Genomic DNA, 57547 nt, shown 5'->3' on the forward strand with positions numbered 1-57547 from the left:
GTGGCCGCAGAGCCGGCGCCTGCGCCCGAGGCGCCCACACCGTCGGGCGGGCTCGACGGAGCGGCCCCCGTCCCGGCGTACGTCGACGCCGAGGTGCCGGCGCGCGTCGTGGAGGGCGTCCCGTTCGACGCGGTCGTGCGGCTGTCGCTCGCGGATCTCGCCCCGACGGCCGGCACGGCGCGCAAGAAGGCCACGGCGCTGTTCGACCCGGCGCGCGAGATCGAGGTGGCCATGCAGCTGCGGGGCTTCGCCTTCGCCGACGGCACGCCGTCGATCATCTCGACCACGCTCCCGGCGAAGGCCTCCGATCCGCGTCGACTCGTCTTCGCGCTGGTCCCCGACGGCCCCGGACGCGGACACATCACCGTCACGTTCACGCAGCCGCCCATCGTCACGCCGCTTGCGGTGCTGGCGCTGAGCACGCCGATCGTCGCGGTCGACGACGACGTCGAGGGCATCGTCGCCGATGACCCGCGCACCGCGGTCGCCTCCGTCGCAGCCCCGCCCCGCAGCATCGCCGACCTCCCGACGCTCGTCATCGACGAGTCCATGTCGCGGGGGGCATCGGAGCTGGTCGTGACGGCGAAGATCGGGCGCACCGTCGTCAAGAACTCCGTGCGGCTGCCCGATAAGAGCGCGTACGTCGAAGGCATCTATTCGGAGCTCTCCAGGATTCGCAAGACGTTCCGGGAATCCGTCGAAGACGACCCCGATGAAGCCGCCGACACGGTCCGGCGTGACGTGCGGACCCTCGGGGCCCGGGTCGCCGAGGAGCTCCTCGGCGACGACGTCAACGCGCTGCTGTGGAGCCGACGCCGCCGGATCTCGCAACTGGTGCTGCAGACCTCCGGCGAGCTCGACATCCCCTGGGAGATCGTGCATCTCGTGCCGGTCGGCAGGCAACGGCCCGATCCGGAGCGCTACTTCCTCGGTGACCTCGGACTCACCCGATGGATGTACGGCACGTCGCGCCCCACCGTGATCCCCGTGGACCCCACGCGTGTCGTCGCGATCGCACCCGACTACGTCGACCACAGCCTCGACCTCCCGCGCGCCCGTGAGGAGATCGAGACGCTGGGCGACCTGCTCGCGGGTCCACCGCGATCCGCGGCCGACCCGATCGAGTTCCGCCAGGCGATCGAGGACGGCTTCGACCTCCTCCACTTCGCGGGGCACGGCCGGTGGCGCGACATCGCACCGCTCGGTCAGGAGATCGCCTTCGCTGCGTTCTCGGAGGACCACGACGACGGGTCGGCGTCGTACACCGACGCCGACGCGCGACGAGATCTCCCCGAGCTCGACACCGCGGCCGCGACCTCCACCCCCTTCGTCTTCCTCAGCGCCTGCGACGTCGGCCGGCTGCGCTCGGGCGCCACCGGCCTCGGCGGGTTCGCGGAGGTCTTCCTCCGCGGCGGCGTCGGCGTGTTCATCGGCTGTTCGTGGGCCGTACGAGACGACGTCACGGCGCTCTTCGTCCGCACCTTCTACCGGCGCACGCTCGGCGAGAACGCCACCGTCGGCGAGGCGGTCCTCGCGGCGCGGCAGGCGGCGCGCGCGGCGGGCGATCTCACGTCGCTGGCCTTCACCGTGTTCGCCGACCCGCGCGCAAGGCTCGTGCCCCACGCCGCAGAGGACGGCGGCGACCACCCTTGACCCTCAGCCACCATCACCCAGCAGACAGGACGTGACACCATGCCCGAGACCACGACGACCGCCCGGGGCGCGAGCCTCACGGCGGCCGAGCTCACCGCGCTGCGCAAGCACGTCGTCCACACCGAGGACGGCCGGCTCGCCAAGACCGCGGTCGCCAAGCCGCGCACCGTGGCGGACTTCGCCACGACGGCGGCCGACGTCCGCCGCATGATCGAGGTGGATCTCGCCGCGTTCGTCGACCAGCAGGCGAAGAAGGCGCCCGCGGGCGAGACGCCCGCACCGGTCCCCGTGTTCATCTGGGCGCACGGCGGTCTCACCGACAAGGACGCGGGCCTGCTGACGGCGCAGCGGCAGACCGGCTGGTGGAAGAAGAACGGGGTGTACCCGATCCACCTCGTGTGGGAGAGCGGGTTCAAGACCACCCTCGAAGACGTCGTCCGGGGCAAGGCGGGCAAGCGGGGCTTCACCGACCTCACAGACCTCGCGGTCGAGGCGGCGGCCCGCGTGCTCGGAGGTCGCAAGTTCTGGGACGACATGAAGCTCGACTCGGCCGGCGCGTGTCTTCCCAGTGTCGACGGCGGGGACCCGGGCGGGGCCTTCGTGCTGGCCGGCGCGCTGCGCGAGTTCATGGCGGCGAACGCGGGCGCCATCGAACTGCACATCGGCGGGCACAGCGCGGGCTCGATCTATCACTCGCACTTCGTGCCGCGGCTGTTCGAGGGCGATGACCGGGTGGACAGCGTCAAGACCGTGACGTTCCTCGCGCCGGCGGTGCGCATCGACACCTTCGAGGCGACGCTGCTGCCGCTCGCGGAGGCCGGGAAGATCGAGAACCTCTCGATCTTCACCATGGACGAGAACCACGAGAAGCGCGACAACACCGCGGGCGTGTACCGCAAGTCGCTGCTGTATCTCGTCTCGCGGGCGTTCGAAGCGGACAAGGGTGCCGAGATCCTCGGCGTCGAGGAGCACTTGCGCGGCTCCGGCCGGACGATGGCGTACCTGGGCGACCGTAGTGAGCGCCTGGTCCTCGGCCCCGTCACCCGCGGGCGTCGCAGCAGCACCCAGGCGACGTCGCACGGCGACTTCGACAATGACGAGCAGACCATGATGAGCCTCGCCCGGCGCGTGGTCGGCGTGCCCGACAGCAACGAGGCGGACCACGTCGCCGTGTTCCCGGCGCGGGCGCGCGAGGTCGGCGAGTTCGTCCCGGCGCCCCGCCCCGAGCCGACCGGCGCGCGAGGCGCGGCGCCGCGCAAGCTCGCGCTGTGCATCGGCATCGACGCGTACCCGAGGGACCCGCTCAGCGGCTGCGTCGCCGATGCGGTGTCCTGGGCCAAGGCGCTGGGCGACGCAGGTTTCCAGGTGGAGTCGATCCACAACGGCGACGCGACCCGCGACGCGATCCTGCGCGCGATGCTCGACAAGGTCTCGTCGGCCCGCGACGGCGACATCGTCGCGATCCAGTTCGCCGGCCACGGCACGTTCGTGCCCGATCTCGACGGGGACGAGACCGACGAGTTCGGCCCGAAGGACGAGGCCCTCTGCCCGGTCGACTTCCGCGACGGGCAGCTGATCGTCGACGACGATCTCGGCGCCATCTGGGACGCGATCCCCGAGGGTGTCGCGGTGACGCTGTTCTTCGACTCGTGCCACTCCGGCTCGGTGAACCGCGAGATCACGCCGACCGAGTTCGAGTCGCGCAAGATCCCCGCAGGTGCGACGCCGCGCATGACGGTGCTGAACGCCGGCGAAGAAGCGGCGTTCCGCGGGGAACGGGCGGCGTCGCCGGACGATCCCTTCCGCACAGCCGCGTGGAAGCGGGTGGTCGAGGTCGAGACCGACCGCGCGGCGGTGCCGCCGACGCCCCGCGCCGACGGCAAGGAGGTGCTCATCAGCGCCTGCCAGCCCGACCAGGTCGCGCTCGAGACCAACGGCCACGGCGTGTTCACCACGGCCGCCCTCGGCGTGCTGGCGAAGACGCCGAACCTCAGCAACGCCGCCTTCGTGGCGGCCGTCTTCGACGTGCTCGACGACACCTACGAGCAGCGTCCGATGCTGTCCGCCGCCGGCGATCTCGGCGCCCGCGGACTGCTGACATCGGTGCACGACGCCCTCGCGGCCGCCGCGCCCGGCGCTGTCGAATCCGACGGGCACCGCGCACCTGCGGACGTGCGCACCGCCGCGATCGTCGCGATCCTGCGGGCGACCGCCGACCTGCTGGAAGCCGGCGGCGCCTGACCCGCCCGGCCGCGAAGCGGATCCGAGGAGATCTGCACACCAGAGGGCGTTCTGCCGCGGACGCTCCTCGGTTCCGCGGATCTCCTCGGGTCGGCAGGGCCGGTTGCCCGGGATGCCCAGGATGCGCGGCTCAGCCGCCCGCGCGCGCGTGCCGGAAGCGGATGCGCGTGCCCGGCCGGGCCTGGGCGACGAGGTCGAGGCTCGCATCGGCCACCACCGCGATCACCGGATAGCCGCCGGTGACAGGGCCGTCGGCGAGCAGGATCGTGGGCCGACCGCTGGGCGGCACCTGCAGCGCGCCGGGCACCATGCCCTCGCTCGCGAGCTCGCCGGTGCGCAGACGCGCCAGCTCGGGCCCGTCCAGGCGCGCGCCGACGCGGTCGGCGTGGTTCGAGACCGTCCACACCGCGTCGTACAGCGTCGCGAGCGCGGCCGGGGCGAACCAGTCGGCGCGAGGCCCGGGTGCCAGATCGAGCTCGAGCTCGTCGTCATGGGGCGCCCCCCATGCACCGGGCGGGGCGACCGGGATCGGTGCCGACGCGTCGTCGCGCACGGGCACGAGGTCTCCGGCGCGCAGCGCCGCAGGCCCGAGTCCCGCGAGCAGATCGGTCGCGCGCGACCCGAGCACGACGCCGGCGTCGAGGCCGCCGCGCACGGCGATGTAGCCGCGGGCGCCGTGCGCGAACCAGTCGAGGTGCAGCTCTGCTCCCGCGGGCCACGCGTGCGCCTGGTACGGATCCACCTCGCGTCCGTCGATCCGCACCGTTCCCCACGCGCCGGTCACCGCGACCCACAGGTCGGCCTCGGCCACGGCGCGCAGTCCGCCCATCGTGACCTCGAGCCCGGCGGCGCCCTCGGGGTTGCCCACCAGGCGATTCGCGGTGCGCAGCGCTCCGCGGTCGAGCGCCCCCGACACCGCGACGCCGACCGAGCCCGCGCCTTCGCGCCCGAGATCCTGCACAGTCGTCAGGAGGCCGGGTTCGGCGACGCGGATGCCGCGACCCGCCGCCCGCTCGCCCGCAGGCGCTCCGGCCGCTCCCGCCTGCAACCGCTCACCTGTCACCACCTGCGGCTCCGACCGACCGTTCGCGACAGGCGGGCGGCCCCGGATCGGGATCGGGCCGCCACCGGACACCGCAGCGGGCACCGGGCGGAACCGCACGCGCGCTCCCGGTGCGAGCAGCGCAGGGGACGCGGCATCCGGGTCGAAGAGGGGCGCCGTGGTCGTGCCGATGAGCCGCCAGCCACCCGGGGTGTCACGCGGGTAGGCGCCGCTGAAGACACCGGCGAGTCCGACGGATCCGGCCGGCACCCGGGTGCGAGGCGAATCGAGCCGCGGTACGTCGAAGACCCAGTCGTCGCTCACGAGGTACCCGAAGCCGGGTGCGAAGCCCGTGAACGCGACCCGCCAGTCCGCCTCGGCATGGCGCCGCGCGAGATCGTGGGCGTCGACCCCCAGCAGGCGCGCGGTGTCGGCCAGGTCGGCCCCGTCGTACGCGATGTCGAGCTCGACGGGCGGGGCCGCAGCATCCGTCGCCTCGCGGGTCTCGGTCGCCGCACCGAGCGCCCACGCGCGCGCGGCCGCGGGCGCCAGCACCCGGGGGTCGACCCGCACGAGCACCGTGCGCGCGGCGGGGACGAGGTCGATGACGCCTTCCGGACGCGAGGCGGCGAGCGCGGCGTGCAGCGGGAGCACCTCCTCCAGCGCGCCGACCTCGAGCAGGAACGCGCGCTCCCCCATCGGCCGCACACGCGGAATCACCACGGCGCCCGCACCTCCACGCCGGCGGCGTCGAGCGCCGCGCGCACGGCGCGGGCCATGTCGACCGCCGACGGCGAGTCGCCGTGCACGCACAGCGACGCGGCATCCGCGCGCACGAGGGAGCCGTCGACCGCCTCGACCACGCCCTCGTCCGCAAGGCGGACGGCTCTCGCCGCCACCAGCGCGGGGTCCTCGAACAGTGCGCCCGGCTGCGTGCGCGGCACGAGCGAGCCGTCGGGGAGGTAGCCGCGATCGAGGAACGCCTCGCGGACGAACGGCAGACCGACGGATGCCGCCGCCCTCGCGATCTCGCCGCCCAGGCCCAGCACCGGCACGGGCCGGCCGAGCAGCGCGGAGCGGTCCGCGACCGCCCGGGCGACGGCGTCCGCCTGCGCGCGGTCGGTCGTGACGGCGTGGTACAGCGCTCCGTGGGGCTTGACATAGCGGAGGTCGGCGCCGGCGTCGGCAAGCGCGGCGAGCTGCTCGGCGACCGTCGCGGTGAGCTCGGCGGGGTCGATCACGACGGCGACGCGGCCGAAGTTCGCGCGATCCGGGTAGGACGGGTGGGCCCCGACGGCGACGCCGAAGCGCTGCGCGCGGACCACGGCCTCGCGCATCGACGCGGCATCGCCCGCGTGCCCGCCGCACGCGATGTTCGCGCTCGAGATGACCGCGAACATCGCCTCGTCGTCGGCCGTGGGCACGCCGTCGACGGTCTCGCCGAGGTCCGCGTTGAGGTCGATCGCCGCCATTGCTCCACGGTACTGCCGCCGTGCAGCGGACAGCCCGCCGGCGGAACTCCACGGATCCACGGCACCTTGGGGCGCGTCCGCGTTACGGATCCGTAAAGGCTGACTCCGCATCGGTGCGCGAAACGACTCCGCCGGGCAGGATGGACCGCATGGCCCGAACCACCGAACGCGTCGTGGCCGGAGCGCCGCTGCTCCAGGTCCGCGACATCGCCGTCGACTTCCAGACCATCGACGGGCCGGTGCACGCCGTCGAAGGTGTCGACCTCGACCTCGCCGCGGGCGAGACGCTCGCCATCGTCGGCGAGTCGGGTTCGGGCAAGTCGACGACCGCGATGGCGGTCATCGGGCTGCTGCCGGGCAATGGCAAGGTCACCAAGGGCAGCATCCTGTTCGAGGGCGAAGACCTCGTCGGCGCCCCCGAGAGCGTGATGCGCACCGTCCGCGGACGCTCGATCGGGCTCGTGCCGCAGGACCCGATGTCGAACCTCAATCCCGTCACCAAGATCGGCTCGCAGATCGCCGAGACACTCCTCGCGCACGGACTCGCCACCCGCAAGGATGTCGACCGCAAGGTGGTCGAGACTCTCGCCGCGGCGGGTCTCCCGAACGCGGCCGACCGGGCCAAGCAGTACCCTCATGAGTTCTCGGGCGGCATGAGGCAGCGCGCGCTCATCGCGATCGGCCTCGCGTGCGACCCCAAGCTGCTGATCGCCGACGAGCCCACGAGCGCGCTCGACGTCACCGTGCAGAAGACGATCCTCGACCAGCTCGAGCGGATGACGAGCGAACGCGGGACGTCGGTCATGCTCATCACCCACGACCTGGGCCTGGCAGCAGAGCGGGCCTCGCGCGTCGTGGTGATGAATCGTGGCCGCATCGTCGAGCAGGGCCCTGCGCGGCAGATCCTCGAAGATCCGCAGCATCCGTACACGCAGGCGCTCGTCAAGGCGGCCCCGTCGGTCGCGGCCGTGCGGCTGCGCCCCGAGGTGTTCCGCGCGGTCGCATCCGCGACGCCCGAGCCCGACATCGCCCCTGCCGTCGAGCCGACGGATGCCGCCCCCGCCTCGGTGACCAGCCACGAGGTGGCCGCACCCGAGGTCCCCGCCGAGACGGCGGCCGAGGCATCCGCTCCCGACTACATCGTCGAGGTCGAGGGCCTGACCAAGATCTACAAGGTCCGCGGCTCGAAAGAGGACTTCGCGGCCGTGCAGGACGTGTCGTTCTCCATCCCGCGCGGCGAGACCGTCGCGATCGTGGGCGAGTCGGGGTCGGGGAAGACCACGACGGCGCGCATGGTGCTGCGCGTCTTCGAGCCGACCAGCGGTGCCATCCGCTTCGACGGCCAGGACGTCGCGACACTCAAGGGAGGCGCCCTCAAGCAGTTCCGCCAGCGCGTGCAGCCGATCTTCCAGGACCCCTACTCGTCACTGAACCCCATGTTCTCGATCGAGCGGATCATCTCCGAGCCCCTCGACTTCTACAAGCGCGGATCGTCGAAGGACCGCGCCGCACGCGTGCGGCAGCTGCTCGACGACGTCGCACTGCCGCACACGATGCTGCGACGGTATCCCTCGGAGCTGTCAGGCGGTCAGCGGCAACGCGTCGCGATCGCGCGCGCCCTCGCCCTGTCTCCCGACCTCATCGTCTGCGACGAGCCGGTGTCGGCGCTCGACGTGCTCGTGCAGGACCAGGTGCTGACGCTCCTGCGGGACCTGCAGCGCGAGTACGGCCTGAGCTACCTGTTCATCTCGCACGACCTCGCGGTGGTCCGCCTCATCAGCGACTACGTGTGCGTCATGAAGGACGGGCAGCTCGTGGAGGCAGCGACCTCCGAGGAGATCTTCACCAACCCGCGCGACCCGTATACGCGGCGCCTGCTCGCCTCGATCCCGGGCAACGAGCTCGACATCGCGGTCTGACGGCTTCGACACGATCGGCGACGAGGCCCACCCGCTTCCCGACCAGTCTCACCTGTCACTGAGCCGTCGAAGGGTCAGCGGGCGCGGGTGCGCGGGTCCATGGCCTCGCGGAGCGCCTCGCCGAAGAGAGTGAAGCCGAGCGCGGTGATGGTGATGCAGATACCGGGGAGGAACGCCAGCCACGGCGCGACCGCCAGCTCGAGCTGCGCATAGGTGAGCATGCGGCCCCACTCCGCGGTCTGCGGCACGTCGCCGCCGAGCCCGAGGTACGACAGCGCGGCCGCCTCGATGACCGCCGTCGCAAGCGACAACGTGCCCTGCACGATGACCGGTCCGACGGCGTTCGGCAGCACGTGGCTCATCGTGATCTTGCCGCGCCCCAGGCCGAGCGTCTGCGCCGACAGCACGTAGTCGGCACTGCGCTGCTGCAGCATCGATGCCCGCAGCAGACGGGCGAACACGGGCACCTGCGCGACGCCGATGGCGATCATGAGCGACGCCTGAGTCTGCCCGAGGATCGCGGCGACCGAGACGGCGAGCAGGAGCGACGGCACGGAGAGGAGGATGTCGACGATCCGCATGATGAGCGTGTCGACCCAGCCGCCGAACATGCCGCAGAGGAAGCCCAGGATCATGCCGCCGATGAGGCCGATGGCCGTCGACACCACCCCGATGATGAGCGTCGCGCGCGCACCCCAGATGAGCTTGGAGAGCACGTCGCCGCCGAAGCGGTCGAGGCCGAGCGGGAACTCGGGGATCTCGCCTGGCCCGGGGATGTGCGTCGGCGTGATGTAGCGCTGACCCGGGAGCTCGGTCGGCCCGTACGGCGCCAGCCACGGCGCGAAGACGGCGACCAGCACGAGCAGGGTGATGATGGCACCGCCCACCCATGCGCTGGGGTTGCGGCGGAGGCGGCGGAAGACGCCTCGCCAGAACCCGCCGCCGCCGGTCCTCGCAGCGAGCAGCTCCTTGTCGTCGACGGAGGTGTCGTCGACGGGCCCGCCGCTGGGCGCGGGGGGAAGCATCGCAGATGTCATGAGACCCTCACTCTCGGGTCGATGAAGCTGTACGACACGTCGACCGCCAGGTTGATCAAGGCGTAGCCGATCGCGATGAAGATGATGAAGCCCTGCAGCACCGGGTAGTCGCGCGTGAAGATCGCGCGGGCGAGGAATGAGCCGATGCCGGGGAAGGCGAAGACCGTCTCCGTGAGGACCGCCCCCGAGATCAGGAGGCCCACCTGCAGGCCGATCGTCGTGATGACGGGAAGCATGGCGTTGCGCAGGATGAAGCGACTGCGGATGGTGCTCCGCGAGATGCCCTTGGCCACGCCGGTGCGCACGTAGTCGGAGTTCTGCACCTCGAGCACCGAGGCGCGCGTGATGCGGACGATGATCGCCAGCGGGATCGAGGCCAGCGCGATCGCCGGCAGGATCAGGTGGAGGAAGGCGTCCCATGCGGCATCCCACTCCCCGGTGAGGATGCCGTCGAGCACATAGAACCCGGTGTAATGCGTCGCGTCCAGGCGCGGATCCTGCCGCCCCTCGGACGGCAGCCACCCGAGCTGCACCGCGAAGACCCACTTGAGCATGAACGCGAGGAAGAAGACGGGGATCGTGATGCCCAGCAGGCTGGCGCCGACGAGCACGTGGTCGGAGGTCCTGCCGTGACGGCGTGCGGCGAGATAGCCGAGCGGGATGCCCAGCCCCACGGCGATGATGATCGCGAGGAAGCCGAGCTCGAGCGTCGCGGGCAGTCTCCGCAGGAACTCCTCGAGGACCGGCTGGCGGGTCTGCAGCGAGGTGCCGAAGTCGCCGGAGAGCAGCTGGCCGAGCCACGTGAAGTACTGCACGAGGATCGGCTCGTTGAAGCCGTACTGCTCGTTGATCTGCTCGACGGCCTCCGGCGTCGCACGTTCGCCGAGCAGCGCGACGGCAGGCCCGCCAGGCAGCGCGCGGACCCACAGGAACAACAGGATGGACAGGCCGAACAGGGTCGGGATCAGCAGGAGCAGTCTGCTGCCGATGGTGCGTAGCACGGGTGCTCTCTCCGGGGGACGGGCCGCGCGAATCGCGCCGCCGGGTCGGGCGGGGAAGCGAGAGCGGATGCCGCGACCCTGGGCCGCGGCATCCGCTCCGCTCCTTACTCGCTCAGCTCCACCATGTTGTACACCTCGTCCTGCACGGGGCTGGCGGGGTACGAGGTCACGCGCTCGGCGAAGGCGAGCGTCGGGACCGGGTGCGCCAGCGGGACGCCCGGGAGGAACTCCATGATCTGCTCGTTGATCGCGAGGTAGGCAGCCTCCTGCTCCTCCTCACCCGGCAGGCCGCGGGCCTCGGTCAGCGCCGCGGTGAGCTCCTCGTTCGCGAAGCCCCACTCGTTGCCCGCACTGGCGAAGAACGTCCCCACGAAGTTGTCGGGGTCGTTGTAGTCACCGGTCCAGCCGAGCAGATGCAGCCCGTGGTCGGCGCCACCCTGGATGCGGTCGAGGTACGTGGGGTTCCAGTCCTCGCCCACCGGCGTGAGCACGATGCCGACGGCCTCGAGCTGCGACGCCAGGTTGGTGTAGATCTGCTCAGGGTTGGGCATGTACGGCCGCGATACGTTGACGGGGTAGTTGAACTGCAGCGTCAGCGGGTTGGCCTCACTGTAGCCCGCCTCAGCGAGCAGCGCCTGGGCCGCATCGGGGTCGTACTCGTATGTCGTGACGTCCTCGTTCCAGCCGATGACGGCGGGTGGCATGAACTCGCGCGCGACCTCGGTGCCCGCGGGGAGGATCTGCGAAACGAGCTGCTCCTTGTCGATCGCGTGCGCGATCGCTTGGCGCACCCGGACGTCGGCGAGCTCGGGGACCGCCTGGTTCATGGCGAGATACAGGATGTTGAACGGCTCGCGGTTGACGAGCTTGAATCCCGCCCCTTCGAGCGCGTCGAGATCGGCCGGCGCGACCAGGTCGTAGCCGTCGATCGAGCCCGACTCGAGCGCCTGGCGCCGAGCAGTGGTGTCGCTGATCACCTGGAAGATGATCTCCTGCACCTGCCCCTGCTCGCCCCAGTAGTCCTCGTACGCGCTGAGCGTCACGGACTCGCCCGCCGCCCACTCTTCGAATTTGAACGGGCCCGTCCCGACCGGGTGGGCCTGCGCGTACTCGCTGAGCACCGGGGCCTCAGCCGTTCCGCCGACCTCGTCGGCGCTGTACTCCTCGAGCGCCGTAGGGCTCTGGATCGCGAACGACGGGAGTGAAAGCGCGGGGATGAATCCGGCGAACGGCTGGGTCAGCGTGATGACCGCCTCGGTGTCGCTGGTGGCCTCGCAGCCGCCGTAGATGGATGTGCCCGTCTCGGCGTAGCCGCGCATGAGCTTGCCCCAGTAGTACGACAGGCTCTCTGTCGCCGCGACGCCGGTGAAGTTGTTCATGCGGTCGAAGTTGAAGCAGACTGCCTCGGCGTTGAAGTCGGTGCCGTCGTGGAACGTCACCCCCTCTTTGAGCTGGAAGGTGTACTCGAGGCCGTCCTCCGACTGCTCCCAGCTCTCGGCGAGCCCGGGGGCGGGATCGGCCGTGCCCGGCTCGACGCCGACGAGCCCCTCGAAGATCTGGCGCGACACGCGGAACGTCTCGCCGTCATTTGCCATCGCGGGGTCGAGCCCGGAGATCTCGGCCGATGCCGCGAAGATGAACGTCGAGTCGACGTCGCTCGCCTGCTCGTCTCCGCCGCCGTCGTCGCGCTGACTCGCGCAGGCGGTGAGGACGATCGCGCCGACGGCGACCGCGGCGGCGCCGGCGAGCCAGCGCCTTCTCGCAGTGTGGAGCATGTGCTGTGCACCTTCCATGTCGTGTGGGCTCCGCTGCACATCGTCGTGGAGCAGAGGTGCGCGCAAGCCCTCAGCGGGGTGTGATGCTCCGACGCTACCCGGGTGCGGCGTTCTCGTCGGTTACGCCTGTGTCTCGATTCGGTTTCGGCGGATACGGATGCTGCGTGTTCAGCGTTCTGCGCAGGGTGCTCCGCCGACGGCGGGCAGAACCGTCAACCGCACACCGGCGGCGACGGCGATGCGGCTAACGTGGGGGGCATGGCGCGCGCGAGGGAAGAGGGATCCGTCCCCACCGTCCGGCTCTCGGATGGAACCCTCGCCCGTGTGGTGCCCTCGCCGTTCGGCGGCGGGTGGGAGCTCGACGTCGACGGCACGCCGCAGTCGCACGTGGACCTCGACGATCCCACGCATCTGCACTTCGAGTACGTCGCCCGCATGGGCGCCGTGATCGACCGGCTGCGGATGCCCGGGCAGCCGCTCACCGCGATCCACCTGGGCGCCGGCGCGCTCACGATCCCGCGGTACATCGAGCAGACGCGTCCGGGCTCGCGGCAGCAGGTGGTCGAGCTGGAGCCGGCGCTGTGGGACCTCGTGCGCGAGAACCTGGCGCTCCCCCGCGGCGCCTCGATCCGAGTGCGCATCGGCGATGCGCGCGAGACGCTCGGGCGCCTGCCCGCGGGTCTCGTGGGCGCCGCCGACCTCGTCGTCTCGGACGTCTACTCGGGTGCGCAGACGCCCGCGCACCTGACGACCGTGGAGTTCTTCACCGAGGCCGCACGGTTCCTCGCGCCCGACGGCGTGCTGCTCGTGAACGTCGCCGACGGCGCGGGCCTCGCCTTCGCCCGCCGCGAGGTCGCGACCGTTCGGGCCGTGCTCGAGCACGTGATCGTGCTCGCCGAGGTGCAGACGCTCAAGGGCCGCCGCTTCGGCAACCTCGTGATCGCCGCATCCCGCGCGCCCCTTCCGACCGAGTGGCTCCCGCGCCTCATGGCCGCGGGTCCGCACCCCGCCAAGGTCGCGGAAGGACGCGAGCTCGACGAGTTCGCGCGCGGCGCGCGCGTGGCCACCGACGCCGACGCGACGCCGTCGCCCAAGCCCTCGGCATCCGTCTTCACCCGCTGACGGTTCACGGATGCCGCGACCCGGCGTGGCACGACCGCGTCCCGGGAACCGGCAAGGCACACTGGAGAGGCCACCGGCGCGGCGAAGGGAGTCAGACGTGAGCTACATCAGCGGGTACGATCCCGACACTCTCCGCGAGAAGGTGAACGCGAGCCAGTGCCAGGAGCGGCTCGAAGAGATCGGCGATCAGCGCAGTCTTCCGGCGCTGCTCGAGCGCGTCTGGCTGCTGAAGGTCCTCGATCGCCCCGACGAGGCTCTCGTCATCTCGGAGCAGTCGGTGCGCGTCGCCCGCATGGCGGGCACCCGCAAGGACCTGCTGCGCGCCCGCATCCTGCACGCCACCGTGCTGCAGGCCCGTGGCGCGTACGGCGCCGCCGAACAGGAGCTCACCACGTGCGCCGAAGAGGCGGACGGGCAGGGCTGGGCCGGCATCGGCGCCTTCGCCTACCAGCACCGCGGCAAAGTCAACTACGACGCCGGCGACTTCGAGGCCGCCCGCAAGGACTTCAAGCGCGCACTGTTCCTGCGCCAGGAGTCCGGCGCCACCGAGGACCAGCTCGAGTCGACCCTCCTCGCCATCGACGCCGCCGACCGGCGCCGGGCCGCGGCATCCGTCGCCAGCTGAGGTGGGCACCCTGAGCCGGAGTGTCGGAGATACGTTCTAGTCTCGCGCACATGTCGGATCTGCATCGCGTGCGGCACTGGGCCGAGGCCCTCATCGCCCTCCACCTCGACGACTCGTGGAGCTTCGCGTTCGACAACGCGAAGCGCCGGGCCGGGCTGTGCGACTACACGCACAAGCGCATCAGCGTCTCGCGCTACCTCGCGGCGCGGTACGACGACGACACCAACCACCAGACGCTGCTGCACGAGGTTGCCCATGCACTGGCGGGGCCGCGCGCCGGCCACGGCGCGCGGTGGAAGGCCGTCGCGCGCGAGATCGGCTATGTCGGCGGCACCACGCACAACGGCGAGACGGCGACCGAGCTCGCGCCGTGGATCGGCGTCTGCCCCGCGGGGCACGTCGCCTACCGTCACCGCAAGGCGACCCGGCCGACGTCGTGCGCGAAGTGCGCCCCGCACTTCGACGAGCGCCACGCCTTCACGTGGACGCGCCGCGAGATCACGCGCGCGACGCGCCTGGCCGCGATGACCCCGCGCGACTGAGCCGCGTCAGTACGCGACGAACGCCCCGTCGCGCAGGACCGGGACGACGGATGCGGCATCCACCGCGGCCGCGTTCAGCACCTCGTCGCGGGCGTCGCGGTCGAGGAGCTCCTGCCCCGAGCCGCTGGCCGTGAGCAGGTGCCGGACGGCGCCGCGCAGCCCACGGAACGACTCGCACGCCGCCGCCGCCTCGGGCGAGGTGTGGTCGACGCCGAGGTCGCCGAGCGCGTCGACGATCGCACCGGCGCCGAGCTGGTCCTCGACCGCGAACCGGAGTGGAGCGCCGGCGTCACGGCCGGCGAGCTCGCCCGCCGCGATGACGGCGATGCTCGTGCGCGCACCGCGCTCGTGCTGGAGGTCGAGCACGGCCCGGGCGACCGCGGCGGCGTTGCGGAGGCAGCCGAGCAGCACCACGGCGCCGGACTCCGCCGCCGCGTCGGCCACGGCCGCGCCGTTGATCGACACCGCGTGAGCATCTGCGTCGAGCCGGACGCTCTCCCCCCGGGCAGCGGCATCCGTCACCGTCGTGGAGAACCGGAGCACGTCGACGACCACGACGACGTCCGCGCGGGCGAGGCGACGGAGCCCTTCGATCCCCCAGTCGTGGCGGACCTGGTAGCGGTGCTGGTCGAACGGACTCCCGGGCATCCGTCCAGCGTAGGCGGCAGCATCCATCTCCCGCTCCCGCGCCCATGCCGCGGACGGGACGGGCCCGCTCCCGCTCCCGCGCCCGCGCCCGGGCCGCGGACGGATCACGTGCTCTCACCGAGACCACGCGTCGTGCGCGCGCACAACGTGTGTTCTCGGCGAGAGCACACGATGTGGACGCGGGCGCAAGCCCGAGCCGCGCAGCGAGGGGGGTGCGACACTGGAGCGCATGCGGATTCTGCTGAAGTTCGTGATCGACTGCGACGCCGATGCCGCGTGGCGCGCGGTGCACTCGCCCCGCGCCGTCGGTGAGCTCTACGGCCCGCTGATGGACCTCGCCCCGCTCGTGCCGAGCGGGCTGCCGACGTCGTGGACCCCCGGCGACGACGTGCCGGTGCAGCTGTCGGCGTTCGGCGCGGTGCCGATGGGGAGGCAGCTCATCCACGTCAGCGAGCGCTCCGTGGACGAGCCCGGCGGCCGTGTCCGGATCTTCCGCGACAGCGGCATCCCGCTCACGGGCCCGCTCGCCAGCCTCGACGTGTGGGACCACCAGATGGCGGTGTCGCCGGCGCCCGGTCAGCCCGGCAAGACGCTGTGGCGCGACCGCCTCGTCATCGGCGGCCCGACGGCGCCCCTCCTATGGCCGGTGCTGTGGGGCGTGTGGCAGTGGCGCGCCGCCCGCGTGCGCGCCCTCGCCCCCTCGTGGGCCCACGACCCCGCACCACACGACGACGAGTGATGACGGATGCTGCGGGCCGCAGCATCCGTCATCATCACGCCTGCGGGATCACCGTCAGCACAGGCGCGGCGCACTCGAAGAGCCCCGGGCTCACGCGCCCCCGTGCGCTCCAGACCCCCTCGGTATCAGGACTGCGCGGCGACCCTCTTCCAGAGCGGGGCAAGTCGCTGCATTGTGGAGCCGTAGACCCTGGGGGTGTGACATGGCGGACGGTGTCGAATTCGCGGAACCCGCCGATGAACCGCGCACGCACATCACGCTGCGGCTCATCGCGCAGGATCCGTCGGTGAGCGGGGACGACGCGAGCATCCTCACCGCCCACGTGAAGGTGCCGTGGTCGCGCATGGAGGACGGACCCCGCGGAGCCCGCCTGCACGTGGTCGACTACGACACCGCCACCGGCCGCTACGTCAAGCACGAGCCGCTCGGCAAGGACGACCACTTCGCGGAGGCGACCGACGACGTGCTGCGCACCGACTGGGCTTTTCACGCGCAGCATGTGTACGCCACCGCCGCGCGCACGCTCGCGACGTTCGAGACGGCGCTGGGCAGGCGGCTTCCGTGGGGATTCCGCAGCCACCAGCTGTTCCTCGTGCCGCACGCGTTCGCCGAGGCGAACGCCTACTACTCGTTCGAGGACCGCGCACTGCTGTTCGGCTACGTGCCGCCCGCCGACCCGACCGGAGACACGATCTACACGTGCCTCAGCCACGACGTGGTGGTGCACGAGACGACGCACGCCGTGCTCGACGGACTGCGGGGCCGGTTCCTCGAGCCGAGCCTTCCCGACCAGGCCGCGTTCCACGAGGGCTTCGCCGACATCGTGGCGCTGCTCTCGGTGTTCTCGATGCGCCCGGTCATCGAGCAGGCGCTCGGCAAGCCCGACAAGAGCGGGCGCATCCCGCGAAGCCACGTGGAGCCCGAGGCGCTGCGCAAGAACATGCTCGCGCGCGTCGCCGAGCAGATCGGCAGCGTGCTGACCCAGGGCCGCGGCGCGCTGCGGGAGTCGGCGCTGACTCCACCGCCCGCCGACTGGGCGAAGCGGACCGACTTCCTCGAGCCGCACCGGCGCGGCGAGGTGCTGGTGGCGATCGCGTTCGATCTGCTCATCGACATCTGGCACATGCGGCTGCAGTCGCTGTTCTCACGGCCGAACGGCGAGGCGGCGACCGGCAAGGGTGTCACCGTCGACCGCGCGCGGGCCGCCGAGGAGGGCGCGAAGGCGGCGTTCCAGCTGCTCACGATGCTGATCCGCGGCCTCGACTACCTGCCGCCCGTCGAGTTCGACTTCGGCGACCTCCTCAACGCGGTGCTGCTCGCCGACAACGAGGTCGTGCCCGACGACGACCTCGGCTACCGCAAGCTCCTGGTCGACGAGTTCGCCAAGGCCGGCATCAAGCTCCCGTCCGGCCGGGTGACCGACGTGCTCGAATCGGAGCTGCCACCCCGCTACCTCGGAATCAACTTCGCGGGGCTCCGCAGCGACCGCGACGAGGTGTCGCGCTTCCTCTGGCAGAACGCCCGCCGCCTCGACGTGTCGACCGACTACTACACGGTGATCGAGTCGGTGCTGCCGACGCAGCGGATCGGTCCTGATGGACTGATCGTGCCGGAGTCGGTCGCCACATACGTGCAGATGGCCGACATGACCGCGCGGGAGTTCACCGAGGAGTCGGGGCTCCAGCTCTCCCCGGCGATCGATCCGAGCACGCCCGTGCAGCTGTTCGGCGGCGGGACGCTGATCTTCGACCAGTTCGGCCGGCTCAAGCTGCACGTCCACAAGCGCCTCGACGACTGGCGTCGCCAGCAGCTGCGGCTCGACCACCTCGCCCGCACCGGCCGCATGGACGCGAAGCGCCGCCTCGGCTTCTCGGACGGGGCGGCCCGCGGGCAGACGTTCGCCGAGCTGCACCGCACCGAGCAGAGCTCCGGGGAGACATGGTGAGCACGCCGATCCGCGTTCGCGTCCGCATGTACCAGGTCGGCTTCGGTGATTGCTTCCTGGTGTCCGTCGAGTACGACGAGCCGCTCTCCGACGGCCGCACCGAACGGCACATCCTCATCGACTACGGCACGAGCCATTCACCCCGCGAAGGCATGGCGCGCGGCCGTATGGGCGACGTCGCCGCGTTGATCGAGAAGCACACGGGCGGCCGGCTCGACGTGCTCGTGGTCACCCACCGCCACCGGGACCACCTGCGGGGGTTCGAGGTCGACGCGGGCGCGACCATCATGAAGAAGCTCGCGCCCACGCTCGTGCTGCGGTCGTGGACCGAGGACCCGAAGCTGTCGGCGACCGCGGACGCCCCCGGCGGCCAGGGCCTCGCTGCTTCCGAGCCGCCGAACGGCCTCACCAGCGCGTCCGTGCGGTACGCCGCGCTGCTCGCACAGGCCCAGGAGCACGTCGCCAAGCTGACCCAGCTCGTAGGGCTCGACGACGACGTCAGGGCGGCCGCCGAGGACCAGCTCAAGAACGCCGAAGCGGTCGCCCTGCTGGACGAGCTCTCGCTCGGCGACCGAGGCCGCTACCTGCACGCCGGGATGGAGTCGGGCATCGACGACGTGGTGCCGGGGATGCGGGCGACTGTGCTCGGCCCGCCCACGGTGGACCAGGACCCGCGCGTCGCGAAGCAGCGCGAGGACGATCCGGAGTACTGGCTCCGTGCGCTCGGCGCCTCACTGCGCGTCGTCGGCTCGGCCGCCGACGCCGGCGCCCCCGCCCCGATCGCACACGGTCCCGGTCCGGTGCGCTGGCTCATCGACCGCCTCGCGAACCAGCGGTCGCACTCGGCGGCACGTCTGGTGCGCGACCTCGACGACGCCCTCAACAACACCAGCATCATCCTGCTGCTGGAGATCGAGGGACTGTCGCTGCTGTTCCCGGGCGACGCGCAGATCGAGGACTGGCGGCTCACGCTCGAGCAGCTCACGGACGAGCCGCGGCTTCGCGAGCGACTCGCCGGCATCGACCTGTACAAGGTCGGTCACCACGGCAGCCGCAACGCCACACCCCGCTCGCTGCACGCGCTGTGGAAGGCCCGCACTCCCGAACAGCCCCGGCTCGCCGCCGTCATGTCGACCCGCCAGGACGTTCACGGCGAGGGCGACGGCGCCGTGCCGCAACCGCAGCTCGTCACGGCGCTGCGCGAGGTCGCCGACCTCTATTCGACCGACGACCTCACCGGCGGTGAGGAGTGGATCGAACTCGAGGCCGACGCCGCGCACGGCCCCTTCCGTCGGGTCCCACTCCGTCCCCCCGGTCGTTGAGCGAGCGAGGAACGAGCGGCCCCCTCCATCAGGTCCCACTCCGTCCCCCCGGTCGTTGAGCGAGCGAGGAACGAGCGAGTCGAAACGCCCCGGGCTTCCCAGGAGACCCAGCGCGTTTCGACTTTCGGGCGCTGGAGCGTCCTCCGCTCCACGACCGGGGAACGCCGGTCTCAGTCGGCGAGCGCCGCCACCGGGACGACCCGCGTCGCGAGCCGCGTCGGCACGACCGCGGCGACGAGGGTGAGCACCGCCGTCGCGACCACGATGATGGCCACCGGCAGCCACGGCACGGCGGGCGCGACCAGCGTCGGCGACGAGAACGACGGCGGCATCGGCACGGCACCCAGCAGCGACTGCGCGCCGGCCCAGCCGTAGGCGATGCCGAGCACGAGGCCCGTGATCGTCGCGGTGATCGTGATGTGCGCGGCCTCGAGCAGCACCATTCGGCGCACCTGCCCCGTCGAGACCCCGAGCGCGCGCAGGAGCCCCAGCTCGCGGCGGCGCTGCACCACGCCGATCGTGAGGAGGTTCACGAGCCCCACCGCGGCGATGACCGCCGACACCGCGACGAGCCCCATCATGATCCCGGCGAACGTGTCGAGCAGCGCAGTCATCTCCTGCGGGGCCTCGCCGCCGGCCGACGTCGTCAGAACGACCTTCACGGTCTCGAGTGCGACGGCGAACATCGTCACGAGCGTCACGCCCATCACGACGCCGATCGCCATGCGGCTGGAGCGCTCGGGGTAGCGCAGCGCGTTCTCCGACGCCAGGCGCGCGGTCGCCGACGACCCGAAGAGCCTGCCCACGAGCCGCAGCACCGGGGGCATCACGAGCGTCGCGCCGAGCGCGAGGCCGGTGAACGAGAAGATCCCGCCGAAGAACGCGACGACCACGCCGAGCGGGGAGACGAGCCCGATGGCGATGCCGCCCGCGAGCAGTGCCCCGCCGATCGCGAACAGCGTGATGGCCGCGCCGTTGCGTGCGCCTTTGCGGGTGAACGCGTCGTGGGATGCCTCGACCGAGCCGCCCAGTGCCTGCAGCGGCGTGACGGTCAGCACGCGCCGGGACCCCGCCCACGCCGCCGCCCACGTCGTGAGCGCGACCACGACGGCCGGGATCACGAGCACCGGCTGGACGACGGCGTACTCGACGTCCTCGATGCCGAACGCGACCCCGGCGAGCTCGACGCCCGCCCACGACACGAGGGTGCCGCCGACGAGCCCGAGCACGGCGCCGATCACGCCGACGACGAGCCCCTGGCGCGCGACCTCGGAACGCTGCGAGCGAGCCGAGGCGCCGATCAGCCGCATCAGCGCGATGCGGCGCGTGCGCCCCGCGATGACCGTCGCGAAGGTGTTCGCGGTGACGATGGCCGCGACGTACACCGCGACGCCGATGAGCAGGAAGCTCATGATCGCGAGCACCGCCGCCAGCATGCCGCTCTCGCCGATGAACGGATCCGCCTTCAGCACGGCGGCGATGAACCCGGTCGCGCTCAGCAGGATGGCGCCGAACGCACTCGAGATCCCCGCGACCAGGATGCTCGCGCCCATGCCGCGCTCCCGCAGCCACCCGAGCGGGGCGGCGCTTCGAAGGCCGGATGCCGCGGGCCCCGGGATCCGCCCGGTCTCGGCGATCGCGGTCACGATGCGACCGCCGCGGCACCCGCACCCAGCTCCGAGGCGAGCATGTAGGCCGAGATCTCCTCGGCGCTCTGACGCGGCTTGTCGGCGACGATGCGCCCGTCCCCGAGGAAGAGCACGCGGTCCGCGTGCGAGGCCGCGACCGGATCGTGCGTGACCATGGCGATGGACTGGCCGTGCTCGCGCGTGGCGGCGGCGAGGAGCGTGAGCACCTCGCGACCCGAGCGCGAGTCGAGGTTGCCCGTGGGCTCGTCGGCGAACACCAGGTCGGGCGCGGTCGCGAGCGCACGGGCGATCGCGACGCGCTGCTGCTGGCCGCCCGACAGCTGGTGGGGGCGGTGGTTCAGGCGCGATGCGAGCCCCAGGCGCTCGACGAGGCCGTCGATGCGCGCCCGCTCGAGCGTCGTGGGCCGGCGGCCGTCGAGGTCGAACGGCAGCAGGATGTTGCCCAGCGCGTCGAGGGTGGGCACGAGATTGAACGCCTGGAACACGAACCCCACGCGGCGGCGCCGCAGGATCGTGAGCTCGAGGTCGCCGAGACCGGTGATGTCGGTGTCGCCGATCCACGCGCGCCCCGACGAAGGGGCGTCGAGTCCCGCCATGATGTGCATGAGCGTGGACTTGCCCGAGCCCGACGGGCCCATGATCGCGGTGAACTCGCCGCGGCGGATGCCGACGCTCACGCCGTCGAGCGCGTGCACCGTGCTCTCGCCGCTTCCGTAGGTCTTGGTGAGCTGCTGCACCCGGGCCGCCAGGCCCAGGTCGGTCGATGAGAGTTCCATGCTTCGACGGTAGGAACGACCGGGTGTCGCCCGCGTCGCCCGCCAGAGGCATCCGTCTACATCTCGAGGATGACCTCACGCCGCCCTCGAGGGCCGCTGAGCGCTACACGAGGCCGTGCTCGAAGGCGAAGACGACGAGCTGCACGCGGTCGCGCAGGCCGAGCTTCGTGAGGATGCGGCTGATGTGGGTCTTCACCGTCGCCTCCGACAGGTACTCGCGCGCGGCGATCTCGGCGTTGGACAGCCCGCGCGCGGCGAGGGCGAAGATCTCGCGCTCGCGCTCCGTGAGGTCCGCGTAGGCAGGAGGGACCGGCCGGGGCGCCGCATCCGCGAATCTCTCGAACAGCTCGCGAGTGGCGGAAGCTGCGATCACGGCCGATCCCGCATGCACGGTGCGGATCGCCGCGAGGAGGAACTCGGGGTCGGCGTCCTTGAGGAGGAACCCGCTCGCCCCCTGGCGGATCGCGCGGGCGGCGGCCTCGTCGAGGTCGAACGTCGTCAGCATCACGATACGCGGAGGCTCGGGGTCGGTGAGCAGCTCGGCCGTGGCCGCGAGGCCGTCCATGACGGGCATGCGGATGTCCATGAGCACGACATCGGGACGCGACTGGCGCACCGCGTCGATCGCCTCGCGACCGTCGGATGCCTCGGCCACCACCTCGAGGTCGGGCTGCGAGTCGACGAGCATGCGGATGCCGGCGCGGAACAGCGACTGGTCGTCGACGAGAACCACTCTGATCACCGTTCGTCCTCCTGCGCACAGCATCGGATCCGCACCTGCGGACGGCGGGCACGGCACGCCGGGGGACGGATGCCGCGACCCGGCGTGTCGCCGAACACGTCCGCACCCGCGGATCCGCGGTCGTGGACGGGCGGGCTCAACCGGCACCCCCGATCGGAACGGACGCCACGACGGTGAAGGCGCCGCCTTCCTCGGCCGCGTCGAGCCGGCCGCCGGCGAGTTGCGCGCGCTCGCGCATGCCGATGATGCCGTGGCCCGACCGACCGGGCTGCGAACCCGGCGTGACGGGGTTGCGGACGTCGAGCTCGACACGGTCGGACAGCCACGACAGCCGCACGTCGACGGGGCCGCCGGGCGCGCCGTGCCGGAGCGTGTTGGTGAGCGCCTCCTGCAGGATGCGGTAGACCGCGAGCTGCACGGCCGCCGGGGGCTCGCCCGGCGGCGCAGGGTCGACGTCGACCCGCAGCCGCACCCCGGCGGTGCGCACCTGCGCGTACAGCTCCTCGAGATCGGCGATCGTGGGCTGCGGTCCGTCGCCCTGGCGGTGCCGCAGCTGCCCGAGCAGCAGCCGCACGTCGGCGAGGGCCGCGCGGGCCGTCGTCGAGATCGTCGCGAGCGCGTCGGTCGCGATCGCAGGATCGGGCAGCGTCCTCCTGTCGCCTTCGCCGGTTTGCGCAGCCGTGAGTGCATACCGCGCGCCGTCGGCCTGGGCGATCACCACCGCGAGCGAGTGCGCGACCACGTCGTGCATGTCGCGTGCGATGCGCACGCGCTCCTGCTCGGCGGCGGTCTCGGCCTCGGCACGCTGCTGCGCCTCGCGGTTCTCGCGCGCCCGCACCGCAGTGCGGACGAGGGCGCCGATCGTCCACGACAGCCCGAGCGCGAACGCGCCCGCGACGAGCACGACGAGCGCCAGCGGCAGTGTCTGCCACGACAGCCCGCCGCCGGCGAACGGCGGCCCGGCGAACAGGTACACCGTGATCACGAGCGCCCCGACGAGCGCCGAGGCGAAGCCCGCCCAGTAGACCACCCGCGATCCGTAGGCCGCGGTCGTGTAGAGCACGCCGAAGATCGCGAGGTCCGCGAAGCTCGGCGGGCGCCCGAGCCCCATCTGCACGAGCGCGCCGACCCAGGCGATGCCGAGGGCCAGCGCCGGTGACAGGCGGCGCAGCGCCAGCGCGCCGGTGAACAGCGCGGCGATGAGCAGTCCGGACACCGCGTCTGCGACCGGGCCCAGACTCGACCACGCGCCGGAGGCCACCAGGGCCTCGACCGGCCACGCGATCGCGAAGAAGCCGACCGCGATCACGACGTCGGTGACGATCTGGGACGTCTTCAGGCGGCGGAACACCGTCTCACGCTACGCGAGCGCCTCGGGCCGCGGCATCCGTCCCGCGCTGTATCCGCCGCGGGCGGGGATCATTCGAGGGATGTACGGACCGGATCTGCGGCATCCCGTTCCCTCGATTCATAAGGTCTGCCCACCCGACCATTGCGCCGCACCGGGCAAGGCTTTACTGTCGCGTCACAGGCCGAAACCGACGGGAAACGTCGGATCGACAGGATCGGGAAGCGGGGCTGCTCCATCGATCGGACCCGCCCGCCCCGCCCGAGGGACGGACGAACACGGCACCCGCCGGTTCATGAACGGAGAGACGATGACGACGGTACGCGCGGCGATTTCGCAGACCACCTGGACGGGCGACAAGGAGTCGATGCTCGACAAGCACGAAGGGTTCGCGCGGGACGCCGCGGCCCAGGGCGCGCAGGTGGTGTGCTTCCAGGAGCTGTTCTACGGTCCCTACTTCGGGATCACGCAGGACAAGAAGTACTACCGCTTCGCGGAGTCGTCGGAGGGGCCGATCGTGCAGCGCTTCGCCGCGATCGCGAAGGAGCTCGGGATCGTCACGGTGCTGCCGATCTACGAAGAGGCCGAGACCGGCGTGTACTACAACACGGCCGTGCTCGTCGACGCCGACGGCACGATCCTCGGCAAGTACCGCAAGCACCACCTGCCGCATCTCGACCGGTTCTGGGAGAAGTTCTACTTCCGGCCCGGCAACCTCGGCTACCCGGTGTTCGACACCGCCGTCGGCCGGATCGGCATGTACATCTGCTACGACCGCCACTTCCCCGAGGGATGGCGCGAACTGGGCCTGAACGACGCGCACATCGTCTTCAACCCGAACGCGACGAAGCCCGGTCTCTCGAACCGGCTGTGGGAGGTCGAAGGACCCGCCGCAGCCGTCGCGAACGGGTACTTCGTGCTGCAGCCGAACCGCGTGGGCCGTGAGGACAACGAGTACGGCGACCTCGCCGTCGACTTCTACGGCACGAGCCAGGTCATCGACCCGCGTGGCAACTTCGTCGGCGAGCGCGGCTCGGGCGAGCACGAGGAGCTCCTGGTGCGCGATCTCGACCTCGACATGGTGCGCGACATGCGCGACGACTGGCAGTTCTACCGCGACCGCCGGCCCGACTCCTACACGAAGATCGCGAAGCCGTAAGGAGGGCGGACATGACCACCACACTCATCAAGGGCGGCACCGTCGTCTCGGCGACCGGCCGGGGCGAAGCGGACGTGCTCATCGACGGCGAGACCATCGCAGCCGTGCTCGCGCCCGGCTCGCAGCTTCTCGGAACGGATGTCGCGGCATCCGTCGACACCGTCATCGACGCCACCGGCAAGTACGTGATCCCGGGCGGCATCGACGCGCACACGCACATGGAGCTGCCGTTCGGCGGCACCAACGCGTCCGACACGTTCGAGACCGGCACCCGCGCCGCGGCGTGGGGCGGCACGACGTCGATCATCGACTTCGCGGTGCAGCGCTACGGCGAGCGCGTGCAGGACGGCCTGGCCGCCTGGCACGAGAAGGCCGCGGGCAACTGCGCCATCGACTACGGCTTCCACCAGATCGTGGGCGGCGTCGACGACGACTCGCTCGCGGCGATGCGCGGCCTCGTCGACGAGGGCGTCTCGAGCTTCAAGCTCTTCATGGCCTACCCCGGTGTCTTCTACTCCGACGACGCCCAGGTGCTGAAGGCGATGCAGGTCTCGCAGGAGACCGGCCTGCTCACGATGATGCACGCGGAGAACGGGCCGGCGATCGACGTGCTGGCGGCGCAGCTCGCCGAGGCCGGCAAGAAGGCGCCGTACTACCACGGCATCGCCCGCGCCTGGCAGATGGAGGAGGAGGCCACGCACCGCGCGATCATGCTGGCGAACCTCACCGGCGCCCCGCTGTACGTCGTCCACGTGTCGGCGAAGCAAGCCGTGGATCAGCTCGCCTGGGCCCGCGACCAGGGCTGGAACGTGTTCGGCGAGACGTGTCCGCAGTACCTGTACCTGTCGCTCGAGGAGCAGCTGGGCGCGTTCAGCGAGGAGTGGGGGCAGTTCGAGGGCGCCAAATGGGTGTGCTCGACGCCGCTGCGCTCGCGCCAGGAGGGCCACCAGCACCACATGTGGCAGGCGCTGCGCACCAACGACATCCAGATGGTGTCGACCGACCACTGCCCGTTCTGCATGAAGGGCCAGAAGGAGCTCGGGCTCGACGACTTCCGCGCGATCCCGAACGGCATCGGCTCGGTCGAGCACCGGATGGATCTCATGTACCAGGGCGTCGTGACCGGCAAGATCACGCTCGAGCGGTGGGTGGAGCTCACCTCGACCACCCCGGCGCGCATGTTCGGCCTGTACGGGCGCAAGGGCGTCATCCAGCCCGGCGCCGACGGCGATGTCGTGGTCTACGACCCGAACGGCCACACCTCGATCGGCTTCGGCGAGGGTCGTACGCACCACATGAACATGGACCATTCCGCGTGGGAGGGCTACGAGATCGACGGGCACGTCGACACCGTCATCTCGCGCGGCAAGGTCGTCGTCGACGGCGGCGAGTACCTCGGCGCCAAGGGCGACGGCCGGTTCCTCAAGCGCGGCCTGTCGCAGTACCTGATCTGAGGAGCAGCCCATGGACTTCGGTGTCGTCCTCCAGACGAATCCGCCCGCCGCACGTACGGTGCAGCTCGCCCAGCTCGCCGAGGCGCACGGCTTCAGCCACGTGTGGACCTTCGACTCGCACCTGCTGTGGCAGGAGCCGTACGTCATCCACTCCGCGATCCTCGCCGAGACCAAGCGCGTCACGGTGGGGCCGTTCGTGACCAACCCCGCGACGAGGGACTGGACGGTCACGGCATCCGTCTTCGCCACGCTCAACGAGATGTACGGCAACCGCACGATCTGCGGCATCGGCCGCGGCGACTCGGCGGTGCGGGTGACCAACGGCAAGCCCACGACGATGGCCGAGCTGCGCGAGTCGATCCACGTGATCCGCGAGCTCGCCAACTCGCGGGCCGTGGAGCACAACGGCGCGACGCTGCAGTTCCCGTGGAGCCGGGGGTCCGAGCTCGACGTGTGGGTCGCCGCATACGGGCCGATGGCGCTGAAGCTCACCGGCGAGGTGGGCGACGGCTTCATCCTGCAGCTCGCGGACGTCGACATCGCCGCCTGGATGATCAAGACGGTGAAGGATGCCGCGGCCGCCGCCGGCCGCGACCCCGAGTCGCTGGCATTCTGCGTGGCGGCGCCGATGTACATCGGCGACGACTGGGAGCACATGCGCGAGCAGTGCCGCTGGTTCGGCGGCATGGTCGGCAACCACGTCGCCGACATCGTGGCGAAGTACGGCCATCACGGCGAGGCAGTGCCCCCAGCGCTCACCGACTACATCGAGCGACGTCAGGGCTACGACTACAACACCCACGGCAAGTCCGACAACGACCACGTCGACTTCGTCCCGGACGACATCGTGGACCGGTTCTGCATCCTCGGGACGGCGGCCGAGCACGTCGCCAAGCTCGAGCAGCTGCGCGAGCTCGGCGTGACCCAGTTCGCCGGGTACCTTCAGCACGACAACAAGGAGGAGACCCTCCGCGTCTACGGCGAGACGGTGATTCCGGCGCTGTCAGCCCACGTGACGGCGAAGAAGTGACGGCGGCCGCATGAGGCCGGTCGGGTGGTCGACACGTCGACAGGGCGAGCTGCGGGGATGGATCGCCGCAGGGTGGGGCGCGCTCGGGGTGCTCGCGGTGCTGGTGCTCTGGGAGCTGTACAAGTTCGCCGGTCCGAGCGAAGGATTCGTCGTCGGCGCGGTTCCGGGAGAGTCCGGCTCAGGCGTCATGCTCCTGCCCCGCACCCACGACCGCGCGATGCCGCACGTGTGGGACATGGTCGCACGGCTGTTCGCCCCGACCAGTGGCGGCGACACCCCGCCGCTGTGGGTCTCGGTCGCCGCTGCGGCGCTCGTGACTCTCGGGATCGCCGCCGTCGGGTGGCTGATCGGCGTCGCGGTGGGCGCGGTGCTGGGTCTCGTGATGCAGCGCTGGCGGCTGCTCGAGTGGGGGCTTCTCCCCTGGATCGTCGTGAGCCAGATCGTGCCGCTCATCGCCTTCGCACCCGTCGTCAACGCGATCGGCAACCAGATCGACCGCGGCGGCGGCACCTGGCCGCAGTGGCTGTCGGTGGCCGTCATCGCGTCGTACCTCGCGTTCTTCCCGGTCGCCATCGGCGTGCTGCGCGGACTCGCGTCACCCGACCGCATCCACCTCGACCTCATGAACAGCTACGCCGCCGGCTACTGGGCGACCCTGTTCCGCCTCCGCCTTCCCGCCGCGGTCCCCCACCTCCTCCCCGCGCTCCGGCTCGCGGCCGCCAACGCGGTGCTCGGCGCCGTCGTCGCGGAGGTGTCGATCGGCATGCGCGGAGGCATCGGCCGCATGCTCATCCAGCTCGCAGGTCAGGCCTCGTCGGACCCCGCGGCGCCGTGGGGTCCCACGTTCGGCTCGATCGCACTGGGACTCATCGCCGCCGGCTCCGTCGCCCTCATCGGCCTCGGACTCGCCAACTACCGCAGAGGAGAAGCGACCGCATGACGCAGCTCGCAGTCCATGCCGCCGGCGTCGGGAAGGTCTTCCCGACCCAGACCGGGGAGGTCGTCGCACTGACCGACGTCGAACTCGAGGTCTCGGCCGGAGAGTTCGTGTCGCTCATCGGGCCGTCCGGCTGCGGCAAGTCGACGCTGCTGCGCCTCATCGCCGACCTCGATCAGGCCACGAGCGGCACCCTCGAGATCTTCGGGAAGCCGGCCAAGCGCGCCCGCATCGACCAGGACTACGGCATCGCGTTCCAGCAGGCAGGGCTTCTCCCCTGGCGTACGGTCGGGGCGAACATCGGACTTCCCCTCGAACTCCACGGCGCCGGCAAAGCGGATCGTGCGGCGCGCATCGCGGAGCTCGCGGAGCTCGTCGGCCTCTCCGACTTCGTCGACCGCTACCCCGACCAGCTCTCCGGCGGCATGCAGCAGCGCGTCGCGATCGCGCGGGCTCTCGCCGCACGGCCGAAGCTGCTCCTCATGGACGAGCCGTTCGGCGCGCTCGACGAGATGACGCGCGAGCGCCTGCAGTCCGAGCTCACCCGCATCGCCGCGGAGACCTCCGCCGCAGTGGTGTTCGTGACGCACTCGATCCCCGAGGCGGTCTTCCTCTCCGACCGCGTCGTCGTGATGAGCCCGCGTCCCGGTCGCATCACCGACGTCATCGAGACGGGCCTCGGCGACGTGCGCGACGAGGCCCTGCGCGAATCCCCCGAGTTCTTCGACCGCGTCACCGCGGTCCGGGAGGCGCTCCACGGCACGCCCGTCACGAGGGCGAGCGAATCATGACCGAGACGGATGCGGCGACCACGATGCTCCCGGCTCCACGGGAGCCGTCCGGCAGGGCGCCACGGCCGATGCCCGCTGAGCGCGAGCTGCCCGGCTGGCTGAAGTGGACGGCGCCCATCGTGGTCGGCATCCTGATCCTCGCGATCTGGATTCTCTGGGTCGACGTTCTCGGCACCGCGCCGCGCATGCTGCCGAGTCCGATCGCGATCGCCGAGGAGTTCGTGAGGCGCTTCCCGATCATCCTCGACGACATGACGATCACGGCCACGAATGCGCTGATCGGCCTCGTCGTCGGCTCGCTCCTCGCGCTGCTCTTCGCCGGTCTCGCCGCGGCCGCCAAGCCCGTCGACGGCATGCTCGCTCCCCTCGTCTCGGCGCTGGCCGTCATCCCCATCGTGGCGGTCACGCCCATCCTGAACACGATGTTCGGCGCCTCCAGCCAGTTCGGACGGCAGGCGGTGGCCATGATCGCCGCGTTCATCCCGGTCTTCGTCAACGTCCTGCGGGGCCTTCGGCAGACCCGCCCCGTGCACCGTGACCTGCTCCGCGCGTCCGCCGCCTCCGGCTGGCAGACGTTCCGCGTGCTGACGCTTCCGACCGCGCTGCCCTACCTCATGACGGGCCTGCGCATCGCGAGCTCGCTCGCCGTCATCGCCGCGCTCGTGGCCGAGTACTTCGGCGGCCCCGCCGACGGCATCGGCACGGCCATCGCGACCTATGCGAAATCGGGCCGCGCCGCTCTCGCCTGGGCGTACGTGCTCGGCGGCATCATCATCGGCCTCGTGTTCTTCCTCGTCACCTCGCTCCTGGAGCGGCTGGCGACGAGGCGGACGTCGGCCTGACGAATCCTGAAACCGAGGAAAAGACAACGCACCACACGAAAGGAACGCAATGAGACACAGCATCATGCGCGGCCTGGCCGCGGCATCCGTGTTCACCGTCGCGGCACTCGCGCTCGCGGCGTGTGCCGGTTCCGGTGACTCCGGCGACGACGGAGGGGGCGGCGAGGACTTCGAGCCGCTCACGTCGATCAAGCTGCAGCTGCAGTGGCTGCCGCAGGCGCAGTTCGCGGGCTACTACATCGCGCAGGAGAAGGGCTATTTCGAGGAGGAGGGCTTCGACGAGGTGGAGATCATCCCGTCGGGCGGCGACATCGTGCCGCAGGACGCCCTCGTCGCGGGAGACGTCGACTTCGCGATCGCGTGGGTGCCGAAGGTGCTCGGCACACTCGAGGCCACCGGCGTCGAGCTCACCGACATCGCGCAGGTGTTCCAGAAGTCGGGGACGCTCCAGGTGTCGTGGAAGGGCGACGGCATCGAATCGGTCGCGGACTTCGAGGGCAAGCGGATCGGCTCATGGGGCTTCGGCAACGAGTGGGAGATCTTCGCGGCGATGGCCGCAGATGACCTCGACTCGACCACGGTGTCGATCACGACCCAGGACTTCTCGATGAACGCCCTCCTCGACCGGGACGTCGACGCCGCCCAGGCGATGACGTACAACGAGTGGGCGCAGATCCTCGAGGTCGTGAACCCGGCGACCGGCGAGCTGTACCAGCCGGAGGACTTCGACGTCATCTCGTACGAGGAGACCGAGGGCGCGATGCTGCAGGACGCCATCTGGGCCGACACGCAGCGCCTGGAGGACGACCCCGCCTACGCCGACGCCGCGGTGCGGTTCCTCAAGGCCATCACGAAGGGCTGGATCTTCGCGCGCGACAACCCGGAGGAGGCCGCCGACATCGTCTACACGATCGCGACGAGCCCCGGCGTCGACGCGTTCCCGGTCGGCCCGGTGCACCAGCAGTGGCAGATGAACGAGGTCAACAAGCTCATCTGGACCGGCGCCGACTTCGGTCTGGTCGACGAGGCCGCGTGGGACAAGACGGTCGCGGGCGCGCTGTCGGCCAAGAACCAGGACGACCTCGAGCTCATCACGACCGAACCCGCCGCCTCGGCGTACTCGAACGAGTACATCGAGAAGGCGCTGGCCGCACTGAAGGACGAGGGCGTCGAGGTCGCCGGCGAGTACACGCCGATCGACGTCACCCTCACCGAGGGCGGACAGTAGACACCACCACCGGCTGGGGCGTCGCGCGCAGGCGTGGCGCCCCAGCACCTCGACGAGGAGGATGAAGCGATGACCGAAGACCTCGACGCCCTCGCGAAGCAGCTCGACCGCGAGTACGTGTTCCACTCGTGGTCCGCGCAGGCGCGCCTGGACCTCCCCGTGATCGCGGGCGGCTCGGGCACCGTCGTGTGGGACCACGCCGGCAACCGCCTGCTCGACTTCTCGAGCCAGCTGGTCAACGTCAACATCGGGCATCAGCATCCTGCCGTCGTCGCCGCCATCCGCGAGCAGGCCGAGCGGCTCGCGACCATCGGCCCCGCCACGGCGAACCTGCATCGCGGGCAGGCGGCCGAGCGCATCCTCGACAAGGCGCCCGACGGGTTCGCCAAGGTCTTCTTCACCAACGGCGGCGCCGACGCCATCGAGAACGCCATCCGCATGGCGCGCCTGCACTGTGCGGCTCGAGGCGACGTGGGCCGCGAGACGGTGCTGTCGACGTATCGCTCGTACCACGGCAACACCGGCGCGGCGATCGTCGCGACGGGCGACTGGCGCCGGATGCCGAACCAGTTCGCCCGCGGACACGTGCACTTCTTCGGGCCGTTCCTCTATCGCACCGAGTTCTGGGCGACGACCCCCGAGGAGGAGTCCGAGCGGGCGCTGCAGCACCTGGAGCGCGTCATCCAGTCCGAGGGGCCGTCCACGATCGCGGCGCTGCTGCTCGAGTCGATCCCCGGCACGGCCGGCATCATGCTGCCGCCGCCCGGCTACCTCGCGGGCGTGCGGGCGCTCGCAGACAAGTACGGCATCGTCCTGATCCTCGACGAGGTGATGGCGGGCTTCGGTCGCACCGGCCGCTGGTTCGCATTCCAGGGCTACGACGTCGTGCCCGACCTCATCACCTTCGCGAAGGGCGTGAACTCCGGTTACGTCCCGGTGGGCGGCGTCATCATCTCGCCCGAGATCTCGGCGACGTTCGACGACCGGGTCTTCCCCGGCGGGCTCACGTACTCCGGTCATCCCCTGGCCGCGGCATCCATCATCGCCGCCATCGACGCGATGGAGGCGGAGGGGATCGTCGACAACGCCCGCCGCGTGGGCGAGGAGGCGATCGGACCCGGCCTCGCGGAGCTGGCAGAGAAGCACCCGCTCATCGGCGAGGTGCGGGGCGAGGGCGTGTTCTGGGCGCTCGACCTCGTCTCGGACCGCGAGACCCGCGAGCCGGTCGGCGCCGACGTGATCGGGCGCCTCAAGAAGGAGCTCACCTCGCGAGGCCTGCTGCCCTTCGCCGCCGAGAACCGCATCCACGTGGTGCCGCCCTGCGTGGTGACCGACGGGGAGGTGCAGGAGGCGATGTCGATCTACGATGAAGCCTTGACGAGCGTCGAAGGCGACCTCGCGTGACACGTGCACGCCCTCTCACGAGGAGGGCTTCCGAAGGAGGAACACGATGACTGACACCCTGCCGCGCACCGAGACGGCTGTTCTCGACCACTGGGTGAACGGGGCCCCCTGGACCGGGGCATCCGCGCGCACCGGCCAGGTGTTCAACCCCGCCCTCGGGACGGTCCAGAAGGAGGTGCGGTTCGCGTCGCGCGAAGACGTCGGAGAGGCGGTGGATGCCGCGTCCGCGGCGTGGCTGCAGTGGCGCGACGCGTCGATCGCCAAGCGCCAGGGCGTGCTCTTCGCATTCCGCGAGCTGCTCAACGCCCGCAAGGAGGAGCTCGCCGAGATCCTCACCGCCGAGCACGGCAAGGTGCTCTCCGACGCGCGCGGCGAGATCGCCCGCGGCATGGAGGTCGTCGAGTTCGCGTGCGGTCTCGGGCACCTGACCAAGGGCGCGTACTCCGAGAACGTCTCGACCGGCATCGACGTGTACACGCTGCGCCAGCCGCTGGGGGTGGTGGGCATCATCAGCCCGTTCAACTTCCCGGCCATGGTGCCGCTGTGGTTCTTCTCCATCGCGCTCGCCGCCGGCAACGCCGTGGTCTTGAAGCCGTCCGAGAAGGACCCGACCGCCGCGAACTGGCTCGCCGCCCTCCTCACCGAGGCGGGGCTTCCGGACGGCGTCTTCAACGTGGTGCACGGCGACAAGGAGGCGGTCGACGCGCTCCTCGAGCATCCCGACGTGCGGGCGATCTCCTTCGTCGGCTCGACGCCGATCGCCAAGTACGTCTACGAGACCGCGACCTCGCACGGCAAGCGCGTGCAGGCGCTCGGCGGCGCGAAGAACCACATGCTGGTGCTCCCGGACGCCGACCTCGATCTCGCCGCCGACGCCGCCGTGAACGCCGGCTTCGGCTCGGCCGGCGAGCGCTGCATGGCGATCTCGGTCGTGCTCGCGGTCGACACCGTCGCCGACGCGTTCGTCGCGAAGGTCGCCGAGCGCATGGCCGGCCTCAAGGTCGGCGACGGCACCCGCGGCTGCGACATGGGCCCGCTCATCACGCGCCAGCACCGAGACAAGGTCACGTCGTACCTCGACGTCGCCGGAGCCGACGGCGCATCGGTCGTGGTCGACGGGCGCGACGTCGAGATCGACGGCGACGAGAACGGCTTCTGGCTCGGACCGACCCTGATCGACAACGTGCCGACGACCTCGACGGTCTACACCGACGAGATCTTCGGACCGGTGCTGTCGGTCGTGCGCGTCGAGGGCTACGAGGAAGGCCTCGACATCATCAACTCGAGCCGCTACGGCAACGGCACGGCCATCTTCACGAACGACGGCGGCGCCGCCCGGCGCTTCCAGCGCGAGGCGACCGTCGGCATGATCGGCATCAACGTGCCGATCCCCGTCCCGGTGGCGTACCACTCGTTCGGCGGCTGGAAGGCCTCGCTGTTCGGTGACGCCAAGGCGTACGGCCCGCACGGCTTCGATTTCTTCACCGCCGAGAAGGCGATCACCTCGCGGTGGCTCGACCCCTCGCACGGCGGCATCAACCTGGGCTTCCCCCAGCACGACTGACCCCGCTCACCCGGGCAGTCCGCCGGAGTCCGTGAGCCGACAGCTGCGGGACGAGCCCCTGGGGTTCGCCCAGGGGCTCGTCCCGCGGCTGAGGTCTCACCGGGGGGACGAGGGATCACCCTGCGCGGCGGTCGGCGCGAACACCGTCACCGCCCGCGGCACCGCGACGCACCGGAGGGTGAAGCCGCCGCGAGCCCGCTCCTCGAGTTCGCCGTCGTGGACGAAGACGGACGGATGCCCCGGCTGGGGCCGCACGTGAAGCTCGAGCTCTCGCACCACGAGCCGCTCGATGTCGGCGTCGCGGGGGAACAGCCCGATCGCCCGCAGCACGGCCGCGGACCGCTTGCCGAACGCGAGCGAGGCGAAGGCGCGGACCTTGGATCCGCGCGCGTGGTGGATGCGCACATCCAGCACGGCGGCATCCGTCTCCTGCCGCTGCATCGTCGCGACACGGTCGGGATCGTTGCGGCCGACGCTCACGAACACCGACCAGACCCGGGCCCGCCTGCCGTCCCGGACGATCGTCAGCGGCTCGGCGCGACGCAGCGAGACCGCTGTGGCCACGGCACCGCCGATCCACTTGCCCAGGCTGCTGCGACGCTCGCGCTCCCCGATGAGTTCGGGGTACGCACCGATGGACACCACGTTGAGGACGGTCACCGGCTGGTCGGCGTCAGCCGTCGCCTCCACCACGCCGACCTCCACGTTCGAGCCCGACGCGAGAGCGTCGATGGCATCGTCGACGCTCTCGATGCCGAGTGCCCGCACGAAGTGGTTGAACGTGCCGCCGGGCATCGCCAGCAGCGGTCGATCGTGCTGTCGTGCGAGGTGCGCCATGCGCGACACCGAGCCGTCGCCGCCGTAGATCCCCAGCACGTCGGGTGCGGCATCCGTCTTCATCGCCGCGTCGACGACATCGGCGAGGTCCTCCCCGTCGGCGAGCTCGTGCAGCTGTGCGGCGGGCAGGCGCTCGGCGAACGTCGCGGCAGGATCCGACCGGATCACCGCCGTGCCGGATTGCGCGTTCCGCACGATGAGCACACCGTGCCCGTCGGAGCGTGTCCTGGGGTTCATGCGGCGAGCGTACCGACGCGGGATGGCCGAACCGAGGACTTGCGCCGCGGCACGCGATCTGCGCGGCGTCAAGCCGGGAGGATCGGCCGGTTCTCGTAGAACGTCTGCAGCACGACCGTCGTGCGGGTGTTGACCGACGCGGCGGCACGGATGTCGCGGATCAGCGACTCCAGATGGCGCGGCGACGCGACCCGCACGAGCAGGATGTAGCTCGCGTCGCCCGCGATCGAATGGCACGCCTCGATCTCGGTGAGGTGCTCGAGCAGCTCGGGCGCGTTGTCGGGCTGGGCGGGGTCGAGCGGTGTGATCTCCACGAAGGCCGCGAGCGGCTTTCCGACGGCCTCGGCGTCGACGAGCGTGCGGTAGCCGGTGATGACGCCGCGACTCTCGAGGCGGCGCAGTCGCGCCTGCACGGCGGACACCGACAGCCCGACGGCTGCGGACAGGTCGGCGAGGGTGGCGCGGGCGTCCTGGGACACCTCGCGCACGATGGCGGCATCGATCGCGTCATCCAGCACAGGCACGACTCGACTCTAGCCGCGCAAACAGGAAACTTTCCTGTCGAATCCCGAAACTGGGGGAACTTCTCTAGAATCAAGAGCGAAACCGCACTCGAAGATCGGAGGTTCACCATGTCCAGCAGCGCCCTTCACACGTCGAAGGCGATCGTCGGCGAACCCGAGGTCGTCGAGGACGCCCGCACGGCCGAGACGAGCGACGCCTGGCTGCGCCTCAAGGCCGCGGCGACGGCGATCCAGAGCCTCCAGGTGCAGGACGGATCGATTCCGGATGCCGCGGCCCACGCCGAGGCCCGCACTCTGGTCGCCGAGATCACCGCCGGCATCCGCGCCCTCTCCCCCGCTTTCCCGCACGACGCCGAGTACCTCTCCGCGTCGGTGCGCGACTTCGAGCGCTGGATGGACCAGGGGTTCGGCGTCCCCGACTTCCTCGACTCGCTCGAAGCCTTCCAGCCGCAGCAGCAGCGGGCCGACGGCATCCGTCATCTCGTCGTGTTCCCGATGTACACGCAGAACGGCTCGAGCGACCGCCACGTCGAGGCCGTGCTCGTCGAGGTGATCTGGCCGGAGTTCATCGCGCAGCTCGAGGCCGGCGACTACGGCAACAAGCTGTTCGTGTCGCTGCGGTTCGTCGACTTCACGCCCGGGTACGACACGAACTCTGCGGTGCTGTTCCCCGAGACCGTCGCGATGCGCGAGATCCCGACGTTCACGTGGGGCGCGATCTTCCAGGACCGCGAAGCCGCGCGCTATCGCCACGTCGTCCGTGCCGCCGCCGACATCACGAAGCTCGACCTCCCCGCCGACGCCGCGCGCATGCTCGACGACCAGGAGCTGACCGAGAAGACGTTCGTGATGTGGGACATCATCCACGACCGCACGCACATGCGCGGGGATCTGCCGTTCGATCCGTTCATGATCAAGCAGCGCATGCCGTACTTCCTGTACTCGCTCGAAGAGCTGCGGTGCGACCTCACCGCGTTCCGCGAGTGCGTCGCGATCGAGAAGCGGCTGTCGGCGCAGGAGTCGCTCACCGCGGCCGAAACCGAGATGCTCGAGCATGCGAAGCTCGTGCAGTACGCGGTGATCTTCGACCGCATCTTCCGCTTCTCGATCACGGGCTCGCGCGTGCGCAACTACGACGGGCTCGGCGGCCAGCTGCTGTTCGCGTGGCTGCACCAGCGCGACGTGCTGCACTGGACCGACACCGCGCTCGCCTTCGACTGGGACGACGTGCCCGCGGCCGTGATCGGGCTCAGCGACGCGATCGACGAGCTGTACTGGCGCTCGATCGACCGGCCGAAGACCGCGCACTGGCTCGCGGCGTACGATCTCGTGCGCTCCACGCTGACGCCCAACCCCGCGTCGCGGTGGGCGCGGGGCCTGCCCGATGAGATCCTCGCCGGCGCCCCGAAGGGCTACACCGACGCGGTCCTGGACGACGAGTTCCCGCTGTCGATGTTCTTCGAGGCGCTCGACAGGAAGATGAAGCCGGTGATCGAGTCCACCGCCGGGATCACGGGGCGCGATTCCTGACGCACGACCCGCTGTTCTCGGCGAGATCACGTGATCTCGCCGAGAACACACGCGGGGTGCGCGCACAACGTGTGCGTTCGGCGAGATCATGTGAAGTCGACGGAAACGCACGCCAACGAAGGAAGGGTCGAGCATGAGCGTCTCAGGCAGGCTCGTGATCATCGCCGGCGCGACCAGCGCGTCGGGCCACACGGCTGCGCGCGTGCTCCGCGACGCGGGAGCGCGCGTGGTCGCCGTCGGGCGCGACGCCGGCCGGCTGCGCGATCTCCTCGATTCGCTCGAGACGGTCCCCACGTCCTCGGGGCGCGGGGCGCACGCTTCCCCCCTCGCCGCCGCCGTGGCCGGCAGCGTGCGCACCGAAGTCTGCGACCTGGGCGATGAGACCGCGGTCGCGGCGCTCGCCGAGCGCATCCACGCGACGGACGGCCCCGTCGACGGCGTGCTGCACCTCGTCGGAGGCTGGCGCGGCGGAGGCGGGCTCGCGGCCCAGACCGACGCCGACTTCCGCTTCCTGGAGGGCTCCCTCACGGCGCTGCGCCACGTGAGCCGTGCGTTCGACGCCGATCTGCGGGCCTCCGCGGCGGGCCGGCTCGCGGTGGTGTCGTCCACGGCGGTGGCGCGCCCGCTCGCCGGCGGCGCGAACTATGCCGCGGTGAAGGCCGCGACCGAGGCGTGGGCGCGCGCCGTCGCGCAGGGCTTCGCGAAAGACGCAAGGGATTCCGGCAAGCCGGTGGCCGCAGCATCCGTCATCTTCCGCGTGAAGAGCCTCGGCGGACTCGAAGAGGCGCTCGCGCACCGGTTCGCCGACCTCTGGCTGGCCGATGCCGCCGACGTCAACGACACCATCGTCGAGCTCGGCGGTGCATAACTCCGGCAATTCGCGGTCGCACAGCGGCCTCGGCGCCGGAATCCCGAGGGCGGCAGCCGGTCGACGCCTCCCGCAGCCTGAGTCATGCGCCGCCGCGAACTAGATTGGACACCCGTGACCACGATCCACGACCCGAACCTGCGCGGCTTCGCCAGCGACAACTACTCCGGCATCCACCCCGAGGTGCTCGCGGCGATCGCTGCCGCGAACGACGGCCACCAGGTCGCGTATGGCGACGACGTCTACACCGAGCGTCTGCAGCAGGTGATGGCCCGCCACTTCGGCGAAGGCGTCGAGGCGTACCCGGTGTTCAACGGCACCGGTGCGAACGTCGTCGGGCTGCAGTCCATGCTCCCCCGCTGGGGCGCGGTGGTCTCGGCTGGGACGGCGCACATCAACGTCGACGAGGGCGGCGCCCCCGAGCGCGTGGCCGGCATCAAGCTGCTGACCGTTCCGACCGACGACGGCAAGCTCACCCCTGAGCTCATCGACCGGGAGGCGTGGGGCTGGGGCGACGAGCACCGTGCGCAGCCGCTCGTGGTGTCGATCACGCAGTCGACCGAGCTCGGCACGCTGTACACGATCGACGAGATCACCGCGATCGCGGACCACGCGCACAGCCTCGGCATGCACGTGCATATGGACGGCTCGCGCATCTCGAACGCGGCGGCATCCCTCGACGTGCCGTTCCGCGCGTTCACGCGCGACGCGGGCGTCGACGTGCTGAGCTTCGGCGGCACCAAGAACGGCGCGATGCTCGGCGAGGCCGTGGTCGTGCTCAACCCGGAGGCGTCGACGGGGCTGAAGTTCCTCCGCAAGCTCGACATGCAGCTCGCGTCGAAGATGCGCTTCGTGTCGGCGCAGCTGCTCGCTCTTCTCGAGGGCGACCTGTGGCACCGCAACGCCTCGCACTCCAACGCCATGGCCCAGCGCCTGCGCGCCGGCATCGAGGCGGGGCTCGCCGACGGCTCGATCTCGGGCATCGAGTTCACGCAGCCGACCCAGGCGAACGGCGTCTTCGCGACCCTGCCCGACGGTGTGGCGGAGCGCCTGCGCGCCCACTTCCGCTTCTACGACTGGGATGCCGCGAAGAACGAGGTGCGCTGGATGTGCAGCTTCGACACGTCCGAGAACGACATCGACGCCTTCCTCGCCGCGATCGCCCGCGAGACCTCGGCCGCCTGACCCCGGGCGCCGTCGCCGCTCAACAGGTCAACCGGGCTTCTGCAGGAGCATGCGCCGTAGCGCGCTCCTGCAGAACCGCGGTTGACCTGTTGAAGCGGTGGGACGGATGCCGCGCACCCGGGCGTCCTCGGTCGCCTCAGCGAGCGAGGAACGCGGTTGAGCGAGCTTGCGCGACGAGACGCAGAGACGAAACGCGCCTGACCTTCCCAGGGTCGGGCGCGTTTCGTGTTCGGGCGCGGAGCGCACTCCGCTCAAACACCGGGGGTCAGTCCTCGTGGTGCTCGCCCTCCGGCTGCTCGCCGGCCTGGGCCTCACCGGCCTCGGCATCGACGTCCGCGGCAGCGGCGGCATCCGTGTCGTCCGTCGCGACGTCGTCGGTCCTGCCGGCGTCTTCGGCTGACGTGAGGGGGGTCTCGGGGCGGATGAGCTCCTTGACCTCCGCCATGAAGCTCATGAGCTGGTGCTGCTGCCAGCGCAGCTGACGGGTGCGGTCCTCGGCATCGCGGAGCACGGACTGCGAGTGGGTCGTCACGAGGTCGATGATCCGCTCGGCCTTCACGTGGGCGCGGTCGAGGTGCTCGCGGGCGCGCAGCTGCGCGTCGGCCTCGATCTGCTGCGACTGGGCCCGCATGAGGCGCTCGAAGTCCTCGGCCTTCACCGACACGCGCTGGGCGTGCTCGAGCGATGCGGTGACCTGCTCGTTGGCGTCCTGCGTGATGCGCTCGGCGTGGGCGACCGCCTGGTTGTGCAGCACGAGGAACTCCTGGTGAGCGTCGTCCTGGCGGCGGGTGAGGGATGCCTCGAACTCCAGGGCGCGCAGACGCAGCTCGCGCACCGTCTCCTCGGCCTCTGCGCGGTCGCGGGCGGTCTCTCGGGCCACGGTCGAGCGCAGCACGGCCGCGCCCTTCTCGGCCTCGCTGCGGATGGCGGCGGCCTCGCGCTCGGCCTGCGACACCTTCTCGGCCGCGTGTGCGGCTTCGCGCTCGAGGCGCGCCTCGTGCGCGGTGAGCTCGGTGTCGATCTTCAGCCGGATCTGCTGGGCGTCGTGCTGCGCCTGAGAGACGATGCCATCGGCCTCGGCCTGCGCGGTTGCCCGGCGGTTCGCGATCTCTTCGCGCGCGGCCTCGAGCAGGCGGTCGCCCTGGATCGTGGCGTTGCGGATGAGCAGGCTCGCCTGATCCTCGGCGACGCGCAGCACCTCTTCGAACTGCTGGCGGTTGGGTGACTCCGTGGTCGCCCCGACGAGCTCGTCGCTCAGGGCCTGCACGCGCTGCTCGGCGTCGGCGATCTTCGCGTTCGCGAGTTCGAGCTCGCCCTGCATCCGCTGGACCGCGTCACCCTCTTCCTCACGGGCGGCCGATGCCTCGGCCGCGACGCGCTCGAGGTCGGCCTGACGCGTCTGCTCGGCTTCGGCGAGAGCCGCTTCGAGACGCTCGATCTCTTCCTGCCGAGCGACGAGGGTGGCGTCGATCTCGGCCTGATGTGCGGCGATCGCCGCATCGATCTCGGCTTGGCGGCTCTCGTTCGCCGCCTGGAGCTCGGCCTCGAGCCGCTCGGCCTTGGCACGGCTCTGCGCCACGGCGGCACCGGCGCGGCGCTGGTGCTGCTTGAGCTGCGCGACCTCGTCGCTGGCGGCGCGCACGCGCGCGTCGAGCCCGGCGATGGCGGCGTCGACCTCTTCCTTGTCGTATCCGCGGAAGGTCGTCGTGAAGCCGGATCCGAACGCGGTGGTCGCCGTGTCGCTGATGAGGTTGTCGAACGGGGTCGGGTCGTCCTGACCCGTGTGTGCGGCGCTCTGGGCATGGTCGGACATCGGTCTCCGCTTTCTGTGGCGAGGGTGGTGCCGCTTCGGCGCGTGCTCGCGGCGGAGGCATGCGGTACCGTGCCCGCCGCGCCGGCGACGGATCGCCGCGCGCGCGGGCAGCGGTGGCCGCACCGTCCTCGACGACACCGGGGGGTGTGTCGCGGGTGACTGCGCTTCGGGGGTAGGTGAACCCTACATCGCCCCGATATGCGCGAGAAGCGTCATTCGCCGGCGAGCCACTCGCGGTAGGCGTCGAACGACGACGGGCGCCCCAGGAACGCCTCGACGAGGTCCCGCGCGTCTCGCGATCCACCCCGTTCCAGCACCTCCGTGCGGTAGCGATGCGCGGCTTCCGGGTCCATCAGTCCCGCCCCGAAACCGCTCAGCAGGTCGCGCGCGATCACCAGGCTCCACTGGTACGTGTAGTAGCAGGCGCCGTACCCCGTGAGGTGCCCGAATCCGGCATACGAGTGCAGTCCACGCAGCGGCTGGACGGGACTGGATGCCGCGTACAGCCGCTCCGTCTCAGCCTGCAGGTCGGCGGGCCGGTCGACGTGCAGGTGGTACGACACGTTGGCATGGCCCAGCTGGCGGCGCACCTCGAGTGCGCGGCCGAACGCGTCGGCGGTGCGCATGCGCTCGACGAGATCGGCCGGGATCGGCTCGCCGTCGGGGTTCGCGCTGAACGAGGCCAGGACCTCGGCGTCCCATGCCCACTCCTCGAGGAGCTGGCTCGGCGCCTCGACGAAGTCCCACTCGGTCGCGACACCGCTGAAGCGGGCGAAGCGCTGCCGGCCGCCCAGGATGTCGTGCACGAGGTGCCCGAACTCGTGGAAGAACGTCACGACCTCGTCGTGCTCGAGCAGTCCACGGGAGAAGTTGCACAGCAGCGCCGCCTCGGGGAGCACGCGTCCGGAGACGCCCGGCGCGAGGGGGAAGCACGCGGCGTGGCTGAACTTGCCCTCGCGCGGGTGCAGGTCGAGGTGGATGCGCCCGAGGCGGTCGGCGCCGCGCACCACATCGAACGACTGCACGTCGCTGTGCCACGCCGGCACGTCCACGGGCACGTACTCGACATCGAGCAGGCGTCCGGTGACGTCCAGCACGCCCGCGACGACGCGCTCGAACGGGAAGTACGAGCGCACGAGCTGTGCGTCGACGTCGTACTGCTCGCGCTTGATCGCCCCGAGCAGGTACCAGAAGTCGGCGATCGACACGACGTCGGCGTCGGGGATGTCACGGCGCAGGCGTTCGAGCAGGATCGGGTACTCGGCATCCGTCGCCGCCCGTGATGCGTCGTCGAGCCGCGAGAGGAATGCCGGGATCTCCGCCCCGGACCCGATCATGCGGGTCTCGGTCTCGTATTCGGCCCAGTCCGGGTACCCGAGCAGACGGGCGCGCTCGGCGCGCACGTCGAGCAGCTCGGCGAGGATCGCGTCGTTCTCGGGCCACGCGAGGTCGTTGTAGGCGCTCACCAGCGCGACGCGGGTCGCGCGGTCGTGCGCATAGTCGCGGACCGGCATGAGGTCGGGGTAGTCGGTCGACAGTGTCACGCGTCCCTGCGCGTCGGCGGGGTGGGCGTCGAGGAAGTCCTGCGGCATTCCGGCGAGGCCCTCGGCCGCAACGGTGATCTCGCGGCGCCCGTCGCGGATGTTGCGCGAGAACGCCAGCGACAGCTCGGTGTCGCGGTCGGCCAGCCGCCGGGCACGCTCGCGGTCCGCCTCGTCCCGTTCGACGCCACCGCGACGGAAGTCGCGCAGCAGGTGCGTGAGCAGTCGCGCCTGGTCTTCGTCGAGGCCGTCGGCCGAGGCATCCGCGAACGAATTCCACAGATCGCGGTTCAACAGGCGCGCCGCCGACAGCGACTCGACCGCCTGCACCTGCGACTCCGCGATCTCGCGCACCTCGGCGTCGGGATGCGCCTCGCTCACGACATAGGCCTCGCTGAGCGCCTCGGCGAGGGCGATGTCGGCGTCGTTCCAGAGCTCGAGGCGCGCCGCCGTCGTCAGCTCCGCATCGGAGGCCAGGCGCGCGTCGATCTCGTGCACGCGGGCGATGCGCTCGGCAGGACGCTCGGTCGCGAAGGCCGCCCAGCCGGCGGCGTCGGACGGGAAGGGCAGGGGTGCGAGAGTCACCCTGCGAGCCTATGCGCGGGCGGCGACACGGCGCGAGGGCGGGATCCGCGCGGGCGCGAGGGTCAGCGCAGGGCGCCCACGCTCGCGAGCGCCATGCGCACGAGGGTGCCGCGTCCGCCTTCCATCTCGGCGGAGAGGGCATCGGATGCCGCTTCCTCCGGTGTCAGCCAAGTCACCTCGAGCGCGTCCTGACGCGGCTCGCACGTGCCGGTGACGGGGACGACGAACGCGAGCGACACCGCGTGCTGCCGGTCGTCGTGATAGGCGCTGACGCCCGGGAGCGGGAAGTACTCGGCGACGGTGAAGGGCGTCGGCTGCGGTGGCAGCATCGGGAAGGCCATCGGCCCCAGGTCGTTCTCGAGGTGCCGGAACAGCGCGTCGCGGACGGTCTCGCCGTACCGCACACGACCCGACACGATGGTGCGCGAGATCTCCCCGATGGGGGTCGCCCGCAGCAGGATGCCGACCTGCGTGACCTGACCCATGCCGTCGGTGCGCACCGGAACGCCCTCGACGTAGAGCATGGGCAGCCGGCGACGAGCCTCTTCGAGCTCGATGTCGCTCAGCCACGCGGGGTTCGAGACATTGCCGGCCGGAGGGCCGAACGGCTCGTCGCCCGCAGGTTCGGGGTCGGGAGTGCGCACGGACATGCCTCTTGTATACCCCGCGCGACCCACCCGCGACGAGGACCGCACCCGTTCGGGCCTCGGCCGTGTCGGCGCCGCATGTCAGGATGAGGGCATGCCGGAAGCGCTCGTCCTCGATGCCGACGCCGTGCTGTGGTCGACCGAGCGGTCGGCCCTCGCAGGACGCCACCTCCTCCTGCTCCTGCACGGCTACGGTGCCGACGAGCACGACCTCTACCCCCTGCGCGGCTACCTTCCCGACGCCTTCGTGGTCGCGAGCCTCGCTGCCCCCCTGGTCCCGCCGTGGCCGGCGCCCGGTCGCTCCTGGTACCCGATCGACGGCCTGGACGGGCGCGATCCTTCGCATGTCACCCGCGCAGCCGAGGCCCTGATCGCCTGGGTCGACGCGCACGCGGGGGGCGCGGCGTCCGTGGGTCTCCTGGGTTTCTCGCAGGGGGCCGCGGTGTCGCTGCAGGCGATGCGTCTCGACCCTCAGCGCTTCGCGTTCGCCGTGAACCTGTCGGGCTACGCGACTCCCGGCGAACTGCCGAAGGATGCCGAGCTCGCCGAGCGGAGGCCCCCGGTGTTCTGGGGGCGGGGCACGAACGACGACGTCATCCCGGAGTTCCTCGTCGAGCACACGACGCAGTGGCTGCCCGAGCGCGTCGACCTCAGCGGTCGTGTGTACCCGGGCCTCACGCACAGCGTCTCCGAGCAGGAGCTCGACGACGTGCGCATCTTCCTCGACAAGCGGCTCGACGACCTGGACGGGGGCGCAGCCGCCTAGTCCTCCGCGGGCGGAGCGGGCTCGACGGCGGCGGATCCGCCGCGGCGCCGCAGGACGATCACGGCGAACGCGGACGCCAGGAATGCTCCGACCGCGAGGCCCAGTGAGACGCCCACGGCGATGTTGCCGAGCGCCGCTCCCAGCGCGGTGCCCACGCCGACTCCCACGCCGATCCCCGTTCCGAGCGCGGATCCCCACACGCCGGCGGCGGGCTGCGGGGCGGGGGATGGCGCGGCGGAATCGGTCATGGACACCACGGTACGACCGGACGGGGCGCAACGGCCTCCCCCGTATGACGGAGATCCTTCTCTGCCATGTGCCCGCGGCATCCGCTATGGTGTCACCTGGCCTTGTCCCCTCCGTGAGGAACTCCCTTGAAGCTGATCGACGCGACCGCGCTGTAATCGCGCTGCTTCGTCGATCTCGACGCGCCAGCGCTTGAACCACTTCGCGCTGCCGTCGATCCGCCGCTTCCTCCTCCCGCTCCGGCATGCCCGGACGCCGGTTCTGCGGCCCCTCGGTGTCAGCGCACGTCTGACACAGGAGTCCTCATGCCCGCTCACACCCTCACCCCTGCCATCGTCCTCGACCGGGTCTCGTTCGCCTGGCCCGACGGCACCGCCGCGCTCTCGGATGTCTCCGGATCGTTCGGCACCGGCCGCACCGGTCTCGTCGGCCGGAACGGCTCCGGCAAGTCCACGCTCATGCGACTCATCGCCGGCGAGCTCACGCCCTCGGGCGGTCACATCTCCCGGACGACGGATGCCGCGTACCTTCCGCAGCGCCTGACGCTCGACGTCGACCGGCCCGTCGCCGACCTGCTCGGGGTGGGCGACACGCTCCAGGCGCTGCGCGCCATCGAGTCCGGCGACGCCGACCCGCGTCACTTCGACGCGGTCGGCTCCGACTGGGACATCGAGGCGCGCGCACACGCGGCCCTCGCCGAAGCCGGTCTGGTCCCCGACATGCTCGACCGCAGCGTCGGGCAGTTGTCGGGCGGCGAGGCGGTGCTCACCGCGATCGCCGGCATCCGCCTGCGCGGCGCGTCGATCGCGCTGCTCGACGAGCCCACCAACAACCTCGACCGCGAGGCGCGGGCACGCCTGCACGACATGGTGCGCTCGTGGCGCGGTGCCCTCGTCGTGGTGAGCCACGACACGGCCCTGCTTGACCTGATGGACGACACCGCCGAGCTGTACGCGAACGAGCTGTCGACCTTCGGCGGGCCTTACTCCGCGTGGCGCGCGTGGCTCGATGCCGAGCAGGGTGCCGCGCGCGACGCCGAGCGTGCCGCCCGCCAGGCGTTGAAGCGCGAGAAGCGCCAGCGCATCGAGGCCGAGACCACCATCTCGCGCCGCGCCGCGATGGGACAGAAGGCGTTCGAGGAGAAACGCGTGCCGAAGATCGTCGCGAACGGCCGTCGCATGGCCGCCCAGGTGTCGGCGGGCAGGCTGCGCGGCGAGAAGGCCGACCGCGAGGCATCCGCTCGGGAAGCCCTCGATACCGCGGAGCGCCGCGTGCGCGACGACGACATCGTGAAGATCGACCTGCCCGACCCGGGCGTTCCGGCCGGGCGCCGCATCGCCACCCTCGGCGACCGCGAGCGCTCGTGGATCATCCAGGGACCCGAGCGGGTCGCGCTGATCGGCCCGAACGGCGCCGGCAAGACGACTCTGCTGGAGAAGCTGGTCGGCTCCGACACCGACACCGACACCGACACCGACACCGAACCGTTCGCAGGACCCCCCGCCGACGACGAAGGACAGGGGCCCGAGGATCCGGGCTCGACCGCCGGCCGGTCCCCGACGGTCCTGCAAACGGCGCGCGCCGAGCTGCACACCGACCGGGTCGGCTACCTGCCGCAGCGTGTGGACGGGCTCGACGACGCGGCATCCGTGCTCGACAACGTCGCCCCGTCGGCGCCGAGCGTCACGATGGTGCAGCTGCGCAACCGGCTCGCGCGGTTCCTCATCCGGGGCGCCGCGGTCGAACGCCCGGTGGGGACGCTGTCGGGCGGCGAGCGGTTCCGGGTCGCGCTCGCACGGCTCATGCTCGCCGACCCGCCGCCGCAGCTGCTGGTGTTCGACGAGCCGACGAACAACCTCGACCTCGACACGGTCGACCAGCTCGTCGACGCGATCGCGGCCTACCGCGGCGCGGTGCTCATCGTGAGCCACGACGACGCGTTCCTCGAACGCATCGGCGTGAACCTCGTCCTCGAGCTGGACCGCGACGGCACACTGACCGAGCGCTGACGCCGGGTCGCGGCATCCCTCTCTCCGGAAGGGGAGACGGATGCCGCGGCCCGGCCCCCGCGCGAAGCCGGGGGCTCGCACCCGTGCGGGCCCTCGCCGACGCGAGCACGATGGAGGCATGAACGCACTCGTCAGACCTCAGCAGGGCCGATGGATCGCGGGCGTCTGCGCCGCCATCGCGAACCGCTTCGGGTGGAACGTCACCCTCGTGCGCATCCTCACGCTGATCGCGGTCGTCTTCTTCGGCCTGTCGCTGTGGATCTACATCCTGCTGTGGATCGTGGTCCCCTCCGAACGCTGACCCCTGGTGCGGTCGGGCGGGTGAGGCCATGATGAACGCATGCATCGCCTGGTCCGCCCGCTGAAGGGGCGCATGATCGCGGGAGTCTGCCAGGGCATCGCCGACCGCTTCGGCTGCAGCGTGGTGCCGGTGCGTGTGCTCTGGGTCGGCTCGACCGTGTTCTTCGGCGTCTCGATCCTGATGTACCTGCTGTTCTGGATCCTCATGCCCGACGAGCGCTGACGCAGACGCTCAGGGCTTCTTCTTGAGCTGACCCGGCGCATTCGCGCTGTTGCCGGGGCTGTCCGTGGACTCGTCGGCAGGAGGCTGGGTCTGGGTGGGCTCGGGCGCCGGCGCAGGGACCGCGACCACCGACTGCTCGGCAGGTGCTTCCGGCTCGGTGGCGGCATCCGTCTCCTCCGCCGCCCCGGTCGTCGGCGTGGGGGACGGCGACGGCGTGGCGGGGGAGGATGCCGAGGGCCGCGGCTCCGAGACGGGCGCCGGGCCGGCGGGCACCAGCGGTGCCTGGTTCTGCGATGCTCCGAGGATCGTGGTGACGACCACCAGCAGCGAGAGTCCCAGCGCACCGCAGAGGGCGCCGAGCCCGAACGTCTGCACGCGTCGCGAGCGCATCCACGACCGGTCGGCGAGCGCCGGGTCGGTGCGGCGGGTGAGCGGAGCCGGGGCCGTGGGCTCGCTCGAGGGCATCGGTTCCATCACGGTCCTCGGCGGTGAGCGCGTGCCGGGGGTGCACGCACGCAGGGAGCTTACGCGGCGGTCCTGGACGGAACCTGGCCCGATGTCGGCGATCACGACGAAGATGGAGTGATGGGCGATGTCCTCGAGCGGTTCGGTCCTGCCACGCAGGACTGGTTCCGGGGCGCCTTCCGTTCTCCGACCGACGCCCAGAAGGGCGCGTGGCAGGCGATCTCCGCCGGCAAGCATGCGCTCGTCGTCGCGCCGACCGGTTCGGGCAAGACGCTGTCGGCCTTCCTCTGGGCGATCGACCGCGTCTTCCACGACAAGGCCCCGGCGTCGCCGGCACCCGAGGGCAAGAAGAAGCGACGGGATGCCGCGGCCCCCGCCACCCGGATCCTCTACATCTCCCCTCTCAAGGCGCTCGGCGTCGACGTCGAGCGCAACCTCCGGTCGCCGCTGGTCGGGATCGGGCAATCGGCACGGCGCCTCGGCCTCAGCGTCCCCGACGTCACCGTCGGCGTGCGGTCGGGCGACACCCCCGCGGGCGACCGGCGCAAGCTCGTGCAGACGCCGCCCGACATCCTCATCACGACCCCCGAGTCTCTGTACCTCATGCTCACGAGCCGCGCGGGCGAGACGCTGCGCGACGTCCACACCGTGATCGTCGACGAGGTGCACGCCGTCGCGGCCACCAAGCGCGGAGCGCACCTCGCGGTGAGCATGGAGCGTCTCGACGCGCTGCGGCGCTCATTCGCGCCCGATGCTCCGCCCGCGCAGCGCATCGGCTTGTCGGCGACCGTGCGGCCGATCGACGAAGTGGCGCGGTTCCTCGGCGGTGCGGAGCCCGTCGAGATCGTGGCGCCGCGCGCCAGCAAGGCCTTCGACATGAAGGTCGTCGTGCCCATCGGCGACATGCTGAACCCGCCCCCGCCGCCGAGCCCGTTCACCTCCGACGAGCCTGACCCCCGGTCGTCGAGCGAGCGAGGAACGAGCGAGACGAAACGCCCCGGACCGACGGACGACCTCGATGACGAGCCGATCGACGAAGACTGGTTCGCCGACGGACAGTCCTCGAGCGCGCCCCCGCGGGCCTCCGGCGCCGGCGAGACGGAGATGACGGGGTCGGTCTGGCCGCACGTCGAGGAGGCGATCGTCGATCGCATCCTGCTGCACCGCTCGACCATCGTGTTCTGCAACTCCCGTCGCCTCGCCGAACGGCTGACCGGCCGGCTGAACGAGATCTACTCGGAGCGCCTCGGACTCGACCTGCCGGATCCGGCGGTGCCCGCCGCGATGATGGCGCAGGCCGGTGCGACGGCGGGGGCCGATCCCGTGCTCGCGAAGGCGCACCACGGATCGGTCTCGAAGGAGCAGCGGGCGCAGGTCGAGGAAGAGCTGAAGTCCGGCATCCTGCGCTGCGTGGTCGCGACCTCGAGCCTCGAGCTCGGCATCGACATGGGGGCGGTCGACCTCGTGATCCAGGTCGAGGCGCCGCCGAGCGCGGCCTCGGGACTGCAGCGCATCGGCCGCGCCGGTCACCAGGTCGGCGAGGTGAGCCGTGCCGCCCTGTTCCCGAAGCACCGCGGCGACGTGCTGCACACCGCGATCGTCACCGAGCGCATGCTCGCGGGTCAGATCGAGGCGATCGCGATCCCCCAGAACCCGCTCGACATCCTCGCCCAGCAGACGGTGGCCGCCGCGGCGATCGGTCCCGTCGACGTCGAAGGGTGGTACGAGACGCTCAAGCGCAGCGCGCCCTTCCGCTCGCTCCCGCGGTCGGCGTACGAGGCGACCCTCGACCTCATCGCCGGCAGGTTCCCCTCCGACGAGTTCGCCGAGCTGCGTCCCCGCGTCATCTGGGACCGCGACCTCGGCGTACTGACCGGTCGCCCGGGCGCGCAGCACATCGCCGTGACGAGCGGCGGCACGATCCCCGACCGGGGCCTCTTCGGCGTCTTCATCGCGGGCGAATCCCAGAACGCGCGGGTCGGCGAACTCGACGAGGAGATGGTCTACGAGTCGCGCGTCAACGACGTCTTCACCCTGGGCACCACCAGCTGGCGCATCGTCGAGATCACCCACGATCGCGTCAACGTGGTGCCCGCGTTCGGGCAGCCCGGCAAGGTACCGTTCTGGCACGGCGACGGCATCGGCCGTCCCGCCGAGCTGGGCGAGGCGCTCGGCAAGTTCTCGCGCGAGGTGTCGGCGGCCCAGCCCGACAAGGCCGAGACGCGGCTGCGCGCGGCGGGCCTCGACGAGTTCGCGCAAGACAACCTGCTGGCGTACCTGGCCGAGCAGCGCGAGGCGACGGGCACGCTGCCGACCGACCGTCAGCTCACCGTCGAACGCGGGCGCGACGAGGTCGGCGACTGGCGCGTCATCCTCCATTCCCCGTACGGCATGCAGGTGCACGCGCCGTGGGCGCTCGCCGTCAACGCCCGCATCCGCGAACGGCTGGGCGTGGACGGCTCGGCCGTCGCCAGTGACGACGGCATCATCGCGCGCATTCCGGATGCCACGGCCGAGCCTCCGGGTGCCGACCTCTTCGTCTTCGATCCCGACGAGCTCGACCAGATCGTCACGGAGGAGGTCGGCGGCTCGGCGCTGTTCGCCTCACGGTTCCGCGAGTGCGCGGCGCGCGCGCTCCTGCTGCCGCGGCGCAACCCCGGCAAGCGCACACCGCTGTGGCAGCAGCGGCAGCGGTCGGCGCAGCTCCTCGAGGTCGCGCGGCGCCATCCGACCTTCCCGATCATCCTCGAGACGCTCCGCGAGGTCCTGCAGGACGTCTACGACGTGCCGTCGCTGCTGCGTCTCATGCGCGGGATCGGCGAGCGGCGCATCCGGCTCATCGAGACCGAGCCCGCGCAGCCCTCGCCGTTCGCGCGCGACCTCCTCTTCGGCTACGTGGGCGCGTTCATGTACGAGGGCGACTCGCCGCTCGCCGAGCGCCGCGCCGCGGCGCTCTCCGTCGACCCCGCGCTCCTGTCCGAGCTGCTCGGCAAGGTCGAGATGCGGGAGCTGCTCGACCCTGACGTGATCGCGCAGTTCGAGCGCGAGGCCCAGCGCCTCGACCCCGAGCGCCGCGCGCGCGGCCTCGAGGGTGTCGCCGATCTGCTGCGACTCCTCGGCCCGCTCGACGCGGCCGAGGTGGCGGAGCGCCTCGACCCGGACACCGCCCCCCGGCCGTTGAGCGAGCGGGAAACGAGCGAGACGAATCGCTCCGAACCGACGGGCAACCCCGACCACGCCAGCGAGGCCGAGGCATCCGCTCTCCTCGACGCCCTCGTCTCGGCGCGACGCGCGATCCCGGTGACCATCGCCGGCATCACGCGCATCGCCGCGATCGAAGACGCGGGCCGGCTGCGCGACGCCCTCGGCGCTGCGCTGCCCGTCGGCATCCCCACCGCGTTCCTCGAACCTGTGGCAGACCCCCTCGGCGACCTGGTGGCACGGTACGCGCGCACCCACGGACCCTTCCCGGCGGATGCCGCGGCCGACCGCCTCGGCATCGGCGTGGCCGTCGCCCGGCTGACGCTGCAACGCTTCGAGTCGCAGGGACGGGTCACCAGCGGCTTCTTCCTTCCCGAGCCTTCGACGGGCTCGGCTGCGACACGTGCGGACGAGACGGAGTGGTGCGACGCCGAGGTGCTCCGCCGCCTCCGCATGCGCTCGCTCGCGGCCATCCGCGGCAGCGTCGAGCCGGTGCCGCAGCATGCGTACGCCCGGTTCCTCCCGGTGTGGCAGCACGTGACGCGGCCGCTCGAGGGGATCGACGGCGTCGCCGCCGTCGTCGAGCAGCTCGCGGGCGTGCCGATCCCCGCGAGCGCGTGGGAGTCGCTCGTGCTCCCCGCCCGCGTCGCGGACTACGCGTCCGGCATGCTGGACGAGCTCACGGCCACCGGCGAAGTGGTGTGGTCGGGCCACGGCAGTCTTCCGGGCCGTGATGGCTGGATCGCCCTGCACCCGGCTGACGCGGTGCCGCTCACGCTGGCACTCCCCGACGAGGCCGACGAGGCCGCACCCGGCTCTCTCGACGCGCAGCTGCTCGCGGCGCTCGGCGGTGGCGGGGCCTACTTCGCCGCACAGCTGCGGCAGACCACCGGTGCCGAGAACGAGCAGTCCGTCGTCGACGCGCTGTGGCGACTGACATGGGCGGGCCTCGTGACCAACGACACCTTCGCGCCGGTCCGGGCGCTCGTCTCCGGCGGCTCGCAGGCCCATCGGGTGAGCCGGCGCACACCGCGGGCGCGACTGTACCGGGGTGCGGCGGTGCGAGCGGTGGCAGCATCCGTCCCCGCTCGCCCACCGGCGATCGGCGGCCGGTGGTCGCTGCTTCCGGCCGCGGAACCCGACCCCGCCCTGCGGGCGACCGCGACGGCGAGCCTGCTCCTCGACCGTTACGGCGTGGTGACGCGCGGCGCGGTGCAGTCGGAGGGCGTGCCCGGCGGGTTCGCCCAGACCTATCGCGTGCTCGCCGGCTTCGAGGAAGCCGGCCACTGCCGCCGCGGCTACGTGATCGAGAAGCTGGGCGCCGCGCAGTTCGCGGCCTCGGCCACCGTCGACCGGCTGCGCGAGTTCGCCGGACTCTCCGACCCGCCGCCGCTGCGGGCGGTGACGCTGGCGGCGACCGATCCCGCGAACCCCTACGGCGCCGCGCTCGCGTGGCCGGCGCTGGAGGGCGTCTCGCACCGCCCCGGTCGCAAGGCGGGCGCCTTGGTGGTTCTGGTCGACGGCGCGCTCGCGCTGTACCTCGAGCGGGGCGGCAAATCGGCCCTCGCCTTCACGGGCGACGAAGCGGCGCTGGCCGCTGCGACGCGCGACCTCGCGGCGACTGCTCGCGCACGGCGCCTCGACACCCTCACGATCGAGCAGGTGAACGGCGCGTTCGTGTACGGCACCTCCGTGGGCAGGACGCTTCGCGATGCCGGCTTCGTGGAGTCGCCGCGCGGTCTCACGCTGCGCCGCCTCACCGCGGGCGACGCCCTTCGACAGGCTCAGGGGCCGGGAGGCGCTCAGGGGCCGGAGGGCAGGGCGGGCGCACGTGCCTGAAGGCGACACCGTCTACCGCGCTGCTCGGCGGCTCGACGCAGCGCTCGCAGGGGCGAGCGTGACGCGGTTCGAGCTGCGGGTCCCGCAGCTGGCCACCGCGGACCTGCGCGGCGAAGTAGTGCACGAGGTCGTCGCGCGCGGCAAGCACCTGCTCCACCGCATCGGGTCCTGGACGCTCCACACGCACCTCAAGATGGAGGGCGAATGGCATGTCTACCGGCGCGGCGAACGCTGGCACGCCCCGGCCTTCCGCGCGCGGGCGATCATCGGCGCGACGGCACCCGACGGCGTGGAGTGGGAGACCGTCGGGTTCGATCTCGCCGACATCAAGCTCGTCCCGACCGGCGACGAAGACCAGCTCGTCGGCTATCTGGGTCCCGATCCGCTGTCCGACTCGTGGGATCCCGAAGAGGCAGCCCGCCGCCTTGCCGCCGACACCCGCGCGGTGCACGTCGCCGTGCAGGACCAGCGCAACATCGCGGGCTTCGGCAACGAGTATGCGAACGAGATCCTGTTCGTGCGCGGCGTCCTGCCCACGACGCCCGCGAATGAGACGGATGCTGCGGCCATCGTGGATCTCGGAGCCCGCATGATCCGCGCGAACCGCAACCGTTCGGGACGCACCTTCACGGGTGACGCGCGCGCCGGCCGATCGACGTGGGTGTATCGGCGGGAAGGGCGCCCGTGCCGCCGATGCGGCACGGGCATCCTGGGTGGCAGCCTCGGCGCGGATCCGACGCGCGAGCGCATCGTGTTCTGGTGCCCCTCCTGCCAGCGCTGAGCCGCGGTGCCGACCCGCCTGAACCCCGGTTCCAGCACGCTTTGATCACGATGCTCGGCAGACGAACTGTCGCGCGGGGGCGAGGCATCCGGTCCCCCGTGTCGTGCCACCGCGGAAACGCCGCGGTTTCCTGAGCGTCACACAACCCCGGACAATCTGTCCCACCGGGCGGCCGCACCGGCCCGGATCGTCCGGTTCGGCCGCGGCTCCGTTGCGGGCGCCTACGTCGCCATATTGAATACCTCCACACCCGATAGGCCGTGCATCGTCGCGCGGCCCGCACCAGAAGGACCTCACGAGGTGACGATGTCCACAGGCACGGCGTCCGCAGCGCAGGCTTCGGCGGAGCAGGATCCCCCCGACGGCGACAGCGCACGCGGGGCCGTCACCCTGTCGGGACTCACGAAGTACTACGGCGAGCAGCTCGCGGTCGACGACCTGTCACTCGAGATCAAGCCCGGCGAGTTCATCTCGCTGCTCGGGCCGTCGGGCTGCGGCAAGACCACCACGCTGCGGATGATCGCGGGATTCGAACACCCCGATGCCGGTGACATCCGCATCTCCGGCCGCTCAGTGCTCGCCGCGCCGCCGTACAAGCGCGACGTCAACACGGTCTTCCAGGCCTACGCGCTCTTCCCGCACCTGTCGGTCGCGGAGAACGTCGCCTACGGGCTGCAGCAGCGGCGCACGCCGAAGGCCGAGGTGCGCGATCGCGTCACCCAGGCCCTCGACATGGTGCAGATGCGGCGGTACGGCGACCGCAAGCCGACGCAGCTGTCCGGCGGACAGCAGCAGCGCATCGCGCTGGCCCGCGCCCTGGTGAACCGGCCTGCGGTGCTCCTGCTCGACGAGCCGCTCGGGGCGCTGGACCGCCAGCTGCGCGAGGAGATGCAGCTCGAGCTGAAGCTGCTGCAGTCGCGCCTGGGCATCACGTTCGTCTTCGTCACGCACGACCAGGGCGAAGCGCTGTCGATGAGCGATCGCATCGCGATCATGCGCGCCGGGCGCATCGAGCAGCTCGCCGACGCCGACACCGTCTACGCGCGACCGGCTTCGGCGTATGTCGCCGCATTCGTCGGGCAGCAGAACTTCTTCCGCGGACCGGCCGCGGAGGCCGGGGCGGCGATCACCTCTCCGCACGCGCTGGTGCGGACCGCGTCGCCGGTGCTCACGACCACGAACCTCGGCGAGGCCGCGGTGCGGCCCGAGTTCATCCGCATCGAGAAGGCGCCGTCGGCGGACTCAGCGACCGCAGGCCAGAGCTCTCCGGACGCGAACACGGCCCGCGGCGAGCTGATCGGGGTGTCGCACCTCGGCGACACGATGCAGTACCTGGTGCGGCTCGGCGCCGACCAGAGCCTCATCGTGCGGCGGCCGACGCCGGACGCCCCGCCCCTCGCGATCGGGGACCCCGTCGTCTGCACGTGGGCGGCGCATCACGTGCTGCTGTTCCCCGCCGCCGACGAAGGCGCGGCGCAGCAGGGCGGCTACGTCGCACCGCCCACCGCCTGACCCGCACGACTCGACCCGCACCCGACGCTCCACCGCACGACCCGCACGCCCGCCGCACGCCCGCAGCCGCAGCATCCGTCTCGGCTCCCGACCCGACTCCAGGAGTACCCGATGACCCAGCCTCGTACGCCGCTTCGCATCCTCGCCCCCGAGGGCGCGGCACCCCTGATCGCGCGCGAGCTGTCGCGCCGACGCTTCCTGAGTCTCGCCGCGCTCGCCGGCGGTGCCACCGTGCTGGCGGCCTGCACCCCCGGCGGCGGCGGAGCACCCGCCCCTCAGGCGACCGGCGGGGCCCTCGAGGACAGTCTGTCGGTGTACACATGGGCCGAGTACGACGCACCCGAGGTCGTCGAGGCGTTCACCGCCGAGCTCGGACCGAAGGTCACGCTCGACTCGTATGGATCCAATGAGGAACTCATCGCCAAACTCGTCGCGGCGAAGGGCACGTCGGGCTACGACATCGTCGTGCCCACGGGCGTCTTCATCCCCCAGATGATCGAGCAGGGGCTGCTGCAGAAGCTCAACAAGGACCTGCTCCCCAACCTCTCGAACATGGACCCGGCCTTCCTCGGCCGCGCGTGGGATCCGAACAACGACTACTCGATCTGCAAGGCGTGGGGGACGACGGGCTACGTCTACGACAAGACCGTGATCACCCGCGAACTGACGACGTGGGCCGACTATTTCGACGCCGCGCAGAACGAGGCGAGCGGGAAGACCGCCATGTCCGACGATCCCGCCGGCGTCGTCGGATCGTACTTCTGGGCCAACGACCTGGACTGGAACACCGACGACCCCGACGAGCTCGAGGCAGCACGAGCCTTCCTCGTCGAGAAGATCGCCCCCCACGTCGCGGCGTTCGACTCCGCCGCCGGCGCCAACTCGATTCCGCAGGGCACACACGCCCTGCTCATGGCCTGGAACGGCGACGCACGCCTCGGCATCCAGGAGTCGTCCGACCCCGACCGGTGGCAGTGGGTGCTGCCCGGCCCGCAGACCGAGCTGTGGATGGACAACTGGGCGATCGCGACCGGGGCGGCCCACCCTGAGGCGGCCCACGCCTTCATCGACTTCGCGATGATCCCAGAGAACCAGCTGCTGAACCTCGAGTGGGTCGGCTACAACGTCGGCGGCAAGGACATGCAGGGCGCGGCCGAGGAGGCCGAAGTCGAGCGTCTCGACATGATCTTCTTCACGCCCGAGCAGCTCGAGAGCATGCACGAGCAGGTGCTCAACGACTCGCTGAGCACTCGTGTCGAGATCTACAACGAGGTGAAGGCTGCCGCCGGTGCGTAATCGCGCCACCGGTGCGGTGGGGCCCGCGCTGGCGGTCCCCGCCTGGGCGTGGCTGCTCCTCTTCTTCGTCGCACCGGTCGCCATGGTCGTGTGGTTCAGCTTCGGCTACAAGCCCGGCGTGTTCGGCACCCACGCCAACGACGTCCTGTCGTTCGACCGGTACGTCGAGGCCATCTCGCCGACCTTCTTGGCGACCTTCCAGAACACCCTGTGGGTGGGGATCATCGGCACGGTGCTCTGTTTCGCGATCGGGGCGCCGGTCGCGTACTGGATGGCCTTCAAGGTCAAACCTCAGCACCGCGGCATCCTGATCGCGCTCGTCCTCGTACCGTTCTGGACCAACTTCCTCGTCCGGACGATCGGCTGGCAGGTGATCCTCGCTCCGGAGGGGTGGCTGTCGACCGCGCTTCAGGGCATCGGCGTTCTGGATGGCCCGCTCGAGCTGCTCTACACGCGCGCGGCCGTGATCATCGGCGTGGTCTACAACTACCTGCCGCTGATGATCCTTCCGCTGTTCGTCGCATTCGACCGCGTCGGGCCGGCGCTGCGCGAGGCGTCGAAGGACCTCGGCGCCGGCAAGATCGTGACCTTCTTCCGTGTCACGCTGCCGCTGTCGCGGCCGGGCATCATCGCGGGCGTGCTGCTGGTCTTCATCCCGCTGATGGGCGACTACATCACCGCCACGGTGCTGGGCGGTGCGAAGGGCAACATGGTGGGCCAGCTCGTCGCCGGACAGTTCCAGACCGCGCAGAACTGGGCGCTGGGATCGGCGATGGCGGTGCTCCTCATGCTCTTGATCATGGTGGCGATCGGGGTGTGCGCCGCGATCATCTGGCTCGTCGCGCTGCCGTTCCGCTCTCGCAACCGGCTGGTTCTCGGGCCGGTTCCCGAGAACGCGAAGACGGATGCTGCCCCCGCCGCGATCCTGGAGGCCACGACGTGACCACGCAGACCGAGACCGAGACGATCCTTCAGGCGGAGGCGCGGGCGGCCCGCCCGGGCGCCGCGCCGCGGCGGCGCCCCCGCAGGTCGTGGTCGGACGTCGCCTTCGGCGTCTGGGGCCTGATCGTCATGCTGTTCCTGTTCCTGCCGATCATCGTGATCGTCGTGCACTCGTTCAACACCGGCCGCCTGC

The 57547-nt window shown here is 71.2% G+C and carries 48 protein-coding genes (1 of these 48 cut by a window edge); 31 read left to right on the forward strand and 17 right to left on the reverse strand.

What is annotated here, in order from left to right; translation table 11 throughout:
* Both AC3A46_RS13930 and AC3A46_RS13935 read left to right on the forward strand, forming a co-directional pair.
* Positions 1–1653 (forward strand): CHAT domain-containing protein (locus AC3A46_RS13930; protein ID WP_487665722.1); only part of this gene is annotated, 1653 nt, incomplete at its 5' end.
* Between the two features lie 39 nt (positions 1654–1692).
* A complete protein-coding gene (locus AC3A46_RS13935) occupies positions 1693–3894 on the forward strand; it encodes a caspase family protein (protein WP_487665723.1) in 2202 nt (733 codons plus the stop codon).
* Positions 3895–4024: 130 nt separating this feature from the next.
* Here AC3A46_RS13935 and AC3A46_RS13940 read toward each other — a convergent pair whose 3' ends face one another.
* Entirely contained in the window at positions 4025–5659 is a 1635-nt protein-coding gene (locus tag AC3A46_RS13940; RefSeq protein WP_487665724.1) for a 5-oxoprolinase subunit B/C family protein, read from the reverse strand.
* Positions 5653–6408: a 5-oxoprolinase subunit PxpA gene (locus AC3A46_RS13945; protein WP_487665725.1), complete on the reverse strand. Its 756-nt coding sequence runs from the start codon at positions 6406–6408 to the stop codon at positions 5653–5655. Before AC3A46_RS13945 ends, AC3A46_RS13940 begins: the two co-directional genes overlap by 7 nt.
* 149 nt (positions 6409–6557) lie before the next feature.
* Here AC3A46_RS13945 and AC3A46_RS13950 point away from each other — a divergent pair, with 149 nt between their 5' ends.
* Positions 6558–8327 (forward strand): ABC transporter ATP-binding protein, encoded by a 1770-nt coding sequence (locus tag AC3A46_RS13950; RefSeq protein ID WP_487665726.1) that lies wholly within the window; start codon positions 6558–6560, stop codon positions 8325–8327.
* Between the two features lie 74 nt (positions 8328–8401).
* Here the strand turns inward: AC3A46_RS13950 and AC3A46_RS13955 are convergent, their stop codons facing one another.
* From AC3A46_RS13955 to AC3A46_RS13965, 3 genes are all read right to left on the reverse strand, one after another.
* Positions 8402–9364, reverse strand: coding sequence for an ABC transporter permease (locus AC3A46_RS13955; RefSeq protein WP_487665727.1), 963 nt, complete (start codon positions 9362–9364; stop codon positions 8402–8404).
* Positions 9361–10365 (reverse strand): ABC transporter permease, encoded by a 1005-nt coding sequence (locus AC3A46_RS13960; RefSeq protein WP_487665728.1) that lies wholly within the window; start codon positions 10363–10365, stop codon positions 9361–9363. The genes AC3A46_RS13955 and AC3A46_RS13960 overlap by 4 nt, the downstream gene beginning before the upstream one ends.
* 104 nt (positions 10366–10469) lie before the next feature.
* A complete protein-coding gene (locus tag AC3A46_RS13965) occupies positions 10470–12140 on the reverse strand; it encodes an ABC transporter substrate-binding protein (protein WP_487665729.1) in 1671 nt (556 codons plus the stop codon).
* Positions 12141–12398: 258 nt separating this feature from the next.
* Here AC3A46_RS13965 and AC3A46_RS13970 point away from each other — a divergent pair, with 258 nt between their 5' ends.
* The 3 genes from AC3A46_RS13970 to AC3A46_RS13980 all read left to right on the forward strand — a co-directional run bounded on the left by AC3A46_RS13970 (position 12399) and on the right by AC3A46_RS13980 (position 14429).
* A complete protein-coding gene (locus AC3A46_RS13970; RefSeq protein ID WP_487665730.1) occupies positions 12399–13262 on the forward strand; it encodes a spermidine synthase in 864 nt (287 codons plus the stop codon).
* 97 nt (positions 13263–13359) lie between these two features.
* Positions 13360–13887 (forward strand): hypothetical protein, encoded by a 528-nt coding sequence (locus tag AC3A46_RS13975; protein ID WP_487665731.1) that lies wholly within the window; start codon positions 13360–13362, stop codon positions 13885–13887.
* 50 nt (positions 13888–13937) lie between these two features.
* Positions 13938–14429 carry a SprT-like domain-containing protein gene (locus tag AC3A46_RS13980; protein ID WP_487665732.1) on the forward strand — a complete coding sequence of 164 codons (492 nt, stop codon included), beginning with the start codon at positions 13938–13940 and terminating at the stop codon, positions 14427–14429.
* A 6-nt stretch (positions 14430–14435) separates the two neighbouring features.
* Here AC3A46_RS13980 and AC3A46_RS13985 read toward each other — a convergent pair whose 3' ends face one another.
* Positions 14436–15077, reverse strand: a complete 642-nt coding sequence (locus AC3A46_RS13985) for a 2-phosphosulfolactate phosphatase (protein ID WP_487665733.1) — start codon at positions 15075–15077, stop codon at positions 14436–14438.
* A 229-nt stretch (positions 15078–15306) separates the two neighbouring features.
* On the opposite strand from AC3A46_RS13985, the gene AC3A46_RS13990 reads away from it, so the two are divergent.
* The 3 genes from AC3A46_RS13990 to AC3A46_RS14000 all read left to right on the forward strand — a co-directional run bounded on the left by AC3A46_RS13990 (position 15307) and on the right by AC3A46_RS14000 (position 19083).
* Positions 15307–15816 carry a hypothetical protein gene (locus tag AC3A46_RS13990; RefSeq protein ID WP_487665734.1) on the forward strand — a complete coding sequence of 170 codons (510 nt, stop codon included), beginning with the start codon at positions 15307–15309 and terminating at the stop codon, positions 15814–15816.
* A 202-nt stretch (positions 15817–16018) separates the two neighbouring features.
* On the forward strand, positions 16019–17761 hold the full coding sequence (locus AC3A46_RS13995) for a hypothetical protein (RefSeq protein WP_487665735.1): 1743 nt from the start codon (positions 16019–16021) through the stop codon (positions 17759–17761).
* Positions 17758–19083: a ComEC/Rec2 family competence protein gene (locus tag AC3A46_RS14000; protein WP_487665736.1), complete on the forward strand. Its 1326-nt coding sequence runs from the start codon at positions 17758–17760 to the stop codon at positions 19081–19083. Before AC3A46_RS13995 ends, AC3A46_RS14000 begins: the two co-directional genes overlap by 4 nt.
* A gap of 170 nt (positions 19084–19253) precedes the next feature.
* On the opposite strand, the gene AC3A46_RS14005 is transcribed toward AC3A46_RS14000, so the two are convergent.
* The 4 genes from AC3A46_RS14005 to AC3A46_RS14020 all read right to left on the reverse strand — a co-directional run bounded on the left by AC3A46_RS14005 (position 19254) and on the right by AC3A46_RS14020 (position 23601).
* Entirely contained in the window at positions 19254–20729 is a 1476-nt protein-coding gene (locus tag AC3A46_RS14005) for an ABC transporter permease (RefSeq protein ID WP_487665737.1), read from the reverse strand.
* Entirely contained in the window at positions 20726–21508 is a 783-nt protein-coding gene (locus AC3A46_RS14010) for an ABC transporter ATP-binding protein (protein ID WP_487665738.1), read from the reverse strand. The genes AC3A46_RS14005 and AC3A46_RS14010 overlap by 4 nt, the downstream gene beginning before the upstream one ends.
* 103 nt (positions 21509–21611) lie before the next feature.
* Entirely contained in the window at positions 21612–22274 is a 663-nt protein-coding gene (locus AC3A46_RS14015) for a response regulator (protein WP_487665739.1), read from the reverse strand.
* 112 nt (positions 22275–22386) lie between these two features.
* Positions 22387–23601, reverse strand: coding sequence for a sensor histidine kinase (locus tag AC3A46_RS14020; RefSeq protein ID WP_487665740.1), 1215 nt, complete (start codon positions 23599–23601; stop codon positions 22387–22389).
* 307 nt (positions 23602–23908) lie between these two features.
* Between AC3A46_RS14020 and AC3A46_RS14025 the strand changes: the two genes are divergently transcribed.
* The 9 genes from AC3A46_RS14025 to AC3A46_RS14065 all read left to right on the forward strand — a co-directional run bounded on the left by AC3A46_RS14025 (position 23909) and on the right by AC3A46_RS14065 (position 34007).
* The gene (locus AC3A46_RS14025; protein ID WP_159846994.1) at positions 23909–24757 is read left to right on the forward strand and encodes a nitrilase-related carbon-nitrogen hydrolase; all 849 of its coding nucleotides are present in this window, start codon (positions 23909–23911) and stop codon (positions 24755–24757) included.
* 11 nt (positions 24758–24768) lie between these two features.
* Complete coding sequence (gene hydA / locus AC3A46_RS14030; RefSeq protein ID WP_487665741.1) at positions 24769–26211, forward strand: dihydropyrimidinase; 1443 nt, start codon at positions 24769–24771, stop codon at positions 26209–26211.
* A 10-nt stretch (positions 26212–26221) separates the two neighbouring features.
* On the forward strand, positions 26222–27241 hold the full coding sequence (locus AC3A46_RS14035) for a TIGR03842 family LLM class F420-dependent oxidoreductase (RefSeq protein WP_487665742.1): 1020 nt from the start codon (positions 26222–26224) through the stop codon (positions 27239–27241).
* 10 nt (positions 27242–27251) lie between these two features.
* Complete coding sequence (locus tag AC3A46_RS14040; RefSeq protein WP_487665743.1) at positions 27252–28181, forward strand: ABC transporter permease; 930 nt, start codon at positions 27252–27254, stop codon at positions 28179–28181.
* The gene (locus AC3A46_RS14045; RefSeq protein WP_487665744.1) at positions 28178–28969 is read left to right on the forward strand and encodes an ABC transporter ATP-binding protein; all 792 of its coding nucleotides are present in this window, start codon (positions 28178–28180) and stop codon (positions 28967–28969) included. Before AC3A46_RS14040 ends, AC3A46_RS14045 begins: the two co-directional genes overlap by 4 nt.
* On the forward strand, positions 28966–29811 hold the full coding sequence (locus AC3A46_RS14050) for an ABC transporter permease (RefSeq protein WP_487665745.1): 846 nt from the start codon (positions 28966–28968) through the stop codon (positions 29809–29811). Before AC3A46_RS14045 ends, AC3A46_RS14050 begins: the two co-directional genes overlap by 4 nt.
* Before the next feature lie 49 nt (positions 29812–29860).
* A complete protein-coding gene (locus AC3A46_RS14055; protein WP_487665746.1) occupies positions 29861–31039 on the forward strand; it encodes an ABC transporter substrate-binding protein in 1179 nt (392 codons plus the stop codon).
* Between the two features lie 69 nt (positions 31040–31108).
* Positions 31109–32443, forward strand: a complete 1335-nt coding sequence (locus AC3A46_RS14060; protein ID WP_487665747.1) for an aminotransferase class III-fold pyridoxal phosphate-dependent enzyme — start codon at positions 31109–31111, stop codon at positions 32441–32443.
* Positions 32444–32489: 46 nt separating this feature from the next.
* Positions 32490–34007, forward strand: coding sequence for a CoA-acylating methylmalonate-semialdehyde dehydrogenase (locus tag AC3A46_RS14065; RefSeq protein WP_487665748.1), 1518 nt, complete (start codon positions 32490–32492; stop codon positions 34005–34007).
* Between the two features lie 96 nt (positions 34008–34103).
* Here AC3A46_RS14065 and AC3A46_RS14070 read toward each other — a convergent pair whose 3' ends face one another.
* Both AC3A46_RS14070 and AC3A46_RS14075 read right to left on the reverse strand, forming a co-directional pair.
* Complete coding sequence (locus AC3A46_RS14070; RefSeq protein WP_487665749.1) at positions 34104–35081, reverse strand: diacylglycerol/lipid kinase family protein; 978 nt, start codon at positions 35079–35081, stop codon at positions 34104–34106.
* A 68-nt stretch (positions 35082–35149) separates the two neighbouring features.
* Positions 35150–35596 (reverse strand): Lrp/AsnC family transcriptional regulator, encoded by a 447-nt coding sequence (locus tag AC3A46_RS14075; protein ID WP_056372411.1) that lies wholly within the window; start codon positions 35594–35596, stop codon positions 35150–35152.
* Positions 35597–35713: 117 nt separating this feature from the next.
* Between AC3A46_RS14075 and AC3A46_RS14080 the strand changes: the two genes are divergently transcribed.
* From AC3A46_RS14080 to AC3A46_RS14090, 3 genes are all read left to right on the forward strand, one after another.
* Entirely contained in the window at positions 35714–37135 is a 1422-nt protein-coding gene (locus tag AC3A46_RS14080) for a DUF6421 family protein (protein WP_487665750.1), read from the forward strand.
* A 133-nt stretch (positions 37136–37268) separates the two neighbouring features.
* Positions 37269–38003: an SDR family NAD(P)-dependent oxidoreductase gene (locus AC3A46_RS14085; protein ID WP_487665751.1), complete on the forward strand. Its 735-nt coding sequence runs from the start codon at positions 37269–37271 to the stop codon at positions 38001–38003.
* 114 nt (positions 38004–38117) lie between these two features.
* A complete protein-coding gene (locus AC3A46_RS14090; RefSeq protein WP_487665752.1) occupies positions 38118–39188 on the forward strand; it encodes a threonine aldolase family protein in 1071 nt (356 codons plus the stop codon).
* Positions 39189–39453: 265 nt separating this feature from the next.
* Here AC3A46_RS14090 and AC3A46_RS14095 read toward each other — a convergent pair whose 3' ends face one another.
* The 3 genes from AC3A46_RS14095 to AC3A46_RS14105 all read right to left on the reverse strand — a co-directional run bounded on the left by AC3A46_RS14095 (position 39454) and on the right by AC3A46_RS14105 (position 43777).
* Entirely contained in the window at positions 39454–41001 is a 1548-nt protein-coding gene (locus AC3A46_RS14095; RefSeq protein WP_487665753.1) for a coiled-coil domain-containing protein, read from the reverse strand.
* Between the two features lie 212 nt (positions 41002–41213).
* Entirely contained in the window at positions 41214–43127 is a 1914-nt protein-coding gene (locus AC3A46_RS14100; protein WP_487665754.1) for a M3 family metallopeptidase, read from the reverse strand.
* Positions 43128–43189: 62 nt separating this feature from the next.
* Positions 43190–43777 (reverse strand): NUDIX hydrolase family protein, encoded by a 588-nt coding sequence (locus tag AC3A46_RS14105; RefSeq protein ID WP_056372309.1) that lies wholly within the window; start codon positions 43775–43777, stop codon positions 43190–43192.
* Between the two features lie 91 nt (positions 43778–43868).
* On the opposite strand from AC3A46_RS14105, the gene AC3A46_RS14110 reads away from it, so the two are divergent.
* Positions 43869–44540 (forward strand): alpha/beta hydrolase, encoded by a 672-nt coding sequence (locus tag AC3A46_RS14110; protein WP_487665755.1) that lies wholly within the window; start codon positions 43869–43871, stop codon positions 44538–44540.
* Here AC3A46_RS14110 and AC3A46_RS14115 read toward each other — a convergent pair.
* On the reverse strand, positions 44537–44788 hold the full coding sequence (locus AC3A46_RS14115) for a hypothetical protein (RefSeq protein ID WP_487665756.1): 252 nt from the start codon (positions 44786–44788) through the stop codon (positions 44537–44539). The two genes, AC3A46_RS14110 and AC3A46_RS14115, sit on opposite strands and share 4 nt — an antisense overlap.
* Before the next feature lie 303 nt (positions 44789–45091).
* Here AC3A46_RS14115 and AC3A46_RS14120 point away from each other — a divergent pair, with 303 nt between their 5' ends.
* The 3 genes from AC3A46_RS14120 to AC3A46_RS14130 all read left to right on the forward strand — a co-directional run bounded on the left by AC3A46_RS14120 (position 45092) and on the right by AC3A46_RS14130 (position 47318).
* Positions 45092–46795 carry an ABC-F family ATP-binding cassette domain-containing protein gene (locus AC3A46_RS14120; protein WP_487665757.1) on the forward strand — a complete coding sequence of 568 codons (1704 nt, stop codon included), beginning with the start codon at positions 45092–45094 and terminating at the stop codon, positions 46793–46795.
* Between the two features lie 118 nt (positions 46796–46913).
* A complete protein-coding gene (locus AC3A46_RS14125; protein WP_311294639.1) occupies positions 46914–47096 on the forward strand; it encodes a PspC domain-containing protein in 183 nt (60 codons plus the stop codon).
* Positions 47097–47135: 39 nt separating this feature from the next.
* The gene (locus AC3A46_RS14130) at positions 47136–47318 is read left to right on the forward strand and encodes a PspC domain-containing protein (RefSeq protein WP_310288204.1); all 183 of its coding nucleotides are present in this window, start codon (positions 47136–47138) and stop codon (positions 47316–47318) included.
* A gap of 9 nt (positions 47319–47327) precedes the next feature.
* Here the strand turns inward: AC3A46_RS14130 and AC3A46_RS14135 are convergent, their stop codons facing one another.
* Positions 47328–47792: a hypothetical protein gene (locus tag AC3A46_RS14135; RefSeq protein ID WP_487665758.1), complete on the reverse strand. Its 465-nt coding sequence runs from the start codon at positions 47790–47792 to the stop codon at positions 47328–47330.
* 111 nt (positions 47793–47903) lie between these two features.
* On the opposite strand from AC3A46_RS14135, the gene AC3A46_RS14140 reads away from it, so the two are divergent.
* From AC3A46_RS14140 to AC3A46_RS14165, 6 genes are all read left to right on the forward strand, one after another.
* Positions 47904–52823, forward strand: a complete 4920-nt coding sequence (locus tag AC3A46_RS14140) for an Lhr family ATP-dependent helicase (RefSeq protein ID WP_487665759.1) — start codon at positions 47904–47906, stop codon at positions 52821–52823.
* Positions 52816–53604 carry a DNA-formamidopyrimidine glycosylase family protein gene (locus AC3A46_RS14145; RefSeq protein WP_487665760.1) on the forward strand — a complete coding sequence of 263 codons (789 nt, stop codon included), beginning with the start codon at positions 52816–52818 and terminating at the stop codon, positions 53602–53604. The genes AC3A46_RS14140 and AC3A46_RS14145 overlap by 8 nt, the downstream gene beginning before the upstream one ends.
* 306 nt (positions 53605–53910) lie before the next feature.
* Positions 53911–55116 carry an ABC transporter ATP-binding protein gene (locus AC3A46_RS14150; protein ID WP_487665771.1) on the forward strand — a complete coding sequence of 402 codons (1206 nt, stop codon included), beginning with the start codon at positions 53911–53913 and terminating at the stop codon, positions 55114–55116.
* Positions 55117–55227: 111 nt separating this feature from the next.
* The gene (locus AC3A46_RS14155; protein ID WP_487665761.1) at positions 55228–56412 is read left to right on the forward strand and encodes a polyamine ABC transporter substrate-binding protein; all 1185 of its coding nucleotides are present in this window, start codon (positions 55228–55230) and stop codon (positions 56410–56412) included.
* Positions 56405–57355 (forward strand): ABC transporter permease, encoded by a 951-nt coding sequence (locus AC3A46_RS14160; RefSeq protein ID WP_487665762.1) that lies wholly within the window; start codon positions 56405–56407, stop codon positions 57353–57355. The genes AC3A46_RS14155 and AC3A46_RS14160 overlap by 8 nt, the downstream gene beginning before the upstream one ends.
* Positions 57352–57547, forward strand: partial view of an ABC transporter permease gene (locus AC3A46_RS14165; protein ID WP_487665763.1) — the start only. It continues 725 nt past the right edge of the window; only the first 196 of its 921 coding nucleotides appear in the window; the start codon lies at positions 57352–57354; the stop codon falls past the right edge of the window. Before AC3A46_RS14160 ends, AC3A46_RS14165 begins: the two co-directional genes overlap by 4 nt.

This window comes from Microbacterium sp. Soil_C_42 (genome assembly GCF_057656735.1).

Bases quoted from the DNA above. Each gene is read 5' to 3' on its own strand.
- AC3A46_RS14105 (WP_056372309.1), bottom strand. From the start codon at position 43,777: ATGTCCGTGCGCACTCCCGACCCCGAACCTGCGGGCGACGAGCCGTTC.
- AC3A46_RS14060 (WP_487665747.1), top strand. From the start codon at position 31,109: ATGACCGAAGACCTCGACGCCCTCGCGAAGCAGCTCGACCGCGAGTAC.
- AC3A46_RS14110 (WP_487665755.1), top strand. From the start codon at position 43,869: ATGCCGGAAGCGCTCGTCCTCGATGCCGACGCCGTGCTGTGGTCGACC.
- AC3A46_RS14025 (WP_159846994.1), top strand. From the start codon at position 23,909: ATGACGACGGTACGCGCGGCGATTTCGCAGACCACCTGGACGGGCGAC.
- AC3A46_RS14155 (WP_487665761.1), top strand. From the start codon at position 55,228: ATGACCCAGCCTCGTACGCCGCTTCGCATCCTCGCCCCCGAGGGCGCG.
- AC3A46_RS14070 (WP_487665749.1), bottom strand. From the start codon at position 35,081: ATGAACCCCAGGACACGCTCCGACGGGCACGGTGTGCTCATCGTGCGG.
- AC3A46_RS14065 (WP_487665748.1), top strand. From the start codon at position 32,490: ATGACTGACACCCTGCCGCGCACCGAGACGGCTGTTCTCGACCACTGG.
- AC3A46_RS13945 (WP_487665725.1), bottom strand. From the start codon at position 6,408: ATGGCGGCGATCGACCTCAACGCGGACCTCGGCGAGACCGTCGACGGC.
- AC3A46_RS14085 (WP_487665751.1), top strand. From the start codon at position 37,269: ATGAGCGTCTCAGGCAGGCTCGTGATCATCGCCGGCGCGACCAGCGCG.
- AC3A46_RS14040 (WP_487665743.1), top strand. From the start codon at position 27,252: ATGAGGCCGGTCGGGTGGTCGACACGTCGACAGGGCGAGCTGCGGGGA.
- AC3A46_RS13935 (WP_487665723.1), top strand. From the start codon at position 1,693: ATGCCCGAGACCACGACGACCGCCCGGGGCGCGAGCCTCACGGCGGCC.
- AC3A46_RS13965 (WP_487665729.1), bottom strand. From the start codon at position 12,140: ATGCTCCACACTGCGAGAAGGCGCTGGCTCGCCGGCGCCGCCGCGGTC.
- AC3A46_RS13980 (WP_487665732.1), top strand. From the start codon at position 13,938: ATGTCGGATCTGCATCGCGTGCGGCACTGGGCCGAGGCCCTCATCGCC.
- AC3A46_RS14045 (WP_487665744.1), top strand. From the start codon at position 28,178: ATGACGCAGCTCGCAGTCCATGCCGCCGGCGTCGGGAAGGTCTTCCCG.
- AC3A46_RS14080 (WP_487665750.1), top strand. From the start codon at position 35,714: ATGTCCAGCAGCGCCCTTCACACGTCGAAGGCGATCGTCGGCGAACCC.
- AC3A46_RS14125 (WP_311294639.1), top strand. From the start codon at position 46,914: ATGAACGCACTCGTCAGACCTCAGCAGGGCCGATGGATCGCGGGCGTC.
- AC3A46_RS14140 (WP_487665759.1), top strand. From the start codon at position 47,904: ATGGGCGATGTCCTCGAGCGGTTCGGTCCTGCCACGCAGGACTGGTTC.
- AC3A46_RS14150 (WP_487665771.1), top strand. From the start codon at position 53,911: ATGTCCACAGGCACGGCGTCCGCAGCGCAGGCTTCGGCGGAGCAGGAT.
- AC3A46_RS13990 (WP_487665734.1), top strand. From the start codon at position 15,307: ATGCGGATTCTGCTGAAGTTCGTGATCGACTGCGACGCCGATGCCGCG.
- AC3A46_RS14050 (WP_487665745.1), top strand. From the start codon at position 28,966: ATGACCGAGACGGATGCGGCGACCACGATGCTCCCGGCTCCACGGGAG.
- AC3A46_RS13995 (WP_487665735.1), top strand. From the start codon at position 16,019: ATGGCGGACGGTGTCGAATTCGCGGAACCCGCCGATGAACCGCGCACG.
- AC3A46_RS14130 (WP_310288204.1), top strand. From the start codon at position 47,136: ATGCATCGCCTGGTCCGCCCGCTGAAGGGGCGCATGATCGCGGGAGTC.
- hydA (WP_487665741.1), top strand. From the start codon at position 24,769: ATGACCACCACACTCATCAAGGGCGGCACCGTCGTCTCGGCGACCGGC.
- AC3A46_RS13985 (WP_487665733.1), bottom strand. From the start codon at position 15,077: ATGCCCGGGAGTCCGTTCGACCAGCACCGCTACCAGGTCCGCCACGAC.
- AC3A46_RS13950 (WP_487665726.1), top strand. From the start codon at position 6,558: ATGGCCCGAACCACCGAACGCGTCGTGGCCGGAGCGCCGCTGCTCCAG.
- AC3A46_RS14115 (WP_487665756.1), bottom strand. From the start codon at position 44,788: ATGACCGATTCCGCCGCGCCATCCCCCGCCCCGCAGCCCGCCGCCGGC.
- AC3A46_RS14135 (WP_487665758.1), bottom strand. From the start codon at position 47,792: ATGGAACCGATGCCCTCGAGCGAGCCCACGGCCCCGGCTCCGCTCACC.
- AC3A46_RS14035 (WP_487665742.1), top strand. From the start codon at position 26,222: ATGGACTTCGGTGTCGTCCTCCAGACGAATCCGCCCGCCGCACGTACG.
- AC3A46_RS13970 (WP_487665730.1), top strand. From the start codon at position 12,399: ATGGCGCGCGCGAGGGAAGAGGGATCCGTCCCCACCGTCCGGCTCTCG.
- AC3A46_RS14095 (WP_487665753.1), bottom strand. From the start codon at position 41,001: ATGTCCGACCATGCCCAGAGCGCCGCACACACGGGTCAGGACGACCCG.
- AC3A46_RS14120 (WP_487665757.1), top strand. From the start codon at position 45,092: ATGCCCGCTCACACCCTCACCCCTGCCATCGTCCTCGACCGGGTCTCG.
- AC3A46_RS14015 (WP_487665739.1), bottom strand. From the start codon at position 22,274: ATGCTGTGCGCAGGAGGACGAACGGTGATCAGAGTGGTTCTCGTCGAC.
- AC3A46_RS14055 (WP_487665746.1), top strand. From the start codon at position 29,861: ATGAGACACAGCATCATGCGCGGCCTGGCCGCGGCATCCGTGTTCACC.
- AC3A46_RS14010 (WP_487665738.1), bottom strand. From the start codon at position 21,508: ATGGAACTCTCATCGACCGACCTGGGCCTGGCGGCCCGGGTGCAGCAG.
- AC3A46_RS13955 (WP_487665727.1), bottom strand. From the start codon at position 9,364: ATGACATCTGCGATGCTTCCCCCCGCGCCCAGCGGCGGGCCCGTCGAC.